56 protein-coding genes and 1 pseudogene (1 of these 57 only partly in view) are annotated in these 56,568 nt (G+C 53.7%); 19 read left to right on the plus strand and 38 right to left on the minus strand.

What is annotated here, in order from left to right; genetic code table 11:
- Positions 1-261: 261 nt before the first annotated feature.
- From BS640_RS04220 to BS640_RS04235, 4 genes are all read left to right on the plus strand, one after another.
- Positions 262-774 carry a PadR family transcriptional regulator gene (locus BS640_RS04220; protein ID WP_084912016.1) on the plus strand — a complete coding sequence of 171 codons (513 nt, stop codon included), beginning with the start codon at positions 262-264 and terminating at the stop codon, positions 772-774.
- A 184-nt stretch (positions 775-958) separates the two neighbouring features.
- Positions 959-2,098, plus strand: a complete 1,140-nt coding sequence (locus BS640_RS04225; RefSeq protein WP_084912019.1) for an efflux RND transporter periplasmic adaptor subunit — start codon at positions 959-961, stop codon at positions 2,096-2,098.
- Positions 2,098-5,217, plus strand: a complete 3,120-nt coding sequence (locus BS640_RS04230) for an efflux RND transporter permease subunit (protein WP_084912022.1) — start codon at positions 2,098-2,100, stop codon at positions 5,215-5,217. The genes BS640_RS04225 and BS640_RS04230 overlap by 1 nt, the downstream gene beginning before the upstream one ends.
- A 3-nt stretch (positions 5,218-5,220) precedes the next feature.
- Positions 5,221-6,609: an efflux transporter outer membrane subunit gene (locus BS640_RS04235; protein ID WP_017490813.1), complete on the plus strand. Its 1,389-nt coding sequence runs from the start codon at positions 5,221-5,223 to the stop codon at positions 6,607-6,609.
- Between the two features lie 234 nt (positions 6,610-6,843).
- Here the strand turns inward: BS640_RS04235 and BS640_RS04240 are convergent, their stop codons facing one another.
- On the minus strand, positions 6,844-8,238 hold the full coding sequence (locus BS640_RS04240; protein WP_084912025.1) for an NAD-dependent succinate-semialdehyde dehydrogenase: 1,395 nt from the start codon (positions 8,236-8,238) through the stop codon (positions 6,844-6,846).
- A 143-nt stretch (positions 8,239-8,381) separates the two neighbouring features.
- Between BS640_RS04240 and ptrR the strand changes: the two genes are divergently transcribed.
- The 5 genes from ptrR to BS640_RS04265 all read left to right on the plus strand — a co-directional run bounded on the left by ptrR (position 8,382) and on the right by BS640_RS04265 (position 12,774).
- On the plus strand, positions 8,382-9,242 hold the full coding sequence (gene ptrR / locus BS640_RS04245; RefSeq protein WP_017490811.1) for a putrescine utilization regulator PtrR: 861 nt from the start codon (positions 8,382-8,384) through the stop codon (positions 9,240-9,242).
- A 130-nt stretch (positions 9,243-9,372) separates the two neighbouring features.
- Complete coding sequence (locus BS640_RS04250) at positions 9,373-10,305, plus strand: metal ABC transporter solute-binding protein, Zn/Mn family (RefSeq protein WP_084912028.1); 933 nt, start codon at positions 9,373-9,375, stop codon at positions 10,303-10,305.
- Between the two features lies 1 nt (position 10,306).
- Complete coding sequence (locus BS640_RS04255; protein WP_017490809.1) at positions 10,307-11,134, plus strand: metal ABC transporter ATP-binding protein; 828 nt, start codon at positions 10,307-10,309, stop codon at positions 11,132-11,134.
- A gap of 7 nt (positions 11,135-11,141) precedes the next feature.
- The gene (locus BS640_RS04260) at positions 11,142-12,005 is read left to right on the plus strand and encodes a metal ABC transporter permease (RefSeq protein WP_084912031.1); all 864 of its coding nucleotides are present in this window, start codon (positions 11,142-11,144) and stop codon (positions 12,003-12,005) included.
- 1 nt (position 12,006) lies between these two features.
- Positions 12,007-12,774, plus strand: coding sequence for a metal ABC transporter permease (locus tag BS640_RS04265; RefSeq protein WP_017490807.1), 768 nt, complete (start codon positions 12,007-12,009; stop codon positions 12,772-12,774).
- Between the two features lie 329 nt (positions 12,775-13,103).
- Here BS640_RS04265 and BS640_RS04270 read toward each other — a convergent pair whose 3' ends face one another.
- Positions 13,104-13,841, minus strand: coding sequence for a siderophore-interacting protein (locus BS640_RS04270; protein WP_084912034.1), 738 nt, complete (start codon positions 13,839-13,841; stop codon positions 13,104-13,106).
- Positions 13,842-13,908: 67 nt separating this feature from the next.
- Here BS640_RS04270 and BS640_RS04275 point away from each other — a divergent pair, with 67 nt between their 5' ends.
- Positions 13,909-14,346: a MarR family winged helix-turn-helix transcriptional regulator gene (locus BS640_RS04275; RefSeq protein ID WP_017490804.1), complete on the plus strand. Its 438-nt coding sequence runs from the start codon at positions 13,909-13,911 to the stop codon at positions 14,344-14,346.
- Between the two features lie 636 nt (positions 14,347-14,982).
- Here the strand turns inward: BS640_RS04275 and BS640_RS04280 are convergent.
- The 4 genes from BS640_RS04280 to BS640_RS04295 form a co-directional block, all read right to left on the minus strand.
- Positions 14,983-15,642, minus strand: coding sequence for a methionine ABC transporter permease (locus tag BS640_RS04280; RefSeq protein WP_017490803.1), 660 nt, complete (start codon positions 15,640-15,642; stop codon positions 14,983-14,985).
- Positions 15,642-16,658 carry a methionine ABC transporter ATP-binding protein gene (locus BS640_RS04285; protein WP_084912036.1) on the minus strand — a complete coding sequence of 339 codons (1,017 nt, stop codon included), beginning with the start codon at positions 16,656-16,658 and terminating at the stop codon, positions 15,642-15,644. The genes BS640_RS04280 and BS640_RS04285 overlap by 1 nt, the downstream gene beginning before the upstream one ends.
- 64 nt (positions 16,659-16,722) lie before the next feature.
- Positions 16,723-17,496 carry a MetQ/NlpA family ABC transporter substrate-binding protein gene (locus BS640_RS04290; RefSeq protein WP_139802768.1) on the minus strand — a complete coding sequence of 258 codons (774 nt, stop codon included), beginning with the start codon at positions 17,494-17,496 and terminating at the stop codon, positions 16,723-16,725.
- A 185-nt stretch (positions 17,497-17,681) separates the two neighbouring features.
- A complete protein-coding gene (locus tag BS640_RS04295; protein WP_017490800.1) occupies positions 17,682-18,701 on the minus strand; it encodes an isopenicillin N synthase family dioxygenase in 1,020 nt (339 codons plus the stop codon).
- Positions 18,702-18,987: 286 nt separating this feature from the next.
- Here BS640_RS04295 and BS640_RS04300 point away from each other — a divergent pair, with 286 nt between their 5' ends.
- Positions 18,988-19,935, plus strand: coding sequence for an alpha/beta hydrolase (locus tag BS640_RS04300; RefSeq protein WP_084912042.1), 948 nt, complete (start codon positions 18,988-18,990; stop codon positions 19,933-19,935).
- Between the two features lie 84 nt (positions 19,936-20,019).
- On the opposite strand, the gene BS640_RS04305 is transcribed toward BS640_RS04300, so the two are convergent.
- Positions 20,020-20,928, minus strand: coding sequence for a LysR substrate-binding domain-containing protein (locus BS640_RS04305; RefSeq protein ID WP_169713485.1), 909 nt, complete (start codon positions 20,926-20,928; stop codon positions 20,020-20,022).
- A gap of 160 nt (positions 20,929-21,088) precedes the next feature.
- Here BS640_RS04305 and BS640_RS04310 point away from each other — a divergent pair, with 160 nt between their 5' ends.
- Complete coding sequence (locus BS640_RS04310; RefSeq protein ID WP_084912047.1) at positions 21,089-22,174, plus strand: Gfo/Idh/MocA family protein; 1,086 nt, start codon at positions 21,089-21,091, stop codon at positions 22,172-22,174.
- A 98-nt stretch (positions 22,175-22,272) separates the two neighbouring features.
- Here BS640_RS04310 and BS640_RS04315 read toward each other — a convergent pair whose 3' ends face one another.
- From BS640_RS04315 to BS640_RS04325, 3 genes are all read right to left on the minus strand, one after another.
- Entirely contained in the window at positions 22,273-23,472 is a 1,200-nt protein-coding gene (locus BS640_RS04315; protein ID WP_169713483.1) for an MFS transporter, read from the minus strand.
- A gap of 220 nt (positions 23,473-23,692) precedes the next feature.
- Entirely contained in the window at positions 23,693-24,394 is a 702-nt protein-coding gene (locus BS640_RS04320; RefSeq protein WP_017490795.1) for an alpha/beta fold hydrolase, read from the minus strand.
- 51 nt (positions 24,395-24,445) lie between these two features.
- Complete coding sequence (locus tag BS640_RS04325) at positions 24,446-25,294, minus strand: AraC family transcriptional regulator (RefSeq protein ID WP_017490794.1); 849 nt, start codon at positions 25,292-25,294, stop codon at positions 24,446-24,448.
- Between the two features lie 116 nt (positions 25,295-25,410).
- On the opposite strand from BS640_RS04325, the gene BS640_RS04330 reads away from it, so the two are divergent.
- Positions 25,411-25,947 (plus strand): helix-turn-helix domain-containing protein, encoded by a 537-nt coding sequence (locus BS640_RS04330; RefSeq protein WP_084912054.1) that lies wholly within the window; start codon positions 25,411-25,413, stop codon positions 25,945-25,947.
- A 777-nt stretch (positions 25,948-26,724) separates the two neighbouring features.
- On the opposite strand, the gene BS640_RS04340 is transcribed toward BS640_RS04330, so the two are convergent.
- The 11 genes from BS640_RS04340 to nac all read right to left on the minus strand — a co-directional run bounded on the left by BS640_RS04340 (position 26,725) and on the right by nac (position 35,920).
- Entirely contained in the window at positions 26,725-27,564 is an 840-nt protein-coding gene (locus tag BS640_RS04340; RefSeq protein ID WP_017490791.1) for an ABC transporter substrate-binding protein, read from the minus strand.
- Between the two features lie 98 nt (positions 27,565-27,662).
- Positions 27,663-28,400 (minus strand): amino acid ABC transporter ATP-binding protein, encoded by a 738-nt coding sequence (locus BS640_RS04345; protein WP_017490790.1) that lies wholly within the window; start codon positions 28,398-28,400, stop codon positions 27,663-27,665.
- 9 nt (positions 28,401-28,409) lie between these two features.
- Positions 28,410-29,162: an amino acid ABC transporter permease gene (locus tag BS640_RS04350; RefSeq protein WP_017490789.1), complete on the minus strand. Its 753-nt coding sequence runs from the start codon at positions 29,160-29,162 to the stop codon at positions 28,410-28,412.
- A gap of 6 nt (positions 29,163-29,168) precedes the next feature.
- Positions 29,169-29,879 carry an amino acid ABC transporter permease gene (locus BS640_RS04355; RefSeq protein ID WP_017490788.1) on the minus strand — a complete coding sequence of 237 codons (711 nt, stop codon included), beginning with the start codon at positions 29,877-29,879 and terminating at the stop codon, positions 29,169-29,171.
- 36 nt (positions 29,880-29,915) lie between these two features.
- A complete protein-coding gene (locus BS640_RS04360) occupies positions 29,916-30,665 on the minus strand; it encodes an SDR family oxidoreductase (protein WP_017490787.1) in 750 nt (249 codons plus the stop codon).
- Between the two features lie 174 nt (positions 30,666-30,839).
- Positions 30,840-31,622, minus strand: a complete 783-nt coding sequence (locus BS640_RS04365) for a LamB/YcsF family protein (RefSeq protein WP_084912056.1) — start codon at positions 31,620-31,622, stop codon at positions 30,840-30,842.
- Positions 31,604-32,044, minus strand: a complete 441-nt coding sequence (locus BS640_RS04370; RefSeq protein WP_017493307.1) for a hypothetical protein — start codon at positions 32,042-32,044, stop codon at positions 31,604-31,606. Before BS640_RS04370 ends, BS640_RS04365 begins: the two co-directional genes overlap by 19 nt.
- A gap of 12 nt (positions 32,045-32,056) precedes the next feature.
- Positions 32,057-33,019: a 5-oxoprolinase subunit C family protein gene (locus tag BS640_RS04375; protein WP_084912057.1), complete on the minus strand. Its 963-nt coding sequence runs from the start codon at positions 33,017-33,019 to the stop codon at positions 32,057-32,059.
- Entirely contained in the window at positions 33,016-33,687 is a 672-nt protein-coding gene (gene pxpB / locus BS640_RS04380) for a 5-oxoprolinase subunit PxpB (protein ID WP_017493309.1), read from the minus strand. The genes BS640_RS04375 and pxpB overlap by 4 nt, the downstream gene beginning before the upstream one ends.
- Before the next feature lie 23 nt (positions 33,688-33,710).
- Positions 33,711-34,877, minus strand: coding sequence for a pyridoxal phosphate-dependent aminotransferase (locus tag BS640_RS04385; protein ID WP_017493310.1), 1,167 nt, complete (start codon positions 34,875-34,877; stop codon positions 33,711-33,713).
- Between the two features lie 119 nt (positions 34,878-34,996).
- Positions 34,997-35,920 (minus strand): nitrogen assimilation transcriptional regulator NAC, encoded by a 924-nt coding sequence (gene nac, locus BS640_RS04390; RefSeq protein ID WP_017493311.1) that lies wholly within the window; start codon positions 35,918-35,920, stop codon positions 34,997-34,999.
- Positions 35,921-36,154: 234 nt separating this feature from the next.
- Here nac and BS640_RS04395 point away from each other — a divergent pair, with 234 nt between their 5' ends.
- Complete coding sequence (locus BS640_RS04395; protein WP_017493312.1) at positions 36,155-37,015, plus strand: pirin family protein; 861 nt, start codon at positions 36,155-36,157, stop codon at positions 37,013-37,015.
- Between the two features lie 67 nt (positions 37,016-37,082).
- On the opposite strand, the gene BS640_RS04400 is transcribed toward BS640_RS04395, so the two are convergent.
- From BS640_RS04400 to BS640_RS04430, 7 genes are all read right to left on the minus strand, one after another.
- Positions 37,083-37,775, minus strand: a complete 693-nt coding sequence (locus BS640_RS04400) for an amino acid ABC transporter permease (protein ID WP_017493313.1) — start codon at positions 37,773-37,775, stop codon at positions 37,083-37,085.
- 20 nt (positions 37,776-37,795) lie between these two features.
- Positions 37,796-38,488 (minus strand): ABC transporter permease subunit, encoded by a 693-nt coding sequence (locus BS640_RS04405; RefSeq protein ID WP_017493314.1) that lies wholly within the window; start codon positions 38,486-38,488, stop codon positions 37,796-37,798.
- 85 nt (positions 38,489-38,573) lie between these two features.
- Complete coding sequence (locus BS640_RS04410) at positions 38,574-39,365, minus strand: transporter substrate-binding domain-containing protein (RefSeq protein WP_376783509.1); 792 nt, start codon at positions 39,363-39,365, stop codon at positions 38,574-38,576.
- A gap of 50 nt (positions 39,366-39,415) precedes the next feature.
- The gene (locus tag BS640_RS04415; protein ID WP_017493316.1) at positions 39,416-40,156 is read right to left on the minus strand and encodes an amino acid ABC transporter ATP-binding protein; all 741 of its coding nucleotides are present in this window, start codon (positions 40,154-40,156) and stop codon (positions 39,416-39,418) included.
- 41 nt (positions 40,157-40,197) lie between these two features.
- Positions 40,198-40,764: a peroxidase-related enzyme gene (locus tag BS640_RS04420; RefSeq protein ID WP_017493317.1), complete on the minus strand. Its 567-nt coding sequence runs from the start codon at positions 40,762-40,764 to the stop codon at positions 40,198-40,200.
- A complete protein-coding gene (locus BS640_RS04425; RefSeq protein WP_017493318.1) occupies positions 40,761-41,243 on the minus strand; it encodes a carboxymuconolactone decarboxylase family protein in 483 nt (160 codons plus the stop codon). The genes BS640_RS04420 and BS640_RS04425 overlap by 4 nt, the downstream gene beginning before the upstream one ends.
- Entirely contained in the window at positions 41,240-42,703 is a 1,464-nt protein-coding gene (locus BS640_RS04430) for an NAD(P)-binding domain-containing protein (protein ID WP_084912059.1), read from the minus strand. The genes BS640_RS04425 and BS640_RS04430 overlap by 4 nt, the downstream gene beginning before the upstream one ends.
- A 175-nt stretch (positions 42,704-42,878) precedes the next feature.
- Here BS640_RS04430 and BS640_RS04435 point away from each other — a divergent pair, with 175 nt between their 5' ends.
- A complete protein-coding gene (locus BS640_RS04435) occupies positions 42,879-43,841 on the plus strand; it encodes a LysR family transcriptional regulator (protein ID WP_026110727.1) in 963 nt (320 codons plus the stop codon).
- A gap of 20 nt (positions 43,842-43,861) precedes the next feature.
- Here the strand turns inward: BS640_RS04435 and BS640_RS04440 are convergent, their stop codons facing one another.
- The 3 genes from BS640_RS04440 to BS640_RS04450 form a co-directional block, all read right to left on the minus strand.
- Positions 43,862-44,902 (minus strand): S66 family peptidase, encoded by a 1,041-nt coding sequence (locus tag BS640_RS04440; protein ID WP_084912060.1) that lies wholly within the window; start codon positions 44,900-44,902, stop codon positions 43,862-43,864.
- An 80-nt stretch (positions 44,903-44,982) separates the two neighbouring features.
- The gene (locus tag BS640_RS04445; RefSeq protein WP_017493322.1) at positions 44,983-45,366 is read right to left on the minus strand and encodes a VOC family protein; all 384 of its coding nucleotides are present in this window, start codon (positions 45,364-45,366) and stop codon (positions 44,983-44,985) included.
- Between the two features lie 60 nt (positions 45,367-45,426).
- Positions 45,427-45,900 (minus strand): OsmC family protein, encoded by a 474-nt coding sequence (locus BS640_RS04450; RefSeq protein ID WP_017493323.1) that lies wholly within the window; start codon positions 45,898-45,900, stop codon positions 45,427-45,429.
- A gap of 124 nt (positions 45,901-46,024) precedes the next feature.
- Between BS640_RS04450 and BS640_RS04455 the strand changes: the two genes are divergently transcribed.
- Positions 46,025-46,672, plus strand: coding sequence for a GntR family transcriptional regulator (locus BS640_RS04455; RefSeq protein WP_084912061.1), 648 nt, complete (start codon positions 46,025-46,027; stop codon positions 46,670-46,672).
- 7 nt (positions 46,673-46,679) lie between these two features.
- Here the strand turns inward: BS640_RS04455 and BS640_RS22350 are convergent.
- Both BS640_RS22350 and BS640_RS04460 read right to left on the minus strand, forming a co-directional pair.
- Positions 46,680-46,836: pseudogene (locus tag BS640_RS22350) on the minus strand (DUF892 family protein); the annotation flags it as partial.
- Positions 46,829-48,040 carry a multidrug effflux MFS transporter gene (locus BS640_RS04460; protein ID WP_084912062.1) on the minus strand — a complete coding sequence of 404 codons (1,212 nt, stop codon included), beginning with the start codon at positions 48,038-48,040 and terminating at the stop codon, positions 46,829-46,831. The pseudogene BS640_RS22350 and the gene BS640_RS04460, both read right to left, overlap by 8 nt.
- 358 nt (positions 48,041-48,398) lie before the next feature.
- Between BS640_RS04460 and BS640_RS04465 the strand changes: the two genes are divergently transcribed.
- Entirely contained in the window at positions 48,399-48,728 is a 330-nt protein-coding gene (locus BS640_RS04465) for a DMT family transporter (RefSeq protein WP_017493326.1), read from the plus strand.
- A gap of 24 nt (positions 48,729-48,752) precedes the next feature.
- Here the strand turns inward: BS640_RS04465 and BS640_RS04470 are convergent, their stop codons facing one another.
- Positions 48,753-49,646: a LysR family transcriptional regulator gene (locus BS640_RS04470; RefSeq protein WP_084912063.1), complete on the minus strand. Its 894-nt coding sequence runs from the start codon at positions 49,644-49,646 to the stop codon at positions 48,753-48,755.
- Between the two features lie 161 nt (positions 49,647-49,807).
- On the opposite strand from BS640_RS04470, the gene BS640_RS04475 reads away from it, so the two are divergent.
- Positions 49,808-51,307, plus strand: coding sequence for a UbiD family decarboxylase (locus tag BS640_RS04475; protein ID WP_017493328.1), 1,500 nt, complete (start codon positions 49,808-49,810; stop codon positions 51,305-51,307).
- A gap of 109 nt (positions 51,308-51,416) precedes the next feature.
- On the opposite strand, the gene BS640_RS04480 is transcribed toward BS640_RS04475, so the two are convergent.
- Positions 51,417-52,112, minus strand: coding sequence for a GntR family transcriptional regulator (locus tag BS640_RS04480; protein WP_017493136.1), 696 nt, complete (start codon positions 52,110-52,112; stop codon positions 51,417-51,419).
- 177 nt (positions 52,113-52,289) lie between these two features.
- Between BS640_RS04480 and BS640_RS04485 the strand changes: the two genes are divergently transcribed.
- Positions 52,290-52,898, plus strand: coding sequence for a hypothetical protein (locus BS640_RS04485; RefSeq protein ID WP_084912064.1), 609 nt, complete (start codon positions 52,290-52,292; stop codon positions 52,896-52,898).
- A 186-nt stretch (positions 52,899-53,084) separates the two neighbouring features.
- Here BS640_RS04485 and BS640_RS04490 read toward each other — a convergent pair whose 3' ends face one another.
- From BS640_RS04490 to BS640_RS04500, 3 genes are all read right to left on the minus strand, one after another.
- Positions 53,085-53,750: an SDR family oxidoreductase gene (locus tag BS640_RS04490; RefSeq protein ID WP_017493134.1), complete on the minus strand. Its 666-nt coding sequence runs from the start codon at positions 53,748-53,750 to the stop codon at positions 53,085-53,087.
- A gap of 101 nt (positions 53,751-53,851) precedes the next feature.
- Positions 53,852-55,603, minus strand: a complete 1,752-nt coding sequence (locus BS640_RS04495; RefSeq protein WP_084912104.1) for an ABC transporter permease — start codon at positions 55,601-55,603, stop codon at positions 53,852-53,854.
- A 22-nt stretch (positions 55,604-55,625) separates the two neighbouring features.
- A protein-coding gene (locus BS640_RS04500; protein WP_026110704.1) for an ABC transporter substrate-binding protein crosses the window boundary here: on the minus strand, positions 55,626-56,568 show its 3' portion. Its footprint extends 53 nt past the window's final position; only the last 943 of its 996 coding nucleotides appear in the window; its start codon lies off the right edge, out of view — the gene reads right to left on this strand; it ends in the stop codon at positions 55,626-55,628.

The following is a 56,568-nucleotide window of genomic DNA, read 5'->3' on the forward strand; positions in this document are numbered from 1 at the left end:
AGTCTGAATTTCACCTTGAAAGATGAAATAAATAAACAAAGATAAAACATAGCGTTAAGCATATTTACCCCCATTCTGGCCCAAGGTCAAAAACAGGCCTCACAGTAATTCCACAATTGATATTTATCATTCATTATCAATCAATTAAGCACGCAAAGATCAACCAAGATATATCTTGACCGCTGAGAGTCCGAGATATATCTTCAGATTAATCTCCCTTTCGTTCCTGAGAGTTATTTTTCAAATGAGACAGTGTTACCGATGAGAAAAACCAGCGCTATTCATGCCCCAAACAAAAAAATGCCGGAACGTCGGGGTAAAACGTTTAAAAATGAAGAACTGCTGTTACTGATTCTTTATTTTGTAAGACTTAATACAACGCATGGTTATGAAATCATAAAGTCGATAGCGCACTATTCGATGGGAGCTTACAGTCCAAGTCCCGGTGTGATTTACCCGAACCTGACCCTGCTAGAAGAGCTTGGCTACGCGGTGGCGCAAGCCGTTGATGGTTCCAAAAAAAAGTACACAATCACCCGCAGCGGTGAGCACTATCTTGAGCAGCATAAACAGACAGTGGTCGATGCATTGGAAAGACTTAAAGCATTGGAATTATCGAAACATCCTGTAAAGAATCCAGAGATTTATTACGCAATCGAAAACCTTAAAACAAGTGTGAAAATTAAAATGCGTAATGAAAACATCACCCAGGACGAGGTCGAGAAAATATCAAGAACGATTCAGGAGGCCACTAAAAAGATTAATGAAGCTTAATCGTCATTAGGGGTATTTATAACCCCTTTATTGTTGTTTGGAGTTTATATTCAGAATTCGCACCCATTCTGAAAACCCGCTCGTGCGGGATAACTCGTGCACGGCATCCTTTATGGATTAATACGCTGTCGCAGAAATACCTGTGAGCCGAAAACAATATCACTCTATTCATTGGACTCCTTCTATGCAATTACGCATTTTATGTATTTTGACGATAATCGGATTAAGCGGTTGTCATGATAACACCACCAAGGAGAAGCCGGCTCCAACGCAGGTCGGCGTGGTCACGTTAAAGTCTCAACCTTTCACTTATTCCAGCGATCTCACCGGCCGCACCACCGCCACGCTGACGTCAACCGTGTTGCCGCAGGTTGGCGGTATTATTCAGCGTCGTCTGTTTAAAGAGGGCGACGAGGTAAAGGCCGGGCAGGCGCTTTATCAAATTGATCCGTCGACTTATAAAGCGGCTTACGATCAGGCCGCTGCTGCCCTGCAAAGCGCCAAGGCACTGGTTATCGCCGACTGCCAAAAGGCCCGCCGCTACGCCATTCTGGTTAAAGAGCAAGGTGTTTCGCAGCAGGACGCCGACGACGCCACCGCCACCTGTGGCGAAGACAAGGCCAGCGTGGCCGAAAAAATCGCTGCGCTTGAAGCAGACAAGATAAACCTTGACTGGACCCGCGTGACGGCCCCTATCTCAGGGCGTATTGGCATCTCGACCGTGACGCCAGGTGCGTTGGTCACCGCCAATCAGACTACCGCACTGACCACCATTACCGCACTCGACAGCATGTACGTTGACCTCACCCGCTCCAGCGTAGACCTGCTTGAGCTGCGCAAACGCGCGCTCGCCAAAAATAGTGACACCCTTGACGTCACTCTGACGCTGGAAGACGGTTCGGTTTATCCACAGAAAGGCAAACTTGAGTTGACAGAAGTTTCCGTTGACGAGGCTACCGGCTCCGTGACTCTCCGCGCCGTGTTCCCTAACCCCCAGCACGTTCTTCTGCCGGGGATGTTTGTTCACGCAAGCGTCGATGAAGGCGTGATTGAAAATGCGATTCTGGCACCCCAACAAGCCATCATTCGTGACCCGAAAGGCAATGCCACCGCAATGGTGGTGGATGCCAATAACAAAGTTGTGGTGCGCAAAGTGATAACCAGCACCACGTCGGGCGATGATTATTTAATTTCCAGTGGGTTGCAGGCGGGCGATCGCGTAATAGTCGAAGGGACATCCAAGGTTAACGCGGGTCAAGTCGTTAAACCGGTTGAAACCCAGCTCGGTGCCACAACGCCGGCGGCGACACAAGGAGCGTCGTGATGTTTTCCAGCTTCTTTGTACGCCGCCCGGTTTTTGCCTGGGTTATCGCCCTGCTGATTATGATGGCGGGTATTATTGCCATTAAATCGATGGCGGTGGCGCAGTATCCTGAAGTGGCGCCGCCCTCGGTCAGGATCAAGGCGACCTATACCGGTGCCTCTGCCCAGACTATTGAAAACAGCGTGACTCAGGTTATAGAACAGCAGCTTACCGGTCTGGATAACCTGCTCTACTTTACCTCGACCAGCAGTTCGGCCGGTACGGTGCAGATTACCGTCAGCTTTAAACTGGGGACTAACCCCGACACCGCGCAGGTTCAGGTGCAGGATAAACTGCAGCAGGCAGAATCCCGCCTGCCGACCGAAGTGCAGGAGGCCGGTTTAACGGTGACCAAGTCGCAGTCGGACTTCCTGATGATTGCGACCTTGTATGACAAGACCGACAAGTCCTCAAGTCGTGACATTGCCGACTGGCTGGTCAGTAACATGCAGGATCCTCTGGCTCGCGTCTCAGGCGTAGGCAGTCTGAACGTCTTCGGTAACCAGTATGCCATCCGTATCTGGCTCAATCCGACCAAACTTGCGGCCTACGACCTGATGCCTTCCGACGTCGAAACGGCAATCTCTTCGCAGAATATTCAGCTGTCAGCGGGTAGCATCGGCTCATCCCCGACCTCTTCATCACAGCAGATTACGGCAACCGTGCAGGCCGAATCCCGTCTGCAAACGCCTGAACAGTTCCGTAATATCATCGTCAAAAGTGAGGCCGACGGTTCAGTCGTACGCATTGGTGACGTTGCGCGCGTTGAAATGGGTAGCCAGGACTATCTTACGACCTCGAGTCTGAATGGCCATCCGGCGGCCGGCCTTGCGGTTCAGCTTGCAGCAGGATCGAACGCACTGGATACCGCCAACGCGGTGAAAGCCACCATTGAGAAATACCGCAGCAGCATGCCTGCGGGTTATGAAGTGGCCTACCCGAAAGACACCACAGAGTTTATCAAGCTTTCGATTCAGGACGTGGTTGAAACCCTGCTTATCGCTATCGTGCTGGTTATCGCGGTGATGTATCTTTTCCTGCAAAACGTTCGGGCGACGCTCATCCCTGCACTGGCGGTGCCGGTGGTACTGCTGGGGACCTTCGGGGTGCTGTCTGCACTGGGTTACACCATTAATACCCTGACGCTGTTTGCGATGGTGCTCGCAATCGGGCTTCTGGTGGATGATGCCATCGTGGTGGTCGAAAACGTCGAGCGAATAATGACCGAGGAGGGACTCAAACCCCGCGCCGCAACTGAGAAATCAATGGGTGAGATTTCCGGCGCGCTGGTGGCGATTGCGGTTGTACTCTCCGCGGTATTCCTGCCGATGGCCTTCTTTGGCGGTTCGACCGGGGTGATTTATCGTCAGTTCTCGGTGACCTTGATCTCTGCGATGGCACTCTCGGTCATCGTTGCACTGACCTTGACCCCGGCTCTTTGTGGAACCCTGCTGCGCCACAGTAAGCCGCACACCAAAGGCTTCTTTGGCGGCTTCAACCGTATTTATTCCAACACTGAACATCGCTATAAACACGGTGTGTTAAAGGGGATGCGCCGACCTGCGGTGATGATGATTGGCTATGCGCTGCTGGCCGTGGTCATGGGTTTACTGATGATGCACCTGCCAACCAGCTTCCTGCCGAATGAGGATCAGGGACAGGTCATGGTGCAGTACACCTTACCCGCAGGCGCCTCGGTGAATCGCACCAATGAGGTGACTAAAGAGGTTACCGATTATTTCCTGAAACAGGAGAAAGCGAACACCGACGTCGTGTTCTCCATTACCGGTTTCAACTTCAACGGTAACGGTGATAACGTCGGGATGGCCTTTATCGCCCTTAAAGACTGGGATAAACGCTCGGGTTCGGCCAATACGGCGCAGGCTATCGTTGAGCGCGCCAACAAGAATCTGGCGAAAATCACCGATGCCAAAGTGATTGCCATGACCCCACCTGCGGTATCCGGCATGGGCCAGAGTAACGGCTTCACCTTTGAGCTGATGTCTGTGGGCGGCACTTCCCACGATCAACTGCTGAAATTACGTAACCAACTGATCGATGAGGCCAATAAAAGCCCAGAGCTACAGTCTGTTCGTGCGGCCGATCTGCCAGAAATGCCGCAGCTCAAGGTTGATATCGATAATAATAAGGCGGTTGCCTTGGGTCTGTCTTTGAGTGACGTGACCACGACGCTGAGTGACGCCTGGGGGGGACAATACGTCGATGACTTTATCGATCGCGGTCGCGTCAAAGAGGTTTATATCCAGGGCGATAGCCAGTTCCGCTCACAGCCAAGTGACCTGAACAAGTGGTTTGTGCGCGGCACCAACAGCAGCGGTGACACCACCATGACGCCGTTCTCTGCCTTTGCTACCACGCACTGGATGTACGGACCTCAGTCGCTGGCACGCTATAACGGGGTGACGTCCTTCGAAATCGATGGTGAAAACACCGACGGTTACAGCTCTGGTGCAGCAATGGACAAGATGGCTGAACTGGCGTCCAAGCTACCGCCGGGCTCCACCTTTGCCTGGAGTGGGTTGTCCCTGCAAGAGCAGTTAGCCAGCGGTCAAACCGGCACGCTGTATGCTATCTCAATCATGGTGGTCTTCCTGTGTCTGGCGGCACTGTATGAAAGCTGGTCGGTCCCCTTCTCGGTCATTCTGGTTATCCCACTCGGCGTGCTCGGTGCGTCCATCGCCGCCTCGCTGCGTGGATTAAATAATGACATTTACTTCCAGGTGGCGCTGTTGACCACCATCGGGTTGTCGTCGAAAAACGCCATCCTGATCGTCGAGTTTGCCGAAGCGGCCGTGAAGGAGGGAATGACCCTTTCTGCGGCGGCAATCTCAGCGGCGAAAACGCGACTTCGCCCGATCCTGATGACCTCTATCGCCTTTATCGCCGGTGTTCTGCCGCTGGCGCTGTCGACGGGCGCAGGGGCCAACAGCCGCATCGCTATCGGGACCGGCATTATCGGCGGGACATTGACAGCGACGCTGCTGGCGATTTTCTTTGTGCCACTTTTCTTTGTGCTGGTGAAACACTTCTTCACTCGCCGTAACGTGAACGAGGAGTAATCGATGTTTCATCATAAGAATTTCTTCCGCCTGAGCGTTGTCAGCCTGTCGATGCTGCTGGCGGGCTGTATCTCGCTTGACCCGGACTATCAGAGACCCGCAGCACCGGTGCCAAAAACCTGGCCAAGCCAGGGCGCGAATGCCGATGCCAAGGCGGTGTTGACCGACTGGCAGCACGTGCTCGCTGACCCACGCCTGAATCAGGTTGTGCAACGTGCCGTGGTTAGCAACCGTGATCTTCAGGAGTCGATTGCCGATATCGAGGCGGCCCGCGCACTGTACGGCGAAGAGCGAGCGTCGCTGTTCCCGACGGTAGACGCCGAGCTAACGCAGACGCGTGCCCGCTCCTCATCGGGTGCGATCAGCAGTTCTGCTGAGGCGGATGGCGCAGTCAGCAGCTTTGAGCTTGACCTGTTTGGCCGTAACCGCAGTCTGGCCCGCGCCGCCAAAGAGACCTGGCTTGCCAGCGAAGCGACGGCGCAAAATACCCGCATCACCTTGGTGTCCGAGACCACCACCGCCTGGATAACGCTGGCGGCGGATAATAGCAATCTGGCGCTGGCGCAGCAGACCATGGCAAGCGCCGCCGATACCCTGCGTATCACGCAGTTGCAGCTGAATGAAGGCACGGCGGCAGCGGGCGATGTCAGCTCGGCGATGAGCACCTATCAACAGGCGCGGGCAACCGTTGCCAGCGATAAAACGCAGGTCGCGCAGGACATCAACGCCCTTAACCTGCTGGTCGGCGATACCGTGCCTGCCAACCTGCTGCCGGGTACGATTGAGAGCCTCTCGCCGCAGGCGATTGCCATTGTTCCGGCGGGCGTGTCGTCTGACGTGCTGCTGCGTCGCCCTGACGTGATTGAGGCCGAGCACAATCTGAAGAGTGAGAATGCGGACATCGGCGCGGCGCGGGCCAACTTCTTCCCGACCATTTCGCTCACCGGCAGCGCGGGCGTCGGCAGCAGTTCGCTGTCGAACCTGTTTAGCCACGGTGCCAACGTCTGGTCATTTGCGCCAAGCATTACGCTGCCGCTGTTTACCGGCGGCAGCAATCTGGCGCAATTGCACTACGCTGAGGCCGAGAAAAAGGGCCTGATTGCCGCTTATGAGAAAGCGATTCAAACCGCCTTTGAAGACGTGGCAAACGCCCTTGCACGCCGCAGCACGTTGAATGAGCAGATGGACGCGCAGGTGCAGGCGGTCGCAGCGGCGCAGCGCAGCTACGATCTCGCCCGCCGTAGCTATGAGGTGGGTACCGGTGACTATCTGACAGTGCTGACCGACCAGCGCACGCTGTGGTCATCCCAGCTGAACCTGGTCGCCCTACAGCAAACCGACTTCGAGAACCGCATTACACTGTGGGAATCATTAGGGGGTGGGCTTAAATGACAATTTCTTTAAATTGCATTTTTTAGATCTAGATCTTTAGGTCTTTTAGGTCAAGGGCACGCGCTTCGCACGCTGGGCGCTGGCCCAGACCCGCCAAGGGGCCTTCCCAGGCCAAGGCCCCTTGAAGCTTTCAAATCGGAAAAGCGCCTCGGAGTTAATTGTCCTTAAAAGCAGGTTAAGGGCCGCTGCCAAAAAAAACTCCCCGGTGCCTACTGCCCTTAAAAAAATTTGCTATTAAAGACCTTCAACCCATAAGGTTTGTGGGTTGGTGAACTCCCGGATCCCGAAGTGCGACAGCTCGCGCCCGAAACCGCTCTTCTTCACCCCACCGATGGGAACACGGGGGTCTGAGAAGCTCGGAGAGTTAATGAACATCCCACCGGTGTAGATTTGTTTCGCCAACGCTTTTGCCGCGTCGAGGTCTCGGCTCCACAGGCTTCCACCCAGGCCGAACTCGGAATCATTGGCTATCCGCACCGCGTCGGCGGCATCTTTCGCCGTGATAAGAGACGCAACCGGACCAAACAGTTCCTGAACAAAGCTGGTCATGCCCGGTTTCACGTTGCCCAACACCGTCGGCGCATAGTAATTACCCGCACCTTCGATAGGCTCACCACCCAGCAATAACGTCGCGCCCTCGGCAAGCGTCGCCTGAACCTGACCGTGCAGCTCATCACGCAGATCAAAGCGCGCCATGGGGCCAAGGTAGGTTGACTCGTCGCGCGGATCGCCGATTTTCAACGCCTTAACGGCCGCGAGGAACTTCTCGGTGAACTCTTCAATAATCGATTCTTCAACGATAATACGCTTGGCCGAGATGCAGATTTGACCGTTATTCATAAAGCGTCCGGCGATAGCCCCCTTGACCGCTGCATCGATGTCGGCATCGGCCAGCACGATAAAGGCGTCGGAACCGCCTAATTCCATCACACATTTTTTTAGCGCAGCACCGGCCATTGAGGCAATAGCCGCTCCGGCACGCACGCTACCGGTGAGAGTAATCGCCGCAATACGCGGATCTTTAATGCTTTCGGCGACGGCCGCGTTGTCAGCGTTATAGACGTCAAACAGGCCTTTTGGTGCACCGGCTTTAGTGACAATGTCACGCAGAAGATAGGCACAACCCATGACGTTTGGTGCGGGCTTCAACAAATAACTGTTGCCCGCCAAAATAATCGGCACGGCACCACGCAGCACCTGCCATACCGGGAAATTCCACGGCATCACAGACAGTACCGGACCCAGCGGCAGGTAGTTGACCCACGCCTTGTCATTTTCAACCAGCGTCGGTTCTGGTGCGAGCATCGCCGGACCATTCTGAGCATACCATTCACAAAGGTTAGCGCTCTTCTCGACCTCGGCAAGCGCCTGCGTGACAGGCTTACCCATCTCTAGCGTCATCATTTCAGCCAACGGACCCGCACTGGCACGAAGCTCACGTGCGATGTTCTGCAACAGCGCAATACGCGCTGGCATGTCAGTATTCTTCCAGTCGTTGAAGGCATCTTGAGTGCCCTGCAGTGCAGAATCTACTTCCTCTGCGGTCGCGAAAGGATAATGTTTGAAAACGTCACCGTTAGTTGGATTACGGGAGAATGCGCCAGCGGGCGCTGTCGTTGTATTAGTCATCTGTGGTCACCTTTATAGTCAGGATTAACGCTATCTGCCGTCAATCCTAGACTTGTTAAAGGTTTTTGAAAAATGAATAATAATGAAAGTAATCGTCTCGTTTAGAGAAAGAACTTAGTTCGAAATCAGACTGGAGAGAAGCCATGGACCTGACACAGCTTGAAGTTTTTGCCGCCGTCGCCGAGGAAGGCAGCGTGACCGCTGCCGCAGAACGGCTACACCGCGTTCCTTCAAATATTTCGACCCGAATCAAACAGCTAGAAGAAGAGTTAGGCACACCGCTTTTTCATCGCGAGAAGCTTCGGCTGCACATTTCTGACCCCGGTAAAACCTTTCTGAGTTATACAAAACGCATTCTGGCTCTGGCGGAAGAGGCAAAGCAGAGTGTGTCGGGCCAGCGGCCAAACGGCATATTTACCCTGGGTTCGATTGAGAGCTGTGCCGCCGTGCGCATTCCTCCGGTGCTCGCCCGTTATCATCAGGCTTATCCTGACGTGGAGCTGGATCTGTCGACCGGCCCGTCGGGCGACATGATCGACGGAATTTTGTCCGGTCAGTACAGTGCGGCCTTCGTTGACGGCCCGCCAAAACATCCTGAACTGGAAGGAGTACCGGTTTTTGATGAAGAAATGGTGCTGATTGCCGCATTGAACCACCCGGCCGTCAACCGAGCGAAAGATATCTCCGGCTCAACCATCTACGCGTTTCGCGCCAATTGTTCTTATCGTCGGCTGTTTGAGAACTGGTTTGCCAACGATCAGGCAGTGCCGGGAAAGATTCACGAAATGGAGTCTTATCACGGCATCGTCGCCTGCGTGACTGCCGGCGCCGGACTGGCGTTAATTCCTGCCAGCATGCTCGACAGCATGCCAGGCAAAAGCGGTGTAAAAATCTATCCGCTCGGCAACGAGATGGGAAAAATCAAGATTTGGCTGATGTGGCGTAAAGGCAGCGCGTCGGCCAACCAGAAAGCGATGGTGACGCTGCTTGAGGCAATGAACTGACTGCTCGCCCTGAAAGACACATTCTCAAACAACTGGTTACGTCTGGTATCTTGTAGTCAATCCGACGCCCATATAGGTTATGTTATAACATATCAATTTGATGTGATTATTATCAACTTAAGGGGACAGGATGAAAGGTAAGTTACTGGTATTAGCCGGGGTCGTGGCGCAAGCGACGGTATTGGGTGCTCTCAGCGCTGGTCAAGCTGCGGCGGCCATCACGCCCGTTCTACACGCTATTGGCGTTGAAAATCAGTATGCCGACGTGATTTCGCAAATCGGAGGCAAGTTTGTTGAGGTTGAGGCCATTGAAACGGACCCCAACACTGACCCTCATACCTTCGAAGCCAGTCCGAAAATAGCCGCCGAGATAGCGCATGCCGACCTGGTGGTCATGAACGGCCTGGGTTATGACGCATGGACCGACAAGTTTCTTGCCGCAGCGCCCAACGCCTCACGCAAGGTCATCAACGTGCAACAGCTGATGAATCTGCCGGACAAGACCTCAAACCCGCACCTGTGGTACAAGCCTGAGGTCATGCCCGCAGTAGCGAAACAGATTGCCGCCGACCTCAGCGCGGCTATGCCGGATCAAAAAGCCTATTTCAATGCAAATGCCGGTAAGTTTATCGCCTCTTTAGCGCCCTGGCATGCCGCACTGGACAAGCTGAAAAGCGCGTATTCCAACAGTGAAGTGGCGGTCACAGAACCTGTTGGCGACTATCTGCTTCAGGCCGCAGGGCTGAAGATTGCGACACCGTTCAATCTTGAGGCCGCTATCATGAACGGCACCGATCCTGCGCCTCAAGACGTCACCGCGCAAAATGCGCTTTTTGCTGACGGCAGGCTCAAAGTCTTCGTATACAACCAGCAGGTAACGGACCCACTGACAGAGACCTTCCTCAGCCAGGCAAAAACGCACCATATCCCCGTGGTCGGCGTGTATGAAACCATGCCAACCCCGGGCTACCATTATCAAAGCTGGATGCTGGCTGAGACCAACGCGCTGATTAAGGCGTTAACAGACCAGACCTCCACCGAAAGCCTGCTGGCCAGGCACTAAGATGAACGTGGATGACGGCGGCGTGCTGAGCGCAAACCATCTCAGCGTTTCCTATGCGGGAAAAACGGTGCTCGACGGAGTGAGCTTTGGCCTTAAGCCTGGGGAGTTTTGTGGACTGATTGGCTCCAACGGCAGCGGCAAAACCACGCTACTGCGCGCCCTGCTCGGTTTTCAGTCGCTCGACGCAGGTGAAGTGCGAATAGACGGAAAAATGGGCAAGGCAGGTCTACACTCGGTGGGCTATGTGCCACAGAAAATCATGCTCGATGCCGAAATACCGCTGCGCGCGCGGGATCTCGTCACGCTGGGGCTGACCGGTAAGCAGCTGGGTTTTGCCCTCAACTCGCGCGCCGTGAGGCAGCAGGTTGACGCCATGCTTCGAGAGGTTGGCGCAGAAAGTTTTGCCGATGAGCGTATCGGCAATCTCTCGGGTGGCCAGCAGCAGCGCGTGTTAATCGCTCACGCCCTCATCCGCCGACCTCGCCTGCTGCTGCTTGACGAGCCTTTGGCGAATCTCGATATTCGCAGCGTATCAGAAATCGTGGCGCTTCTGCGCCACCTCTGTATTGTCCATCAGGTCAGTATTCTGCTCTCCGCACACGACATGAACCCGCTGCTGTCGTCGATGGACAGCATCGTTTATCTGGCTAACGGGCGCGCCGCCAGCGGCAAAACAGATGAGGTCGTGCAAAGTGACGTGCTGAGTCGGCTTTATGGTTACCCCATCGAGGTATTACGCGTCATGAATCGGGTTTTGGTGATTGCTGCCAATGCATCGAGTGACGTCTGTGCCCTGACTTCGCCCCCTGAAAACCTGATGAAAGCATGATTTTTTTATGAATTCCCTGATAAATTTCATAGTAGAGCCCGGATTCTTTAGCAGCAACCCGGTTCAAACCGCGTTGATCGTGGGCAGCGGAACCGCCATCGTTTCTGGTGTGGTCGGCGTATTCACGGTAATACGCGGCCAGTCTTTCGCGGGTCACGCGCTGGCAGACGTCAGCAGCGCAGGAGGTGCGCTCTCCTTCCTGCTCGGTATTAATCCTCTGATAGGCCTCTTGGGTATGGCGCTGCTGGCGTCATTGACCATGGAAATTATCGATATTCGCCGCGCCCGCGAACGTGACCTGATGACCGGCATTGTGTTGGGCGCAGGGCTGGGGCTGGCGGCACTGCTGCTGTACTTCGATGTCACGACACGCAGCACCACGGGCGCGGCCGTGACCGTAATGTTCGGGTCGATGTTTGCCATTTCCCCAACGATTATTCCCCTTGCGCTGTGGCTCGGCGCTGGTGCAGTGGCGGTTATCATCGTTATCTATCGTCCTTTATTGCTCAGTTCGCTGGATAAAGAGCTGGCGCAGGTGATGGGCATCAGGACCCGATGGGTGTCGACTTTCTATCTAATGCTGCTGTCGCTGGCGGTTACCCTGTCGGCGATGACCGTCGGCGCGGTCCTCTCTACCGCACTGCTGATTGGCCCGGCAGCAACGGCGCTGCGTATTACCAGGAGGCCGCTTATGGCGATGCTTATGGCCACAATATTAGGGCTAGTGGCGACATGGGGCGGGATTGTACTGGCCTACGACAGCTTTTACTGGACCCCCGGCCACGGCTGGCCAGTCAGCTTCTTTATTGTGGCACTCATCTTTATCGCCTATCTGGCTTCAACCCATCTTATTCGCCTGAAAGGTCATTAACATGTTCTCCAGCTTTATGATCAATCCCTGGATAGTGGTGACGCTGGTCGCGATAGTCGCCGGTCTGGTCGGGTTCTTTGTCGTTCTGCGCGGCGCATCTTTCGCGGCCCACGCGCTGCCGCTGGGCACATTCCCCGGTGCCGCGCTGGCTGGCCTGTTAGGTATTAACAGTTTTATCGGCCTGATAACCTTCGCCGGTCTGGGTGTCATGGGCATTAATCAGTTGGCAAAAAATGGCCGTCATGAGGTGGCGACGGCACTCACGCTGGTGATGCTGCTAAGCCTCGGTACGGTATTTTTAAGCCTGAGCAGTCAATATTCGCAGCAGGTTTATGCACTACTTTTTGGCGAGGTGCTAGGAGTCAGCCGCGCAGAACTCGTTCCTGTTGCGCTGATAAGCCTGTTGGTGATTGGCATAACGATGCGGGTATTTTATCCGCTGCTGTTAAACTCAGTCTCGGCGGAGTTAGCAGAGGTTCAGGGTATTTCGGTGAAGAAGATGGAGTTATGGTTTCTGTGCCTACTGGCGTTAGCCACAGCGATGGCCCTGCCGGTCGTGGGTGCGCTGTTGGTGTTCAGCCTGATGGTTGCCCCTGCCGCCGTAGCACACCGGATCACCTCAAGACCGATTCCTGCCGTCCTGCTGTCGATAGCGGTATCGCTTATCACCGTGTGGCTGGCGATTGCCCTTTCCTATGAAACCAACTGGCCGGTAGGTTTCTTCGTCGGCTCAATAGGGGGTGGGCTTTTTATTGCAACATTTCTTTGAAGAGAATGTTTATGGGCGGCTGCCCTGCCCAGCTTTTAAGGTCGAGGTCAATTAACTCCGAGGCGCTTTTCCGGTTTGAAAGCTTCAAGGGGCATTTAACTTTCCGCGCCGTAACCGGGCAAGAGAACCGCGAAGCGGCGCGGGACCACGGCACATTCGATATCACTAAAACAGACTCACCGGCTGGCACGACTCATGAACCGATAACAAGGCGGGGGGAATCCAACGGGGCTTCGCCTGTAAGCCCCTTTGGCTGGTCTGGGCCAGCGCTTAGCGTGCAAAGCACGTGCCCTTGACCTAAAAAATGCAATTTAAAAACAAATTGCCATTTAAGACAGCTCCTCGTGGAAGGCAGCCGTTCTCATCTTCCAGTAGGCCGAGGTACGAATAGCGTTAACATCATGCCCTTTCTGCTCCACGAAGATGTTACGCAGGGACTTGATGATTGACGCCTCAGCCGCACACCACACAAAGCCTTCGCCAGCGGCGAGCTGATGGTTTTTGGCCCACTCAACCAGTTGCTCGGAGCTTTCAACCCAAATAATCTCTGGATTGGCCTGCTGGCTAAATTCACGGCGGTCACGCACATCGTTTGCCAGCGCAACCACGGTCACACGGGTACCCGCCGGTAGCTCTTCCAGACGGCGCGAGATGGCCGGGAAAGCGGTTTCATCACCAAACATCAGCTGCCAGTCGTAGTCCATCGGAATCACGCGTGAACCGCGAGGGCCCGCAATCATCGCCTGGTCACCGGGTTTCACATTTTCAGCCCACTCATTGGCTGGCCCTTCCCCATGCATCGCGAACTCAATGACTAACTCTTTTTTTTCATTATCGTAAAAACGCGGCGTGTAATCACGCATCGCAGGCTCGGCTGCTTCGGGATTAACAATAAATTTTACGTGGTCATCAAACGATGCACTGATAAAATCAGACAGCGAATCACCGCTAAAGGTGATGCGCTTAAAGCTTGGGCTGATTTGCTCTACGCTAACCACGTCAAGGGTGCGTCGTTTGATTTCATGGCGAATAAGCTGCACTCGGCTGGTTGATGTATTTTCGGTCATGGTAAGATTGTTCCACTTAGTTGATAATATCAACAATCTAAATGAGAATAGGAGACATTGTCAACTCATGGGTGAATCGCATAACGAAGACGTACTGTGGGTCATGCATATGATCATGCACCGCTACCGCGCTAAACAGTTTGAAATGCTGCGCGATGGCAACCACGACGTTACCCATATGGAAGCGAAAGTTCTGAGCTACGTAGGCAGAAATCCAGGCGCTGCGCCGGGGGATTTATCGCGTTTTATGGAGCGTGACAAAGCACAGCTGGCGCGACTGATTAAAGGTCTGCGCGACAAAGGTCTACTCACCAGCGACAGTGACCCACTCGACCGCCGCATTATGCGTTTGACGTTGACAGAAAGCGGTCTGGAAATCAGAAAAACGATGCAACAGCAGGGGCAACGGCTAAATAAGCTCGGTATTCGCGGCTTTAGCGAGGAGGAGCATCAACAGTTGCTCAGTCTGGTTGGCCGTGTTTACGACAATTTTGAGCAAGAGTAGTCAGTTAAGAGAAACCGAAAAATAAAAAAACCTATGACTTAAAAGTCATAGGCTCCACAACTGGGATAGAAAATCACATTCGACAAGACCGGGGAGATCTCAACATTTACTGCTTCACTTCAGGAGAAAATCATCATTACCGTTGTTAACTTAGCACAGCTCATTCCAATAGCTTCGGCGCAGTAGCCGCTGATATTGACTATTTCTGGCGATACCAGGAAGGGTCAATATTTCCGAGTTCAATGCCATATAAAGATCCTGTCACAAGGAGTGATTCAACCAATCGAGAACTGTCTGCCGTAGTCTGAGTCAGGAAAGTCGCAGAACATCGACGCTTAATTCTTTGCCATAGGGAATTGGCGTTTAAATTTTTGGCCATCATTCACTCCTTATTGCTGTATTCTTTGGGGAGTATTCCCCTCGACTGAATTCAGTAAACCAATATTCGCCGAAGAAATGAAATAATCCTTTTGGCATTACTTATCTGGAAAGCTGCATTTGTCGTTGCTGAGGGCCACCCGCGGCCCTCAGCAACAATCTATTCAAGAGATGACAGGCACAGCCGGTGGCATTAATAAAATAGAAGCAGACTAAATTATGTTCAAAGCTTACTTAATATTAAATGCCCCTCTCTTATTACTCACGACGCAGGCGGCGAGAGAGGATATTGCCCAACGATTGCAGACCCTGTACAACAATGATTAAGACAATGGCCGTCGAGACGGTTGCAAAGGTGTCAAAGCGCTGATAACCATAGGTAATGGCCAGATCCCCTATTCCGCCGCCGCCCACGGTTCCGGCCATGGCGGTTGCGCCAATCAGGCCGATGGTCGCCGTCGTTAAGGCAAGAACCAGAGACGCCAGTGCCTCAGGCAACAGGAAATGCCAGATTGCCTGTAACGGCGTGGCGCCCATCGATTTGGCAGCCTCGATAATTCCCGGATTAATTTCCAATAACGAACTTTCAACCAGTCGCGCAATATAAGGCGCGATATAGATAATAAGTGGCACAATCGCCCCGGGAGTGCCAATCGTGGTATGTACGACAAAACGTGTAAACGGAATGATTGAAATCATCAGAATAATAAACGGCAGCGAGCGCACAATATTAATAACGGGATTAATAATCCTATAGAAAAAAGGATGGTTAACCAGTCCGCCTGGGCGAGTGATGACCAGTAAAATACCGAGTGGCACCCCGAGCAAGGAGCCAATGAGCAAAGAAACGCTGACCATCAGCAGAGTGTCATGCATCGCGCCAAGAAACTGGTCCAGAGTAATAGCCGTATCGAACATTATTGCACCTCCTCTACCCGCACGCCGCACTGCTGTAAATAGGCAATCCCTGCGCGCAATACTTCAGCCTCACCGCTTAACTGAATAATCATAAAGCCCAGAACCGTATCCTGAATTTCTGACATACTGGCAAACAGGATATTAAATTCGAGGTCGAAGGCCTTGCTCATCTGATAAATAACCGGCTGGCCAGCCGTCTCGGCAACAAATTCCAGCCGGAAACGCCGCACCCGGTTATTCGCAGGTGAATGCGGCTCAATGCTTTCCGGCAAACTGTCGCGAACCAGCGTACGCACAAAATTCAGCGTGGTCGGGTGCTGGGGATGCCCAAATACGTCAATGACGTTCCCCTGTTCGACAATCCGCCCCTGTTCCATCACCGCGACTTTGTTGCAGATTTTTTGGATAACCGACATCTCGTGAGTGATAAGCACTAGCGTGACGTTAAATTCATGGCTAATACGCTTGAGTAACATCAGAATCTGTCCGGTGGTCTGTGGGTCCAGGGCCGAGGTTGCTTCGTCACAGAGCAGTATTGAGGGGTTAGTCGCCAGTGCGCGTGCGATACCCACGCGCTGTTTTTGTCCGCCGGAAAGTTCGCCCGGATAGCTGCCTGCACGGTCTCCCAGTCCCACCAACTGAAGAAGCTCTTTCACCCTTTCGGCAATAAAGGCCTTGCTCTTTCCGGCTAAAATCAGAGGTATCGCGACATTCTTCCAAACAGTTTTAGACTCCAGCAGATTGAAGCCTTGAAAAATCATGCCGATATCTTTCTTCATTTCCCTGAGTTGCTTCGAGTTAAAATCGCCGATCGCCTGCCCGTTGATGACCACCTCGCCCGCGCTGGGGGTTTCCAGCGCGTTAATAAGCCGTACCAGCGTGCTTTTTCCCGCACCGCTATAACCGATAATGCCGAAAATATCCCCCCTCTCGACGCGTAAATTAATATTGTTCAGTGCGCGTGTCGTAATACCTTTACGCTGAAATACCTTATCAACGTCATGCAGCTCAATCATTTCCTCTCCCCAATACAAAGCAAGCAAAAAACTCGTCAGCCAGGCAGACGAGTAAAAAAGATTATTATTTTAAGTAGTCAGGCAACAGGTAACCCTGATACTGAGGGTTGGAGAGAATATATTCTTTGAACTCGGCAGAGTGATAGCCTGCGACAATATCCTGAGCAAACTGGGCATCTTTATTTTTACCCGCCACCGTGACCACGTTAATAAAGCCTTTTACCGGATTTTCGAGCTTGAGCGCGCTATTAAGCTTCATCCCACTCGAGACGGCGAAATTGCCCTGAATAGCGCCATAGTCTACGTCCGGTAAGGCCCGAACCTGCTGCGCGTTATCCATCTCTTTGAATACCAGTTTGTAAGGATTTTCGGTGATGTCTTTTTGCGAGAAGGTGGCAGGGTCAGATTTTGCCGAAATCTTTATCCAGCCGAGATCCTGGAGCAGCAGCGCGGCACGATATTCATTAGAGGCCTGATTAGGTACTGAAATAGTCTCACCGGGCTGAGGTTTTTCACCGGCCTTATGCTTGTTGGAATACAGCCCCATCGGCGGAGTGGGCACCTGGACAATACCAACATTATCAATACCAAGTCGATCATTAACGGATTGGAGATAGATAGGATGCTGCATAATATTGCCGTCAATGGCGCCAGTGGCTACGGCATTATTGACCTGAATACCATCGCTAAAGTCTTTATAAACCAGTTTATAACCTTTGGCCTCGAGAAAGGGTCCTACACCTTTGGCAAACTGTTCCTCATAAGGTCCGGGATTAAATCCAAGAGTAATCGTTTTATTTGCACTGTCAGCCGCATGCCCTGAAGAACTTACCGCCATTAATAGCAAAGATGCCAAAAATGAAATTTTACCTGTCGACATAAAAATAGCCCTTTTTGATTGATTATCTTCAAGGGCTATCCAATCATATTGAATCTCGCGAGCTAAACAATTAAAAGAGAATTGCTAAGCCAATTTTTATCTATTCATTCATCGTTAAACTGGCTTGCTCTTGGTTTAAAATTTTAAGAAACCAACAGTTCGGAATAATAGCGTTCTGCTACGTCAGGATGCGAGCGTAAACGCCCTTTCAGGTAGTTCCAGCCAACGTCTCGCAACAGGGGATTCTGCGGGTCGCTTTCCGGGCCATTAGCTTGGGCTGCAAGCTCTGACGGCAACTGAAATACGGGCACCACGGCGTCGAGCTTCGCACCGAGGAAGAACGCCAGGGACAGCCTTTCCTTGCCGGCGGGCGGTGCAACCACACGGTGCACCGTGGCACGAAGATAACCGTTGGTTGCCAGCTCAAGCAGTTCGCCGATGTTAACGACAAAGGAACCTTCAATCGGCAGTGCATCAACCCAACGCCCCTCTTCAACCTCAACCTGGAGTCCCTTTTGCTGATCCTGCAACAGGAAACTCAGGAAGCCAGAATCTTTGTGCGCGCCAACGCCCTGATTACTCTCATTTTCTCCACGGCCTGGATAGCGAATGAGCTTGATGTGCTCATTAGGTTTATCGCCGTACAGCGGGTCAAAAGAGTCCACGGGCAGCGAAAGAGACTCGGCAAAGGCGCGCAGAATTTTTAGCGACATCGCGGTCATGGCTTTTTGCCAGTTCAGCAGCAGCGGTTTTAACTCAGGCAAGGCTTCTGGCCACTGATTTGGCCCCTGAAGCCGAGACCACGCCGGTGAATGCTCTGTCTGCGGAATCGGCTGACGCTCTGCGCCAAGGTCAAACTGCTCGCGCCAGTCGGGTTGCCCTCGCGTGCGCTCTGAGGCTGCACGATTGTAGCCGCGAAAGTGTCGGGAATTGACCATTGCCACACGGTCTTTTTCGGCCTGTGGCAGCGCGAAAAAGTCTCGTGAAGTCCCCTGAACCTGCGACAACAGCGTCGGATCAACGCCGTGATTAATTAAATAAAAGAAGCCGACATCACGGGCAGCAACGCGCAGCTCTTTGAGGAATTCGGCACGGGTAGCGTCTGAACCGTCGAGTTTTGACAGGTCAATAATCGGAATTGAAGAAATCTTTGAATGAGACATAACTGACCCCCTGGTGAATATAACTCAAGATTATCACTGCCAAACCGGCGGCCTAAAGGATTTAAAATGCATTACTTATGCAACATTTTTTGAGTTAGAGTGAGCTGACTTTTCCCCTTCCTTTTCACTATGCTGCCGTATGTTTCCGCTGGCGGAAAAACCACTGAACAACTTTAAGATAAACTCATGATTTCATCACTTTTCGTTGATAACTCTATCAGGGTAAATCAGGAGTTCATCAGTAACTTCATGGATATCTCGACATTTATTGATTGCAGGTGATTGAATGAACCGTCGTAATTTTATTCTCGGAGCCAGCGCGGCTTTGCTTGCAGGATGTGTTAATGCCAAGGAACGGCCGCATAACACGCTAACCATTACCGATACAGAGACTCTGCTGCTTTGGCCGCAAACGCCACCGGGCGGCGGAGGTCCTTCCGGGCCGATGAAACGCGACAAGCGCGGGGCCATCAGCAATATCAGCCAGCCATATCTGACGGTTTATAGGCCGAAAAACCCTAACGGCGCTGCAATGCTTGTTGCCGCTGGCGGAGGTTATAAACGTATCGAAATGGAAACGGAGGCACACCCGGCGGCTCAGTGGCTCAGCGAAAGAGGTATTACCGCCTTTGTTTTAACCTATCGTCTGCCTCATGAAGGCTGGAACGTGGGGCCACTGGCCCCCTTGCAGGATGCACAGCGTGCGTTGCGCCTGATTCGTGCCAACGCGGAAAAAAAGGGTCTTAAAAAGAATCAGATTGGCGTGCTTGGCTTTTCGGCTGGCGGGCACCTGCTTGGGCTCGCCTCGGTTCGCGCCGATTTTCAGTCTTATCCGCCCCAGGACGCGACTGATAATCACAGCGCCAGGCCCGACATCAGCGCACTTATTTATCCGATAATCACCCTCGAAGCGCCGTATGACCATACCTCAACGGCGCATATTCTGATTGGCAGAGACGCCGATGAGCAGGAGGCAGCGAAGTGGTCGGTGCAGACCTACGTTAACCCACAGACCCCGCCGATGTTCCTGGTTCAGGCCAAGGATGACCCCGTCTCTAACCCAATGAACACCGTTATCATGCAGCAGGCCTGCGAAAAGGCGCACGTTCCCTGTGAACTGCACCCACTCGCCAGCGGTGGCCACGGTTTCGGGATGGGGAAACCGGGCTCACCGACCCAATTGTGGCCACACGAATTCCGTGACTGGCTAAAGCAGCGTGGCGAGTTAAGCTAGGGGTCCGCTTGGAAAACGGAATCTATCCTACGCTAAGGCTCTTTATTGCCCTGTAGGGGCCGAAGGTGTGAAACTCTCTGCGACTTACTTTTGGTTCTTAACCAAGTAGTCGCTAAATACTTCTTCCATGTAATCCACAAAAACACGGACCTTCGGTGTCATCTGCCGCGTGCTGGGCCAGAGCATATGAAAAGTGGTTGTATGCGTCATATCATTATTCAGGATTGGCTCCACCTCACCTGTGGCGAGCGCGTCTTTTACCGAGTAATCAGGCAAACAGGCAATACCACGACCTTTTTTCACCCTATACAGCAGGACTTCAAGGCTGCTGCAAGTCAGTGTTAAAGGAACAGCCTGAATACCGCCTCGGGTTACAGCGTATTGAAGCGGCCACTGAGCAATTTTCCCTGAATTGGGATAGCGATAGTGCAGGCAGGAATGACCGAATAAGTCTTCTGGGCTGGTAGGCGTTCCTTGATGCTTGAAGTAATCTGGTGAGCCAACGATACACAATTGAAATGATCCGAGTCGACGGGATATTAGTCTTGAATCACTCAACTCACCGCCACGAATGACAACGTCCATTCCATCCTCGATGACATCAGACAATCTGTCGGAAAAATCAAGGTCCAGTTCTATCTGGGGGTAACGTTCCATGAATTGTGAAATCATGGGTAACATCAGCCCTCCCGCCAGCGGCAGACCGACGCGGAGCCTTCCGCGTGGCTGTTCTGTCATCGCTGACAGTTCATCCTCTGCGGCCTGGATTTCACCAAAAATACGATGACATCGTTCCAGAAAGACCTCACCTTCTGACGTCAGGCTAACCGAACGTGTACTTCGCTGGAAAAGTCGTACACCCAGACGTTCTTCCAGCCTGGAAATGCTCTTGCTGACTGCTGACGATGAAATGCCTTTTACTCGCCCTGTCGCGATGAAACTCCTTGTCTGCGCTACATGTACAAACACTTCAAGACCATTCATTTTTTCCATCATTTCAAGCACCGAATCATTAGTGACATAAATGTCACTAATGTTATGCCATTCATCCCGATTAATCCCGGAGGAATATCATCATATTATTGCCTCTATCCCAGGGGGCTGATTCTTATAGCCTGCCTGATATTCAAATAATCTGATAAAAGAAGGCAGTATGAACAACAGTAAAATCCGCGTAGGTATTATTGGTACCGGTGGCTGGGCCAGATATGGTCACATTCCTGCACTCCAGTCGTTGAGTGATTTTGAGATTGTGGCACTCGCTGGTCGTAACAAAGAGAAAGTGGAAAAATATGCTGCACAGTTCAATATCAGCCAGGCTTACGGTAGCCCCGAGGCGTTACTGGCTAACCCCGACATAGACCTGATTGTTGTTCTGGCTCCGACACCTGAACATGGACGACTGGCAAAGGCAGTGATTGAAGCAGGAAAGGATGTCTACAGTGAGTGGCCCCTTTCCACCACCACGACTGAGTCAGAAGAAATTCTGGCGATGGCAAGTGACAAAGGTGTCAAACATATTGTTGGGTTACAGCGCCGTTTCTCACCCAGTTCCCGATACTGGCATGATCTGATTAAACAGGGTTATGTGGGTAAAATCCGCGCAGTGCGAATGTCCGTGGGCGTTGACGCCTTTGGCGAAGTCATGCCGGAGTTTGCAAAATGGGCAGTAGACGTAGGGAACTTTACTGAACTGTTATCCATCTATGGTGGTCATTTCCACGATATGCTTTTCAAGGGTGTGGGCTTCCCTCAACAGCTTTCGGCTGTCATTAAAAACCAGTTCCCGATCACAACGATTGCCGAAACAGGTGAGAAGATCCCCTATACCGGCCCTAACGAGGTCATGATCATAGGCTCTCTGGCAAATGATGCATTATTTTCTGTTCAGCTTGAAGGCGGACAGACACTACGTACAGGACTTCAGATTGACATCACCGGTACAGAAGGTGTTTTACGCATCACGAATGCACGTGGATTCCAGAATGAAGATGACAACTTAATCCAGGGAATGCGCAATGGTGTCGAACAGTTTGTCGACCTCCCTGTCCCAGCTGAATATACCTATTTACCTGTATCTCATCTTGATGCCAGTTCACAGGACGTTGCTTATCTGTATTCAGCCTATGCCAGGGATAAATTATCTGAAACTAGCGAAGTGACAACATTTGAAGATGCAGTGCGTCAACATCGGTTAATTGACCTGATCACAGAGTCTTCTGAGCGTTTCTTCAGGTAACAGAGAAAAGCATGCCGCTTGCCTGATTCATTTCAATGAATCAGGCTAAATAAATCCGGGGGCGTTCGCTGGCAGCAACCGAGCCAATGATATGCTCCTTAATAATTCGTTGTGCTCTTAGGATGGGAAAGAAAGATGCTCAGGCCCGCTATCAAGGCCAATACGCCGCCAAGAATAAAAGCGGCGTAGGTTCCCTGAGTATCCGCCAAAAAGCCGCCGAAGAATGCCCCGCAGGCCAGAGCCAGCTGAAATACGCATACCAGCAGCGCAGAACCACCTTCGAATAATTCAGGGGCGGCCTGATAGATCCAGATATTCAGACAAATAGGCAGTGCACCAAACGCCAGTCCCCAAATAACGATAAGTACTGACGCTAATACCTGATTGCTGCTCAGCTGAGAGGCGATTAATACACAAACCCCAATGAACAGAATATTGGTTAAAAAGGCATAGCGGACGCCAAATTTGCGCACGGTGAATTCCGTGAGAAACGTGCCGATAAATCCGGCGATACCGTATCCCATCAGTAATAGAGAGATGGACGACGAGGAAAAATGCATTTGGAAACGCAGCCACGGCTCAAGGTAGGTATAGGCTGAATACTGCGCCGAGGCCATGAAAATTCCAATAATCAATCCTCGCCGAACGCCCTTCATTTTTGCGGCAGACAGCATAGCGCTCAGGCCTATCGAATTCCCCGCAGGCAATAAAGGCAAGGCTATCCACTGGTAAATAAATATCGCCACGGCCAATAGGGTATTCAGCGTAAAGGCCATCCGCCAGCCGTAAAGCTCACCCATATAGGCACTCGCGGGAACCCCAGCGACGGTCCCTAACGCCACTCCGGCACTAATCAGCGAAATCGCTCGCGCACTTTGCGCCTCTGAAACTAATCTTTTACCCGCAGGGATAGAAAAAGACCAGAAGCCACCGGCAGCAAATCCAAGAATAATTCGCCCCAATAAAAGCGTAGATAAATCGGTAGCGAACATCGCAATGGCGTTCGACAGTATCACTGAAACGGAAAGGATCAGCAGTAAAGTGCGACGATTTAATCGCCGTGAAAATAGCATCAACAGCGGTGCGGCAAAGGCGGCGATGAGTCCAGGCAGCATTACGGTCCATCCCGCCTGCCCTTCGCTAACGTTGAGCGCTTTGGCGATCGGCGACAATAGCCCAATCGGTAAGAATTCAGAATTGATTAACACAAAAGTTCCGCACGCTAATGACAAGACGGCGGACCAGCGTTGCAGGGAGGACATTTGTCGCTCAGAACTCAGCGTTGTGCATTGAGACATTTTTATTCCCTCAGTTTTGCTCGATATAGAACAAAATCTGAGACAATGCGTCAACTATTTTTATAATAATCATTAAGTTAATAACATATTGGTCTTAAGTTATCACAATTTGTGCATTACCAAACTGACCTGCACAGCGCCTGCGACGTCAGAGCTGGAGGTCAGGTTCATTAAAACTCCTTTAAGTATGTTGTAACTAATATAACTGCTACCTATCGGTTCATGGCATTAAATTCAGCCAATGAATAATTTCGTCGCAAAGCGCTGCGGGTTGCTCAAGGGGGATCATATGACCACAGTTTTCGATCACGCGAAGCTCTGCCCCGGGGATATGGGTTTGCAGCTCGGTTGACTCTTCCAGACTGCGCATACGGTCATTTCGCGCCGCGATAACCAGCGTTGGGCAGTGGATTTGCGAAAGCCTGTCGGTATCACTGCTGCGGTCCAGGCGCGACTGACGAACAAAGACCTCATAGCCAAGGCGCTGCCCCATCCCCTTCAGGCGCTGCAAAAGCTCAGGGTCCTTGCTGCGGTCAACGTGGAGCGAATAGCCCAGCGAGAGATGACTTAATCCGTTGTAGGAATGTGCCGTGACCGCGTCGGCAGCGCTGGCCTTTGTGCGCTGCTGCAACGCCGAGTCCGCTCGACTTGAGGTAGCAACCAGAATCAACGCCGTGACACGTTCAGGAATGCGTTGCTGTATCTTGCGCGCAATGTAACCGCCCATCGAAAAGCCCAACAGAACAAAATTTTGCGGACAGGTTTCGATGATGCGTTCGGCCATCTCATCCATCGTTTGGCCGCTGTCTAGCTGGGCAAAAGTCAGCGCCGCCCCCTGCGCTTTTAAAGGTTCAACGACGTCATCCCACAGGCGGTCATCGGTCATATAACCTGGGATCAAAACGATATTCCCTAAAGACATCGGCGATTTCTTCCTTGTGCAGTCATTACAATTAACAATATTTTGGAAACATCACGCCATATTTTCAGACAGCGAGAAACCACGAATAGGTAAATCGGGGCTGTTGGCGCAGTCGGAAAGATAGCGCGCTGGCGGTTTCCCCTGCGCCTTGCGGAACATGGTCACAAAACTGCTGGCACTTTCGTAGCCTAAGTCGAGTGCGACGGTTTGCACGCTCGCCCCGCCTGAGAGTTTCTGTAGTGCGAGGATAACATGCAGCTGTTTACGCCAACGGTGAACGCTGACGCCAACCTGGTTAACAAAAGTGCGGCTCAAACTACGCTCGCTCATGCCGATACGCCCAGCCCATTCGGCCAACGTCGATTTGTCGGCGGGGTCTTGCAACATGCCGTCGGTCAGTTGTCGCAGACGATTGTCTCGCGGCAGCGGCAGATAAAGGTCTTCCACTTCGGCCACCGTTAGCTGATCAAGCAACACGTTGATTATCTTACCTTCGGGTCCCTGCTCATCGTAAAGCAGCGGGAAGTGCGCGGCGTGCAGCAGGAGTTCTCGCAGTAGCGGCGTCACCGACAAGGTACAGCAGGAGGTCGGTAACGAAAGATTGGCGTCGGGTTCAACAAACAGGCTATAGCACTGATTCACGCCCGTTCCGCGTGCAGAGTGCATTAATCCGCTCGGGATCCATACCGCACACTGCGGAGGCACGACCCAAACACCCTGCTCCAGCTCACAGCTGATGATACCTTCGAGCGTATAAATCAGCTGTGCCTTACGGTGGCAATGCATGGCTTTTTCCCATGAACCGTTGGTGCGCGAAGCACCTACCGCAATCACCGGCCTCTCAATATCGTCGATAGCAACACGATTACAATCGCCGGGATGGCATTGAATAATTGGCATCGTTTATTAAAACTCCGTTAAGATTTGGCCGATTTGATAAATAATATGGCTGAATTGCGCATTGTAGTCCAGCGTTCGGAGTGGCTAAATGGCTACCTTAACGGGGGAATCAAAATATGTATCACGAAAGTATTGTCAGTGAACTGTTGGATTGGATTGAACATAACTTGGATCAGTCCTTAACATTAGACACCATTGCCGCGAAATCGGGCTACTCAAAATGGCACCTGCAACGCCTGTTTAAAAGTTTTACCGGCCAGACACTCGGGACTTATACACGACAACGTCGTCTGACGATGGCCGCGACCGAACTGCGTCTGACGCAAAACTCTGTATTACGCATTGCCGATAAGTATCAGTTTGATTCTCAGCAGACGTTTACCCGCACGTTTAAAAAGCAGTTTAAAACAACACCTGCGGTTTATCGTCGTCTGGATCATTGGCCGAGCTATGGTATGTGTCCGAAGATTGAGCTGGAAGCCGCGCATGAGCAACCCAGTATACAGCCTGTTGCCGTGAGCGAGCCGGAGAAGGAAAAACCGGAGTTAGAATGGATGGGGCTAAAGAGCAGTACGCCGAGTTACCACTGTCAAAAAACCGTCTGGACCCACTGGAAACCGTGCAGTGACGGCGTAAGTTCAAAATCTTGCTAATTTAAGATGGGGAGAAAATTGCTTTCTCCCCATCTTAAATATTTATTGTTTAATCTTAGAGAACAGACTCCCTACCATTGAGATACGATCGCGTTCTATGGCGGTGTCCTGCATGCATTTAGCAAAAGAATTCGTTCCCGACTGGAAGCCATACTGCGAGCAACGCTCTCTGTCCTGCTGTAACTGCACATTATGCACTCCACAACCTGATAACAAAGTCACTGCCGCTAAAACGGCTGTCATAACGATGTAAGTCGCCTTCATTTTCTCTTTCCGTCTTCGATGATTTTTTTAGGAAAAACAAGCGCAGAAAATCAGAGGGTTAACTGGAGATTATTCCGCTAAATCCGCGCTTGTTTTAATGATATAAAGATATAGAGGGGATGGGGCCGATACTATCTGACAAGTACGGAACTGGGGGCGTCTGCCCTCGACCTGCTTTTAAGGTCAAGATCTGGGTTTAGGTCTTTTAGGTCAAAGGCAGGTGCTTCGCACGTGGCGTAGGCCGCGCCGCTTCGCGATTCCCTGCCTCGGTGACGAGACAAACGCGTCTCGTCACGCTTCACCCGTCACAGTCCCGATTCCGCCAACAGTCCTCTTAAACAAAAACCGGCAACCTTGAGGTCAAATCCACGCTCGGTTTAACGACGGGAGAAAGACGTATTTGGCTTTCGAGCAAAGTGAAGGGACCGCATTGACGTTAACCTTAAAAGCTGGGCAGGCCAGCAGCCAGCCTCCCACCCTTGACCCAAAAAAAACATTTGCAATCAAAAGCCCCTACTCTAAGGGTTGGAACTTCAACGCGCTCAACGGCTGCACCTTGTCTTCGCGTACCATCTTGTAAGAGGTGTTAGGACCCATCCATTTATCCCAAATCTTGTCGATCACCCCCTGGTCGTCCATCGCTTTGAGGCTTTCATTGACCTTGGCCAGCAGCGCTGGCTCGCCCTGCTTCATCCCCACGCCGATGGGCTCAAGCGCCATCGGGAACGAGGTCATCGCCAAGTCGACGCCGCCCTTTTTCGCCTGATCGATCATCTTCACCGCCGTCATGGTGTTAGTCACAAAACCGACCGACTTGTTCTGCTGTAGCGCAAGATAAGCCGACGCAGTATCCTGGAAGGTGATCGCCTTGGCGCCCGCCAGATAAATTGACTGCTCGGAGGTGGTTCCCTTGGTCGCACTGATGCGTTTATCTTTAAAGAAGCTTTTCGGCTGTCCGGCATTCGGCGCCTTGACCACCAGCATCTCTTTAGCAACATAGTAAGGGTCGCTGAACTGAATCTGCGAGGCGCGGGTCTTGGTATAGGCCAGGTTAGCAATCAGCACATCAACGCGACCGGTAGTTAACACCGGAATACGCGCCTCGACCGAGGTCGGCATCAGATTCAACTTCAGGCCCATCTGTTTGGCGAGTGCGCCACAAAGGTCGACATCCATCCCCACCAACTGACGCGTCTGCGGGTCCGGGGATGAAAACGGCGGTACGTCGGAATACACGCCGCAGTTAAGCTGACCGCGCGCCTGAATATCGCTCAGCATATCAGCCTGTGCCGTCAAGGTGCTTAGCGCCAGCGGGCTTATCAATAGAGCCAAAGAAAGACTTTTGAGTTTCATAAGTAACCTACCCCGATAATGTTCAATATTAAGTGACAGCGTCACGAATTTTAAATAAAAATACCGCCTAAAAATGGATTGAAATGCTCTGATAAGGATCAGTGCTGGCGTAAATCGCTCAAGAATCGCTGTGCACGCGCGTGTCCCGGCTGAGTAAAGAATCGCTCCGGCGGCGCTTTTTCAAGGATCTTGCCCTCGTCCATAAACCAAATAGTATCAGCCACTTCACGTGCGAAATTCATCTCATGCGTCACACACATCATCGTCATTCCTTCCTGCGCCAGCCCCCGCATCACGCTCAGCACTTCGCCGACCATTTCAGGGTCGAGCGCGCTGGTCGGTTCGTCAAACAGCATCACCGGGGGTTTCATCGCCAGCGCACGTGCGATAGCAACTCGCTGCTGCTGGCCACCGGAGAGCTGTAAAGGATAGGCATCGGCCTTATGCGCCAGCCCGACGCGTTCGAGCAGCGCCATCGCCTCTTTGCGTGCCTGATAGCGACGCACGCCGAGCACCTTGATGGGTGAAATCATCACGTTTTCCAGCACCGAAATATGCGGGAACAGGTTGAAATTCTGGAACACGAAACCGATGCGGGTACGCAGATGGTTCAACCGCGTGCTGCTGCCGTTGATATCCAGACCTTCAAACAGAATCTGTCCGTCCTGAATCGGCTCCAGCCGGTTAACCGTTCGAATCAGGGTGGATTTCCCTGAACCGGAAGGGCCGCAGACCACCACCACTTCGCCACTGCGGATTTCCGCACTCAAATCAGTCAGAGCCTGGTATTCGCCATACCATTTATTGACCTGGTTAAACATAATAAGCGGGGTCATCTCTGCTCCTTATTGCGTAATTTCAGGGGTTAACGCTGCCGAGGGAGCAACCGCCTGCGCCATTTGATGACGAGTACGTTGCCGGGCGATGCGTTTTTCGAGTCGGTTTGCCAACCAGGTCAGACTAAAACAGACCGCGTAATAGCTAAGCGCCACAATCGCGAACACCTGAAAAGGCTGGGTCAACAGCTGGTTGCTGACCTGATTGGCGGCAAAAGTCAGCTCCTGCACGTTAATCACGTAACCCAGTGTGCTGTCTTTAATGATGGAAACTAGCTGACTGATCAGGCTCGGCAGCATGTTATAAAGCGCCTGCGGCAAGATTATCAGCCGGAAGGTCTTGAGATAACTCATGCCCAGCGCACGCGAGGCCTCGTACTGCCCCGACGGCAGGGCCTGAATCCCCCCGCGCACAATCTCGGCAATATAGGCGCTCTCATAAATCACCAGCGTACAGGCCATGGTCGCAAAACCGTTGATGTCGTGACCCAGCAACATCGGCACGCAGAAGTAGGTCCAAAACACCACCATCATCAGCGGAACGCCGCGAAACACGTACACCCACACTGCCGCCACGCTGCGCACAGCCTTGAACGGCGAAATGCGCGCCATCGCCAGCACAATCCCCAGCGGGAAGGCAAACAGCATGGCAACCACCGACAGCAGCAGCGTATTCGCTAACCCGCCAAGGGAGCCGTGCGGATACTGGCCCACCAGAAACAGCATCCAGTACTGATGAATAATGCTGAAGAAATCAGACATCGCCTCTTACCTCGCCATAGCGCGCTGAAAACGTTTGGCAACCCATGCGCCGCCGCCCATTAACAGCAGAGAGAAAAACAGGTACACCACCGAGGCCACCATATAAATTTCAAACGTCCTGAAGGTCATGTTTTCGATTTCGCGAGTGACATAGGTCAGTTCAGCGACGCCGATAACCATCGCCAGGCTGGTATTCTTAAACAGCAGCACCGTATGGTTGATGAGCGACGGCAGTGCGTTGCGCATTCCCTGGGGTAAAATGATCAGCCGCATCGATTTGATGTAGCTCATCCCCAACGCCCGCGAGGCCTCAGTCTGTCCGGCCGGGATAGCGCGCAGTCCGCTGCGGATATCCTCCGAGAAGTAGGCCGCCTGACACAGTCCCAGCGCCATCATCGAGAAGATAAACTCGGCGTTCTGATTGTTTATCCAGTCCTGTAGTGCCTCAGGCAGCAGCGTGGGAATGGCGAAATACCACATCATCAGCTGTATCAGCGTAGGGACGTTGCGGTGATAGGAGACATAAACGCTAACCAACGCCACCGCGATACGCTTCTCCGACAGGCGGATAATCACCAGCAGCAGCGCCAGTACCATGGCCAGCAGCCAAGATCCCATCGCCAGCTTGAGCGTCAGCTCGATGCCGGTCACCAACATGTCGCCATACTGGCCCTGCATTACCGCAGCCAGATCAAAACCGTTTTTCACTGCTGCCATTGCGTCCCCCTGTCAGCCAATAATCTAACGCCACGCTTAACCCGCGTCGCCGGGACGCAGCGTGGATAGCCCACCCGGCACCTGTAGCGTGGGGGTAATTTCGATATTGCCGATATTGACCGCGATAGGCATTGCCACGGCGAACGCCACGGTATCAGCGATGTCTTTGGCGGTCGGCAGCTCGAAGCCGTCGATAAACTGCTTTTTCGCCCCTTCTTTGTCGCCGGACACGTTGCCGAAGATGTCGGTGGCCACGCGTCCCGGACAGATTTCGGTTACGCGAACGCGTTTGCCACAGCAGTCCACGCGCAGCTGGCGCGAGAGTGCGTGCACGCCCGCCTTGGTCGCGTGATAAATCGAGTTGCCGCCGAAGTTATAAATTGCCGCAATCGAGGTGATATTGATGATATGCCCACGGTCACGCGCCATCATCCCCGGCACGGTAAGGCGGCAGAGGTGCAGCACGGCGCGCAGGTTGACGTCGACCTGTGCATCGACATACGCCTCTTTAGCGGTGGCAATCGAACCTGGGTGAGAGATGCCCGCATTGTTTACCAGCACGTCAACCTCAATCTCGCTGCACAGGCGGGTCAACGCTGCCACGTCGCTGACGTCAATAACGTGCGGGATACAACCGGTACGTTCGGCCAGGGCCAGCAGCTCACTTTCACGGCGTGCCACGGCGTGTACGGTCAGCCCTTCTTCGCACAGGCGCTCAACAATGGCCTCGCCCATCCCTGCCGATGCGCCGGTCACCAACGCGGTTTTATAATCTGAAAATGGCATTATCATTCCTCTTGAAATTGTGCCGCAGAGGCCCGTAATACGGGTCGTTGCAGGCTTAAATCGACTGTATCGGGTAATGTCTTTAATGGATAAGACATAAAGGGTGTGTGGTAATAAGGCCATCTTATGAAGCCCAAAGCTACACTTCATCCTATTGTTATTTATCGGAAAAAATCATTCATCCCGCAGCAACTGGCGCGACATCGCTCGAATTTCACAGCCCGGCGTCTGCTCTATCTCGGCCCTTATCCGTTTTGCCAACGCGACTGCGCCCTCGGTATCGCCGTGCAACAGGATGGACGACACGTTGAGAGGGATTTTTTCGCCTTCAATGCTGGTCAATGTCCCCTCGGTCAGCCACTGCCGAATACGCGCACTTATCTGCTCGGCGCCGTGGATAACCGCCCCCGGTAAGGCGCGATTCACCAACATGCCGTTAGCGTGATAGGCTCGGTCGGCCAGCAGCGTGCAGGCGACCTTCATCTTCAATTCACGCGCGCAGTGCTCTACGGCATTCCCCGCCGTCGTGCTAATAATCAAGTTCGGGTCAAACGACTGGACCGCACGCAGTAGCGGCATCGCCAGCCCCTCGTCCTCGGCCGCCATGTTGCCCAACGCACCGTGAAAGCTCATGTGGGTCAGCGGATAATCTGCCACCCGTGCGAACCCCGCCAGAGCACCGAGCTGATAAATCACGTACTGCGCCAGCGTTGCGGTGTCAATTTGCATCCGGCGACGGCCAAAACCGAGCAGGTCAGGGAAACCGACGTGTGCCCCCAGATCGATGCCATGTTGTTTAGCGCGCGCGACGCTGGCGGCCATGATGCTCGCGTCACCGGCGTGAAAGCCGCAGGCGATATTGGCGGAGCTGATAATGGACATCAGCGAGGCATCGTCGGCGATACGGTAGTCGCCAAAGCCTTCGCCGAGGTCGGCGTTTAAATCAATGTATCGCATGCTTTCACCTCTTCAATCGGCCGATTTTCTGGCGCTGGACGCAGCATGAATAGCCCTCTTCCGCGCCCGACCGTCTCTCCGCTGGCCACCGCGAGGCGGGTTATTTCCCCCGCCAGTGGACTGCGAACCGGCAGATACAGGTCACCAAACTGCAAGAATCCCAGACAGTCGCCGGCTTCGACCCAGGCCCCCTTGGCGATCGGGGCTTTGTCCTGCATCGGATGCGTCGCCCAAAACTGCCCTTTTTTGGCGGCTTTGATAGCGACCGGTGCGGCCTCTTTAGGGAGCGGCAGGCAACGATATAACTCCTCGTCGGTGCATCGCAGGCGCAGCGAAAAATCCTTACCGCTGATTTCAATATTCCCAAGGCCAGACGCCTGCATTTTTTGCGCTATCTGGCGTATCTCGTTAATCGCTATCATCGTTCACCCTGATTAAGCCCGGTTAAGCTGTTTAATTTGTTTCCGCACCTGCTGGATGTAGTCCTGCTGTGTCTGCCACGCATCGCGCGCCTGCGCAAAATTACACTCCACAAAGCGGATACGGCGACCCGGCGGAATTTGCCCCAGCAGCCAAAGGTCAGCCTCAATCACGGTGGCGAACTTCGGATAGCCACCGCTGGGCTGTGCATCACTCATCTGAATGATTGGCTGGCCGTTGTGCGGCACCTGAATCACGCCGGGCACAATGCCGTGCGAACGCATTTCCATTGTTTCGAGCGCCACCAAAGGTTCGCCCTCCAGACGGTAACCGTAACGGTTGCTCTGCGGCGTGATGCGCCAGTCCTGCTGCCAGAAACGTGCGCGAGACTCGGCGGTATAAGCAAAATGCTCACCGGCGGCCAACACGCGTACCGGTTGAACCTCGGCGTTTAGGTCGGCAAAACGCAGCCACGGCGAGGCAATGCCGAGGTCGGTTTTCACCCTGCGCTGCGGCTCAGCCGCCGCCAGACGATCGCCCTTATGCAGTCCACGACCGTGAAAGCCGCCAAATTCACCGCGCAACTGTGTGCTGCGCGAACCCAGCACTTCGGGCACGTCAATCCCGCCCGGCAGATGCAGATACGCACGTGCGCAATAGCGCGACGCCTTGACGGTCAGAGTTTGTCCGGCCTTGGCCTGCGCCACCCACCAGGGCGGCAGCAGGCGATCGTCGAGCAGAACATCGCCGTCGTTGCCGCTCACCGCAAAGGCACAATCTTCAAGAAAGCGCACCCGAAAAGGAAACAGCGGGATCTCAATCGCCGCCGCTCCCGGCGCATTGCCTAACAGCAGATTGCCGAGCTGGAGCGCCAGAGAGTCCATCGCCCCCGCACGCCCTACGCCGTAGTTGAGACAACCTTCGCGCCCCAGATCCTGAACGCTGGTCAGTGCGGTCGTTTTTTCAATTTCAATCATGACAGCACCTTCTGTATGCGAAATTGCACGCTGTCGCCGGGGCGAAGCGTCACCGGCGGAGTGGCGGTCGCATCAAAAAAGACAAATTCGGTGTGGCCAATCGTGTTCCAGCCGCTCGGCCCGGCAGAAGCAGAAACACCGGTCTGTACGCCGCCAATCGACACCGCACCGCCCGGAATACTCAACACCGGCGTTTGGCGGCGCGGTGTGGCAATCGACGGGTCCATCCCACCCAAATAGCAGTAGCCGGGATGGCTGCCGAGCGCATAAACCGGGTACAGCGGCTCGGCGTGACGCCGCACTATCTCGGCAATACTCAGCCCGGTGTGCTGGGCAACGTCGCACAGATGCGGGCCGTACTCACCGCCGTAATACACCGGTAGCTCAACCACGCGCCCCTGCAAAGTCTGGGTCTCACCGCGCTGCCACTCGGCGAGCAGCGCGTCGTAAAACGGCTCAAGCGCCTGCGGCGGCTGGTGAAAGGTGAGCATCAGGTTGTTCATTCCCGGCACCGCCTCTGCGACCAGCGACCACTGCTGCACCTGATTCGACAGCGCCCAGATACGCTGCTGGTTTTCGAGCCCCAGCGCACCGGGCGCCTCGAACAGCATCGCGCGAGTGCCCAATGCGCTCACGACCGGTTCTTTTGAGGTTTCTATAGACATCATGGGTTTTCCGCTCCGTGCCGTTATCAGGACAGTGAAGCCAGTCCTCGCTTCAGTCGTTCGAGGCCTTCGGCGATCAGCTCTTTGCTGGCGGCGTAAGACAGGCGGATATGCGACTCACCGGCTGCACCAAACTCGCTGCCCGGACGCACCGCAATACCGAAACCGCGTAGGATACCGACCATCTCCACAGACGAGACAGGCGCTGAATAGGATGGGAAACAGTAGAAAGCCCCTTCGGGATTGCTGAGAGTCAGGCCGGGAATGGCATTCAGACCGGCAATCATCAGTTCACGACGTTCGGCGTAGACTTTATGCATCTCGCGCACGTCCTGAGCGCACTCTTCGATAGCGGTCAGCGCCGCGTACTGTACGGCGGTATTGACTGAGCTGTTCACCGAGTTGTGTACGCGCGCAGCGGCGGCGATCATCCTGGCCGGTCCCGCCAGATAGCCGATGCGCCAGCCGGTCATGGCATAGCTTTTGGAGAAGGTTTGGCAATACAGCGTGCGGCCACGGAAGCTTTCAACCTCCAGCGCAGAGGTGAATGGCTGGTCGGTAAACACCAAATCGCTGTAGGCTTCATCGGCAACCACCAGCGTATCGCTGGCTTTCACAATCTCGCCCAGCGCCTCAATCTCTTCGCGGGTGTGAACGATGCCGGTCGGGTTGCTCGGGTTGCAGAACACGAACAGCCGCGCGCCCTGCATTGCCTGCTCCAGCGCCGCGAGGTCCCAATGCAGGTTCTCCTTGCAAGGTACAGGCACGCAGACGCCGCCGGCCATGTTGACCAGGTCGGCATAAAGGGAATAGGTAGGGTCGGGAATGACCACCCGGTCACCGGGATTAACTATCGACAGGATAGCCGCAGACAGGCCACCGGTGCCGCCGTGGGTGACCAGAATTTCACCGGGGCCGACTTCAGCGCCCGACTGGGCAGAGACTAATTTTGCCAGCGCCAACAGCAGCGGTTTTTCCCCTAGCTGCGGCGAATAGTGGGTCAACCCGTTGGCCAATGCGTCGGCGGCAGCCTTGATGATGCGCGGCGGGGTAGCAAAGTCCGGCTCCCCCACGGCCAAAGAAACCATTTCTGGCGTCGTGGCGGGCTGCTGAACGCGCAACGAGGTTCTTTCGATACGAAGTACCGCTTCTGCGGCCGTAAAATCTACAATTTCATCCTGCTGTGAACGCATTGGGTCAACCCTCAAGTCTACTCATCTGATAGTAACGGCCACTGTATCCTGTCGTTTTCTCAGCCTGAAAGAGGGTTTCCCTGTGAGGTAATAAGCGTCTCTTATTAATGAATCGGCACTCAGTGAACCAGCATCAGTGGCCGGTTATCCTGCGTTCGCTTCACCATCAACGACAGCAAAATGTCTTTTACCGCCTGCGCCGGAGGCGACAGGGAAAGGTGGTCCGACATACAGAACGACAGCGGTGCCTGAATGCCCGGCGACGCGATGCGCGACAGCCAGACTCCCGGCTGGGCGGCCATCGCCCGCGCGGCAGACTCAGGCAGAATGGTGACACCCAGCCCATTGAGCACCGCAGCGTTGAGAGTCGACGGCGATTCGATTTCGGCGATGATATTCGCCTTCAGCTTCTCGCGTTGCAGCGTTTCGTCAACCAGTCTGCGCACCACGTTATAAGGACGCGGCATAAAGAGGTCACGTTTAACGACATCGACAAGTTCGATGGTCGGCTCCGGCGTCGGGACTCGCGCCGAACCGACCAAAAACAGGTCCTCTTTCATAAGCGGGATGAATGACAGTCCGTGTACCGGCCTATCGCCGTAGATAACCGCCATGTCCATGCGCCCGTTCATAATTTGCTCGCTCATCGGCGAACCAAAATTCTCGTTGAGATACAGCACGATGCCAGGATGCTGAGCCTTGACGGCCTGAATCAGTGGCATCGCCAGCAGCGACGCGGCGGTAGAGGGCGCGAGACCGACGGAAACCTGGCCGCCGAGCGAGCAACCGGCGTTGTCTACCGCGCTTTGCGCCTGCTCACACTGGCGCAGAATGGTTTGCGCATGGCTATAAAGAATTTTACCTGCTTCGGTCGGCGTGACGCCGCGCTTAGTGCGGATGAGCAACTGCTGATCAAGCTCTCCCTCCAGCGCCGCCAGCTGCTGGCTCAGTGCCGGTTGAGCAATGTGCAGCACCTCGGCGGCCTGCGTCAGGCTGCCGATATCCACGATTTTTACGTAATACTTTAAACGTCTGAGATTCATGACCGACCTCGATTTTTCTGAGTACTGATTTCAATAAAGCAAGATTCAGGCCATAAGCTTTGTAAACTTGAACATCTACAGGTCATAAGCAATACCAATGGATTAACCGGGGGTGAATTAACCTTAAGAACCCGCCATAATCGTTTAATCAAAGCGTTATAAAACGATTTCGCACCGCGATGGTGCATATTCGCTATATTTAGGATTAACCCCCCGCAGGTATTGGAGCAACATATGACCCGCCGCATAAAACGTCAGTACAAGGCATTTCGCGATGACATCCGTGATTTACAAACCCGCAGACCGGTTCCTGGCCCCGAACTTGAGCACCTTGACCCCTTCCTGTTTCTGAACCATCACGGTCCTCAGGTCTATGCCCCGGATAATCTGGGTCTCCCCTTTGGCCCGCACCCGCACCGGGGCTTCGAAACCGTGACCTTTATTCTGCGCGGCGAGCTGGCGCACAAGGATACCGGCGGCCATGAGAGCATCATTGGTCCGGGCGGCGTGCAGTGGATGACCGCAGGGTCGGGTCTGATTCACTCCGAGCTTTCACCAGAATCTTTCAAGCGTCAGGGCGGCGAACTGGAGATTCTGCAACTGTGGGTCAATCTGCCTTCACGGCTGAAAATGACCGCGCCAAGCTACGTTGGGTTGCAGGCGGCCGACATTCCGCAGATCCCGCTAAGCCATGGAGAAGGCTCGGTGAGTCTTATTTCGGGGGAAGTGGCGGGCGTAACGGGGCCGATTAAAACGCTGACCGGCGTCACTATGATGACGGTGCAACTCGCGGCGGGCAGCAAGGTCACCCTGAAGGCTCCGGCCGCGCGCGAGGTGTTTTTATATACCGTGAAAGGTCGACTGCAAATCGGTGACCAGCAGGCTCAAAGCTGGCATTTGATTGAGCTGGATGATTCCGACGACAGCGTAACGATTGAAGCGATTGAAGACGCGGTATTACTGTTTGGTCACGCCGACAAAATCCGCGAACCAATTGTTTCGCACGGGCCGTTCGTGATGAACACCGCGCAGGAAATCAACGAGGCCATTCTGGACTATCAGGCCGGCAGGTTTAACGTCAAACTCGACGGCTAGAAAATTACGCGTCTGCCTCTCGTTAACGGAAGGCAGACGCGCAGTGATGACTTTTCCGCCCTTTCCCTCAGGTTCTGATCCGCAGCATCGCCTCAAGCTTATCGGCAATTTTTGTCACTACATAAGCAATCACCATATAGAACACCACGGCAATCAGGAACGCTTCGAGGTAATAGAAGTTCAGCGCCGCCGTCAGTTGAGCCTGAGCAAAAATGTCCACCACTTCTATCGCAAACGCCAGCGACAACGCCTTCATGATAACCATAAAAGAGTTCGCCAAATCCGGGATAGCGGCAATGATCACCTGCGGAAACAGCACCCGGCGAAACAGTTGGCCGCTGCTGTAACCCAGCGAGTTGGCGGCGTCAGACTGACCCGAATCAAAGGAGTTCAACGCCCCCTTCACCACCTCGGCCTGAAACGCCGCCACGCAGGCGGTGAGCGCCACAATAATAATCGCCCAGTTTGGCAAGGTGTTGGGATTGAATTTTATTCCGAACAGCGACGCGGTAAAGGCCAGCGCCGTCGGCAGCCCGTAGTAGGCGAGAAAAATCATCACCACCATCGGGATGCCTTTGAAGGCAACCTTGTACGCCACCACCAGCTCGCGCAATACCGGAATACGACGGTATTCAACCAGTGCAAAAAGACCGCCCACCAGCGTCGAAAAAATAAAAATGGTGAACGCCATCGCGAGCGTAGCGGGTACAGCGTCCAGAATGCTCCAGAAGTCCGGGATCAGAACGTCGATATCAAACATAGTTAATCACCTTTTCTCTGTCAGATGCTCGCGCTGAGCTTGATCTTGGTCGGTGCCGTTTTCGAGGTGTACTTTGAGAAACGCAGCTCAAAGAAACGCACGATAAGCCAGGCAATCAGGCACAGCAGCGAGTAGATAACGCCCAACACCAGATAAGTGCCAAACTGATACTGGTTATAGGAGCGTTCCATGATCAGGTGCGCGGTTGCCATCACGTCGGCAGCACCGATATACATTACCAATGCCACGTTATGAATCAGATAGATGACGGCGTTGCCGTAGCCGGGTAACCCGATGTGCAGCGCCTGCGGACCGGCGATGCGCACGATTTTCTGCCGCAGGGTATAGCCCATACTGTCAGCCGCGTCATGCTGACCCCGCTCAACCGCCAGGTACGCCGGTCGCATCACCTCAGACAAATAACCGCCGTGATACAGGCTAAGCCCAACCATTGAGGCCAGGGTCGGAGAAATATCAACCTTGATACCGAACAGGCCGAGCAGCATTGGCAGTCCGTAAAATGCCACGAAAAGCTGTAGAACCACCGGCACGCTGCGGGCGTATGAAACGTAGAGGTCAGCCAATGGGCTCAGACCCCACACCCGACGTACCCGCAGGGTCGTGGCCAGCAACGCCAGCAAAAAGCCGGCGGCCAGCGCGACAAACATAATCGCTAACGTCAGCGGCAGAGCCGAGAGTAGCTCGGGAATCATGGTGGAAAGATCCACGTTTAAACACTCCTAAATCCAGTTTCAGCCTTGACCACTGACGTCAGAACCCTCGTTGCGGGCGTGCGCCTTACTTGATGTATTTAACAACGTCTTCGCCGAACCATTTCTGCGACAGCTTGCTCATCGTGCCGTCATCTCTCAGTTCTTTGAGCGCCTTATTCACGTCATCCGCCAGCACTTTGTTCTCGTCAGAGCGGTGTATAAGGATGTAGGTGTTATTGATGGCAACCGGTTCGCTGGTTTTAATATCGAGTTTCAGGTTATCGATAACGGTCTGCTCACCCAGATTTGACGGCAACACCAGAGCGTCATATTTGCCGCCCTGCACCTCTTTCAGGCGATCCGGATACGGAACACCGGCGCTGGAGGCGCTGATATTCAGCTTATAACCCGGATTTTCCTGCTGCCATTGGTTAACAAACTTGAAAACGCCACCGCCTGCGGTCACTGGCACAATATTCTTGCCGACCAGGTCTTTCATGTCGTTGATATTGCTGTCTTTACGGCTGTAAATTTTCATCAGGCTCGCCCCTTCCGGATTGGATGGGATCAGAAACTGCTTGTTGCGCGCCGGTGCCATATAAAAGCCGCTGGTCGCCATGTCATATTTACCGGTCGCGAGTCCGGTCTCCTGAGCAATTTCTGCGGCGCCTTCCATAACAAACTTGTACTGCGGCAGTTTGGCATTAATGGCTCGCAGCAGGTCGGGCTCATAGCCCTGCGGTTCGACGCCGATAGCGCCCCAGGAAAGCGGTTTCGATTCGGCCGCCGTGGCGACTTTAATCGTTCTGACCGCCGTATCGGCGTGGCTGACGGTGGACACAGCAAGCGCTAATCCGCCCAGCACGGAGAGGCTCATACGACGGTAAAGGCTTGATTTGATTGCAGGCATCTATTGTTATCCTTTTATTATGAGAATGAGTGTTCAGAACGGAGAAACTGTGCGAGCCGTGGATTCGATGGATTATCGAAAATTTCGCTCGGGCTGCCTTCTGCGGCCACGACGCCTTTATCCATAAAGACGATACGATTCGAGACGCTTTTGGCGAACTGCATCTCGTGAGTCACGAGCAGTGAAGTTATCCCGGACGAGGTCACGTCCTTAATCACCTTGAGCACCTCGCCCACCAGCTCTGGGTCGAGCGACGACGTGGGTTCGTCAAACAGGATAACGTCCGGTCGTACCGCCAGCGCGCGGGCGATGCCGGTGCGCTGGAGCTGTCCGCCGGAAAGCTGTGACGGATAGTGGTCAATTTTGGCCGACAGCCCGACGCGTTCCAGCTCTTCCAGGGCAATTTTGCGCGCTTCGTCCGCCGATTTGCGCTGCACCACGACCAAGGGATCCATCACATTCTGAATCACCGTCATATTCTTGAAGACGTTAAACTGCTGGAACACCATGGCGGTACGCAAGCGAATCGCCTGCACTGCGCGCTTGTCTACCGACTGATAACTCATGCGAATATCGTCAAAGGCGATGCTGCCGGAGGAAGGCTTAGCCAGATAATTGATGCAGCGCAATAGCGTAGTTTTGCCGGTTCCGCTCGGGCCGATAATTGACACAACGTCACCGCGTTTTACCGAAAGGTTTACGCCGTTAAGAATCTGCGAGCTGCCATAGGAAAGCTTTATATTTTCAAGTTCAAGCATTGAGGATTAGTTCCTTTCGAGTGCGTTGACGTCGTAGCGCATCATTTGCCGCTGTCGGCATGCCCCAGAACGTGCATCAGGCGGTTTGCCCAGCCAAAGATTGAGATAGCGTGGATCAGGTCAATAATCTCGTGCTCGTCCAACCCTACGGCGCGCAGTGCCGCAACGTCTTCCGGCGTCGCCTCTGACGGCACCGCCGAAAGTCGACGGGCAAAGCGATAAATAGCCGCATCGCGCTCACCGAGGAGCGCAGGCTGGTCAAAATAGAGCGCGCTCACCACGTCATCGCTCTTGGCCAAATTGGCGTGGCGACGCGCGTGAACCACCGCGCAGAACTTGCAGCCGTTGACTATCGATGCGCCCAACGCGCCCAGCTCTCTGTCCTGATGCGCAAGGCCGCCTTCAACGTACATAATGGCGTTAAACAGCACGGTGCGCGCAACATAGCTCTCGGGATCGTGTGCCAGCGTGCGCACGTATTCAGAGATCTTTTTGTTCGACGGCGTCACCTGCATCGCCGCTAACTGTGCCGGCGAGGCCTCTGCCACCTCCAAAGGAGGAAGATAGGGATGCCAGGTCAGGGGTTTCAGGCTAACGGAAGGGATCATGCGGACCTCATCAGACGTAGACCGGTAGCAACCTTGGACTGGAAATTAACGAAGGCGATCAGCTCAGAAAGCGCGACAATCTGCGGCGTGCTCAGTCCGACCGCGGTCAGGCGCGTGATATCACTCTCCACTGCCTCGCTCGGGGTCAGCGTAATCTTGTCGGCATGGCGGGCGAGTGTTGCCAGCGGCTCGGCGTGCGGCGTTTCCCCTGCCGCTAACGCCAGCAGTTCAGGCGCTGGCGTCAGGGCATCAAGCTGTGCGCGATATTGTTCGACCAACGCGCTATCGGCGTTCAGCGCCGCGATGCGCAGCGCCAGGGCAAGGCGTAAATCAGCATCCAGCCCCTGATTATTGTCCGGTTGAAGCACCGACAGGCGGCATAGCTCCGCGCCCTCGACAAACTCTGGGCGAAACCTTCTAGCGCTGAAAAGTGTGTCGTCCGGTGAAAGACCGGCGGCCTGGTCTACTGCATCGATCACAGTGCGTTATCCTTGTTGAGTAAAGGGGTTGAATCCACCCATTCATCGCCCTGCAATTCTGGCGTGCTGTAGGCAACCAGATTGGCGAAATGGCTGTCGACGTCTTCGGCAAACAGCGAGGCAGTGATGCCACGCACCAGACGATCGGCTCCGGCGCTGACCGCCGGGATATCGCCTGAAACCTTGCCGTGCGTCAGCATCGCGGCATCGTTGAAACAGTGTATGTGCGCCAGTATCGGACAGGTGCCGGGCTCTCGCTCACGAAACTCAAACGCCGGTCCAAGGTCTGGCGACGCGAGCATTCCCTCACGCGCTGCGCCCATTTCCGGGGTATAGCGGCCGTCGGACCAGCTGCGAATAAAGGGAGCGATTGCCGCAAACTCCGGACGACCGTCAAAGTCATTGGTGAAGCCGGTTGCTGCAATCAGGAAGTCGTAGCGCAGCAGGCCCTGCGTAGTTTCAATCAGCAGTTCTCCGCCCTGTTCTTTCACCGCAACAATGCCGCAATCGAGCAGGAAACGCGCGTTGGCGTGCCGAGAAACGCGCAGCGTCGAGGCGCGCGGCGGCGGGGTCTGCGTGGAGGCGGTATAGTCGACAAACTTCCATTTCCAGGCATCCGGCAGCTGATACATGCCGTGCACCACGCCCTGACTGCCAATGCCGGTCATCTTGTTAATGCGCGGCATCTCTTTTCTGCGGATAAGCAGGTCAACCGAAGCCGCGCCGGTTTCGAGCGCCGTGGCAGCGTTGTCCATCGACGACGCGCCCGCACCGATAACCGCCACGCGTTTCCCCGCCAGCGAGGAGAAATCAACCTCGTCGGCGGAGTGCGCCCAATACTGACGGTCAACTTCTTTCAGGAAATCGGGAACGGCGAAACCGCCCAGTCCAGAGCGACCGGTGGCGAGCACCAGACGCCGCGTATAGACGCGTCCTGTTTCAGCACCTTCAAGATCGAGCGCAATCAGAGAGCCTGCGGCACGGATACCGGTCATGCGTACGTTGTTGCGCACCGGTAAATCCAGCACCTGGCGATACCAGACCAGATACTCCATCCACTGATTTTTGGGAATTTTGTCGAGCGATTCCCAGGCCTCCGCGCCCCACTGGGCGGTAAACCACGCGCGGAACGTGAGTTGTGGCAGTCCGAGTGCCGGGCCGTGCAGGCTTTTCGGCGATCGCAGCGTTTCCATACGCGCAAATGTCACCCATGGGCCTTCAAGCCCTGCGGGGGCGGCGTCATAGGCAACGACGTTATTAATCCCGCCCAGCACCAGCCTGGCCGTGGCGGCTAGTCCGCACATTCCCGCACCGATCACCACCACGTCGCGAACGGCAGCGCCCTCGTAGGTCCGCTCGGGCACCCAGGATTTGGCCGGCAGCTCCAGCAAAGACAGGTCTTCCGCCAGACGCTTTTCCAGCGCCTCTAATCCGGATCTGTTATCAACCTGTGCGGACATATTCAAAACCCCTGGTTGTTGGCGAAGAGAGAAGAAATACTTATAATCAATTATGCTAAAAACGCATTATGATTCAGTTTGTATGCGTATTCTTAATACTAATTAATAATTAGCTTATTCCAAAAAAGCAATTAAAATTGGCGCTAATAAAAATAAGGATTGAAGGATGCCGAAAATGACCTCACTCAACGATCTGGATTTACGCCAGCTGGAGGCCTTCTCTGCGGTTATCTCATCCGGCAGCGTGACGGCAGCCGCCAAGGTGTTGCAGCGTTCGCAACCCGCCGTCACCCGACTGATTCAAGATTTGGAAACCGCCATCGGTTATCCACTTTTTTTACGCAACGGGCCGCGCATTCATCCCACGGAGCAGGCGTTACGACTGCACGAATACGTCGAGACAGCGCTCATGTCGCTGCAACAAATTCGTCTGCGGGCCAATGAAATCTGGAAAGAAGAAAAAACGCCGCTGCTGATAGCCGCTACGCCCTCGATGTCCTCGGGACTGCTACCAGCGGCGCTCGCGCGGGTAAATCTCGACGATTCGGTGCAAATTCTCAGCGACTCCGCCGAGCAAACGGCGCACGCCATTATTACCGGCAAGGCCGAATTAGGGATAAGTAGCCTGCCGCTAGAGCATCAGGGGGTTCAGGTTCAATGGATTGGTCAATCGCGCTGCGTGTTAGCGCTCAAAGAAGACGATCCGCTGGCGCAAAAGAGCCTGGTATCACTGGGTGATTTGACGTCGCGTAAGCTGATTACACCTTATAACCCGTATCGCCTTCGTCGGCGCTATGAACAGGTTTTGCGTAAGGCCAAGGTTAAGCCAGCGGGGGTGATTGAGACCAACTCGTCGGTCAATATTCTGGCCTGTATTCGTGCTGGATTAGGAGTAGCGATAATGGAGCCGGTTACGGCCTACGGTTTGCCGCTTGCCGGAGTGGTGATTAGAGAGCTGGACGTGGAAATCCCCTACTATTTCGGCGTCACGACGCCTCAGTCAAAACCGCCGCGCCCAAGCGTACTCGCGTTGGTTGAGGCATTGAAGCAGGCGGCGGCAAGCATGTTGCCAGAGTTTACCTGCCTCGACGCCGATGCCCACTCCCGCGTTATGCAGTCGCTGCATCAGGAAAAATAACGCGGAGCCACGGCATGCGCTTATTCTAAAAGCTGTGCAACCATGCCGCCTTTGTCAAAGTATCTGACCTTGGCCATGGCCCCGTTGACCAGCGAAAGCTGCGGCGGAACGTGGCCGATATCAACATCGTAGAGCACCGGAATCGATAAATCGCCGAGCGCCGATTCCAGCGCATCATGATAGTTCTGCAAAGTAGGGTCGGTCACCGCCGGTGCCGCGCTTCTGCCAAACAACACGCCTGCAACGCCGTCAAACCAGCCGTGCATTTTCAGACTCAACAGCGTGCGGGTTAATTCGCACGGTGCCATCTCTGCATTTTCAAAATAGAGGATGACGCCGTCCTGCTTATGCTGCTCGCAAAATTTTGGCACATCACCAAATCGAGTGCCCGCCAGTCGAGAAATGGTTTCGATGCAGCCACCGATTAAACGCCCCTTAAACTCCATCGGCAACGTGCTGCCATCGAGGCGCTTCCACTCGGTTTTATGGGTCAGGTTAAATCCGGCGTCTGGCTGTTCACGCCAGTCACTCCCCTCGGTTTGATAAGCCGGAGAGGAAAACTGCTCAACGACCTCACCGCGCTCCCCCTCCAAAATCAACCAGATGGCTTCCGTGGTGACATCCCGCTCTTTGGAGCCTAGCTCCATTAGATTTGGGCCGTGCAGGGTCGCCCACCCACAAATAAGGGTCAGTGGGAAATGCAGCGTGCTAAGGTCAGAAAATCCAGAAAACCATTTAGGTTTAACCTGCGCCAGCCCCTCAAAATCGATTAATTCGAGCAGCTCCATCGCCAGCTCACCGCCCCACGGCGGCATCACGGCGTTTATTTCCGCATTTAGAAGAAAATCACTCAATTCCGTGGCACGCAACGTCCGTACCGCGCTTTTATTTTTATTGACCGCCCGCAAACATTGACCTTCAAGTACCCGATACTTTCTGCTTTTTAGCACATCAATAGCCAGATCGAGACGGGTATGCAGTGACGCCGGTACCCCCATTGAAGGTGCTGTGATAGCAATGACATCATCAGGGCAAAGTTTCTTTGGAAAGCGAATGGTCATCTAATGAATCCTTATCAGTGACGGAGTTTCTGACACTCTATTCTATTTTGACTCTATGCCGAAATCCTTCAATAACGCGATCAATACACTTCCTGCCCAATCATCATTCGATGGCCATCGGGCGTCGCGACGGTGAATTCACGCATGCCGTGCGGCCTGTCCGTCGGGGGCTGGAGAATAATGGCCCCGTTGGCGGTAAATTCATCATAAAGCGCGTCAACGTCGTCGACGTTCAGGTAGCCAAAATAACTGTGATCGCCGGTTGCAGAGGGCCTGATAGCCTCCGGGCAATGGCCCAGCATGATGCGCACACCGCCGCGCTGAACCTGCTGCCATCCGCCGCCTTCAGGCCATGCCAGAGAAAATCCCAACGCATCCCGAAAGTAGGCCACGCTGGTCTTCAAGTCTGGAACAGCCAGCACGAATGAAAAAGATTGGAGACTGGCGGTGGACGTCGTCGTCATAGTGTTAGCCTCAGAGGAGTAAAATTTATTTAACCTAAAGACGCGTCCCTTAATGCAGACTCATTCATTTTTATGCGTGATTTGTGGCTCACAGCGTACCGGGAAGTTGAGCGAATTGGCGATATAGCATAATTCGTGAGCTGTATGGTGCAGGGACAGCGCCAGCTCAATATTGTTACCGGCGGCCACTGTAATTTGCGGTTTGAGAACAATGGATTCAAAACGGCCGGTTTTATCTTCGACCATGGTGCCTTCTGCCTGGTCAAGATAGGTTTGTACCACAATTCCCGCTTCGGCACACAGGTGTAAATACCAAAGTTTATGGCAGGCTGAGACCGATGCCACCAGCAAGTCTTCTGGATTCCATTTTTTGGCATCGCCTAAAAATGCCGGGTCTGAGGAACCTGCAATCTCGGGTTTTGAGGACGCCTGAATAACATAATCGCGGTCGTAGGCCTTATACGATGCCGTGCCCTTTCCCTTGTTACCCGTCCATTTAACCGAAACCTGATAGTGATGTTCACGACGTGCCATGTTTCCTGCTCCTTTACGAAAATTAACGGAATTTTGGAGTGCCTTAGAGACGCGTCAATCGAGTCTGATTGTCGGCCACTTCAAAATGGTATACCATTATTCCAAAATTTAGGAGCATTTATTAATGCAGACAAAACTCGACTCAACGGCAGACCTGGTAGCCGCCTCTCTTCGAAAGATGATCAACAGCGGTGAACTGGCAGAAGGCGCAAGACTGGTCGAACGCGACCTTGCCTCACAATTTGATGTGAGCCGAATCCCCCTGCGCGAGGCGATTCAACAACTGGTCCGCGAGGGCATTGTCGAGACTCAGCGCAATCGTGGTGCGGTGGTCAAAACCCTCACTGCCGAGGACGTAAACGAGATTTATAGCCTGAGAGTCTTGGTCGAGGGCGACGCGATTTATCAGAGTGTCGCCAATATGGACGCCGAAGTGCTGGCGAGAGCGGAATTGACTCACAGGCTGCTTGAGAAAGCCACCACGCCACAAAAACAGGGCGAGCTGAACCGCGAGTTTCACCAAATTCTTTATCGCGGATGCCGCAATGCCAGACAACTGCGGCTCATAGCAGAATTATGCGCGCAGATAGAAAGGTACGAACGCCTGCAACTTCGGCTTTTAGAAGATACCCCTGCGTTTCAACACGAACATAATGCCATTTTGCAGGCCTGCAAAAACGGCGACCCGGCTCTGGCGCGTGAAGCCACGGTGAGACATATCGAGTCCGCAAAACTGATTGTTCTCGGCATCCTCGCCGACAGGCAGGATTGAGCCAACCTATCTGACCTTGAGTTTCTTCGAGGTGCGATTTGAAGGCCTCAATTAAATTGACGCCGGTGGCCGCACGCGCCATTTTGGCAGCGCCTTGGTTAATTGCTTTTCAGCAAAAAAATATCTGACAAGGAATGAATAAATAATCCCTTGAGGTTAATCATCGCCCACGTCAGTTTTGGTGGTTAACGCAATAACCGCGCTGATGACGGTAAACAGGGCTATTATCCAGGCCATCGTCCAGGGCGTGCCATCGTGCATCAGCGCGAGCAATAATGATGAGACGATCCCACTGCCGTACTGCAAGGCACCCATTAATGCCGACGCAGATCCTGCAATATTAGGCACCGCGTCGAGCGCGGCCGCGGCTGACGTCGCCGCTATCACGCCGTTCATAGAGAAAAACACCAGAACAGCGGCCGCAATAAGAAAAATGCCGCCTACCTGGAGTTTTACCCCAAAAGCCAGCACCAGCGCAGCGATGGCGGCCCCAGAAACTGCGCACTTAAGCAGCCACTCAAGTGAGTGACGTTGTACCAGCCGACGGTTAATCATACTCATTGCCATCAGTCCGACAATATTGAGCGCAAAAAGCCAGCCGTAATACTGCGGCTTTACGCCGAAAAATGAGATATAGACAAAAGGTGAATCGGTGATAAAGGCGTAGGCGGCGGCATAATAGGCGCTGAGACATAAGGTAAAACGCATGTATCGGCTATTTGTCAGTAAGGCGTAGTAATTATGAACGGCCCCACAAAAGGAGGCCTTGACCCGTTTCTCTTCGGGCAAGGTTTCCGGTAAGCCGTTTAACGCCATGAACATGAGTGCGCCAATGACGACCAGCAGCCAAAAAATTGCACGCCACGAGCTCATTTCAATCATTTGCCCACCCAATAGCGGTCCAACGATAGGCGCGATAGCCATGATTACCATCAATGTAGAGAGCATCTGCGCCGCCCGAGTTCGGCTAAACAGGTCGCGGATCATGGCCCTCCCCAGCATAGGGCCGGTACAGGCACCTAACGCCTGAAAAACGCGCCAAAACACAATCTGTGAAATGTCTTTAGAAAGTGCACAGCCCGCAGAGCCGATAATAAACAGCGCTATTCCGACAAAGAGCGGTTTACGACGACCAAAATGATCGCTGATGGGTCCCCAGATAAGCTGGGCAATACAGAAACCGATTAAAAAACCAGTGATGGTTAATTCAACATCGGCCTGTAAGTCTTTGGCCATCAGAGGCATAGCAGGCAGGTAAATATCGGTGGATAACGAGGTGAAAGCCATTAATGCGCTGAGGATAAAAACAAATGCCAGTCCAGAGGTTTTCACAGTATGACGGTGTATTTTCATCGGAGAGGGGGTCATTACGCGTCTTCTCGCTATTGATAAGGAGATGCATTTTATCGACATTTAATCGATGAATAATCAGGTTTAAATCCATAGGGTTTATGAGCTGCCCTCATAAGCAGTAGCGATTTCCTAATGGACGGCGGCGTGACGGCGGAATAGGGGTTTGGTAACGACGCAGCGCGCTAAGGCCACTTGGCGCTGAAAACGTAAACGGGCGCTGCCTGCCTTGATGAGGCGGTAATATCCCGGCTTTTGGCCACAGTCTTGATGCAGATGCCGTCATTTCACCTTAAGGAATGCTATCCTGTTCTTTTATGATGAAATTTTACTGGAGAACTCCCTGCACAAAACACCGCTGCCAGGGGTCGACGCTATGACCTATATTTATCTTTTTATCGCCATTATCTCTGAAGTGATCGCCACCAGCTCGTTAAAAGCCTCTGAAGGATTCACTCGCTTATACCCCTCCGTCGCGGTGGTAGTCGGCTATATTATTTCGTTCATCCTGCTGTCGCTGGTGCTGAAGTCGATGCCGGTGGGTATTGCCTATGCTATTTGGGCCGGAATGGGCATTGTGCTGGTCGCCTGCGCCGGCTTTATCTTCTTTGGCCAAAAACTGGATGCTTATGCCATTGGAGGCATGGTAATGATTGTCGCAGGCGTGCTCATGATTAATCTGCTGTCCAAAACGGCAGGACACTAAGCGCCAGCCCGCCTCTGGGAACGCTTATTCGGCGCCCAATCCGGCCTCGACGTGCTTAACAAACAGCTTTACGCTCTGGTTCTTAATTTTTTTGTGCCAGCATAGTGAAAGCTGCGTCACTGCCTGAGCGTCATCGATTTCCCGATAAACGACGTCTTGTATCAACAGGGAACGCTGTGAGTCGGGAACCACCGCAATACCCATCCCCATTGCCACCAGTGCAATAGCCACGTTGACTTCCTTGGTCAGGTGCGTATTGTGCGGCAAAAGTCCCTTGCGCTGGAAGATATTATACACCGCGCCACCCAGCCCCACGCCCATCGGGTCGTCTTGCAAAATAAGCGGCTCGTTGGCCAAATCCTCCACGCTGATACGCTTTTTGCTCGCCAACGGATGATGCGCAGGCAACACGACGTAAAGTTTGTTTTTGACCAGGTCCAGCAGCGCCAGATCCCGAAAAACCGGCAGCGGTTTTCGCACTAAAGCCAGGTCTAGTTGACCCTGCTGGAGAAGCAGCAGCTGGCGATTAACGTCACTTTCAACGGGAATAATATCGATATCGGCACAGCGGCGGCGAAACTCGCGGATAATGTTCATCACCGTTGGGTCGAGCACGGACGTCCCCACATATCCCAGCCTTAACACCCCTTTGTAACCGGCCGCCAAACGTTTGGCGGTCTTCTCCAGCAGTACAAGCTGATTTACCGCATGCTGGACATCGCCAAGAAGCACCTTTCCTTCCATCGTCAGGCTGACGCTGCGCTGGTTTCTCTCGAACAGTCGGATGCCTAAATCTTTTTCCAATGCCTTGATATGGTTGCTTAAAGCAGGCTGTGTCAGGTTCACTTCCGCTGCGGCTCTGGCAAAGTGCAGCGTCTCCGCGAGCACCGTAAACGACTTGAGTTTTCGAAGGTCCATGCCCCCTCCTAGGTGATAAGGTTTCGTTATTAATAATGCCAGATTATTGATTAGATTTTTATTATCGCGAAAGCATAATTGAAGAATAGATTTTATCCGAGAGTGTTTTAACCCATTCGAATAAATAGATATCCCTATTTCACGGAACTGGAGTCAAACCTATGTCAGAGAAAAAGACTACCCCACCAGGCGTAGAAGTTTACGACCTGCGTTCGGCCATCGAATTGTTGAAAACCTACGACGACGAGTACATCGAAACCAACGAGCCCGTTGACCCCGCCGCAGAGCTTTCCGGGGTTTATCGTTATGTGGGTGCCGGGGGTACCGTTATGCGTCCGACCCGCACCGGTCCGGCGATGGTTTTTAATAAGGTTAAAGGTTACGACGACGTTCGCGTTCTGATTGGTCTGCTGGCCTCTCGCCAGCGTGTGGCACGCCTGCTCGGTGCACCAAAGGAAGACCTGGGCCATCTGCTGCGCAACTCGGTTAAACATGCGATTCCACCGGTCGTTATCTCCAATGACAACGTTCCTTGTCAGGAAGTGGTGCACCTGGCCACGGATCCAGGCTTTGATCTGCGCACCCTGCTCCCGGCGCCCACCAACACCCCTGAAGATGCGGGTCCGTACTTCACCATGGGGATGTGCTATGCGGCAGACCCGGAAACCGGTGAGCACGACGTAACCATTCACCGCCTGTGCGTGCAGGGCAAAGATGAAATTTCGATGTACTTCGTGCCGGGCCGTCACCTCGACCAGTTCAGAATCAAGGCCGAAGAAGCCGGTAAGGCGCTGCCGATCACCATCAGTATTGGCGTCGATCCGGCTATCGAGATTGGTGCCTGCTTCGAGCCACCGACAACGCCGCTGGGTTATGATGAACTGGCGATTGCCGGGGGTCTGCGTGGTCGCGCCGTTGAACTGGTGAAAGGCGTGGCGGTCGACGCATTAGGTATCGCCAACGCAGAGATAGTTATCGAGGGTGAACTGGTACCGAACTATCGCGTTCAGGAAGACCAGCACACGCATACCGGCAAAGCGATGCCTGAATTCCCCGGCTATACCGGCGAAGCCAAAGCGGCGGTACCGGTTATTAAGGTGAAAGCGATTACCCATCGCAAACACCCTATCCTGCAAACCTGCATCGGACCGAGCGATGAGCACACCAATCTGGCAGGTATTCCTACCGAAGCCAGTATTCTGGACATGGTTGAGCGTGCGATGCCAGGACTGGTTAAAAACGTACACTGCCCGTCACCGGGCACCGGTAAATACGTTGCCGTGCTACAGGTAGGAAAACGTGGCCCGCAGGACGAAGGCCGCCATCGTCAGGCTGCGCTGCTGGCATTCTCCGCCTTCTCCGAGCTGAAACACGTGTTCCTGGTGGATGACGATGTAGACATCTTCGACCTGTCCGACGTGATGTGGGCAATGACGACTCGTTATCAGGGTGATGTGGACACCATCTTTATCCCCGGTGTGCGCTGCCATCCGCTCGATCCCTCACAGGATCCGGCCTTCAGCCCAAGCATTGCCGATCACGGTATTACCTGTAAGACGATTTATGACTGCACCGTGCCCTATGCGCTCAAACACAACTTCCAGCGTTCGCAGTTCCTCGAGGTTGACGTTACGCGCTTTATTCCCGACTTTAAGATGTAATCATTGGCTGAAACAATCACCCCCTCCCGATGAGGGGGGTTAGGACTGATAATAAAAACCCCCTCACGGGAGGGGGATTTGCTTCAGCGGCGGTAAAAACAACCCGTTGTCAGAGGTCGGCCAGCGCCTGACGCAGGTTCACCTCATTGCCCGACTGTTCTTCCAGCTCCAGTTGCGCTTCAAGGTCGTGCAGATGTTCAATCATTACCGTAACCGCCCGCGCGTTTTCCCCCGCTTCTAGCGCATCGACAATCGCCTGATGCTCATCGGACTGGCAGGAAGGCACGTCGTTACGCTGATACAGTGCAACGATTAATGAACTACGAACCATCAGATTAGCTAATACTTCGCTCAACACTTCATTACCACAGATTTCACCGAGCACCAGATGAAATTCGCTGAGTTCGCGCACAATAGCGCGACGGTCGGTTGAGTTGGTGGCCTCACGTTCTTTACACAGATGAGTCGTCACGCGGTGACGGTGACGGCGCATCATTTCCGGGGTAATCACCTCGACAATAGCGCGTTCGATAGCGCGACGAGCGATGAAAATCTCACGCGCCTCTTTTGCCGTAGGCTGTGCCACCATCGCGCCACGGTTCGGCTCAATGGTCACAATGCGCTGCATGGCAAGACGCTGCAAAGCCACCTGAACGTGATTGCGGTTGGCGTTTAACGCTTCAACAATTTGCGCCTCGATAAGACGAGCACCCGGGCGCAAACGATGCTGAGCAATCGCTTTTGAAAGGACATCTACGATGCGCTTTACTTCCTGTTGTTTAGCCGTAGTTGTGTTATTGCTCATTGCTTCCTCAATGTATCAAACATACTGCAGTAGACGATTCTATGTGCAGCCCTGTCTTTTGTGCAAGCGATTGGGCAGTTCTCCAGCAACTCAGTTAGTTAAGTCGCACTGATTGATCAGTATTAATTACTTTAGGTCCGTACTATGCCCGCAAAATTTACTTACGGACTCAACTCCATGAAAAATCCAATAATTAAGCAGGCAATCGTATTTGTCACCTTGGCAATTTGTGCTGCCTTCTCCGCAGGCGTACTGTTCTTTGACGTTGTTATTCTAAAGGATCAGGTCAAAGAAATTTCCGCCACCGAAATCATTCAAGAGTTGTTCCTGTTCGCGACAGCGGCGCTGTTTTTTATCCATTCACGTCGACAAAAAACGCTGCGCGGCGGCTTTATTCTGGCGGCAGGATTCTTCGGGTGCATGCTTATTCGCGAGCTCGACGCCCTCTTTGATCTCATTCATTTTGGGGCCTGGGTCTATTTCGCCAGCCTGCTCGCCCTGTATTCCCTTTGCTGGGCTGCGTTCACGCCTAAAACCACGCTGCAAGGCCTGAATGCGCTGGTCGCCGATGATGCGTTTCCCGTACTGCTGTTCGGCCTGGTGGTGATTCTGGTGTTCTCACGCCTGATGGGCCTGCACTACATCTGGCAGGCCGCGATCGCAGGCGATAACGTGCGGCTGGTCAAGAATCTGGTGGAAGAAGGCACTGAGTTATTTGGCTATTCGCTCTGTCTGTTGGCGGCGATTCGGCTGTGCGGCGGTAAAAAATCCTTCCATGATGCTTAAATGATTAACTCATTATTGTGAAGGAGTTGTTTCACTTAATGGATTAAAAAAATATTAGGGATTTTTAAATTTTAAGCAACATTGTGAGTATGGATCACCCATCAGAATTTACCAATCCTCCCCCCCTGAGGAGGGGTAAAGCTGATAAACAAAAACCGGCTCATGCCGGTTTTTGTTTATCAGAAGTCAGCGCTCAGAAAACGACTCGCCAACCGCGTCGCGGATAGGCGTTTCACCGCTGCAAAGCTCCCACTGTTTACCCACGGCTGACGAACTTCCCAGCGCGGCGACAACAACCAGCGCCACGTCTTCGCGCGGAACCTCGCCCCTGCCGACATCCTCTGACAGCGTCACCAGGCCGGTTGCCGGTTTATTGGTCAAGGGACCCGGACGAATTATGGTCCAGTCCAGCCCGCTTTCACGCAGAGAGGTATCAGCGTCTCGCTTGGCCTCGATATAGGCTTTCCAGACCGGTTCGGTACCCGGCTTGATGGGGTCATCGACACCGATGGCGGAGATCTGCACGTAACGCTTGATGCCAGCCTTACGCGCCGCTTCGGCCAATAACACCGATCCGGCATAATCAACGGTGCGTTTACGCTCGGCCGAAGAGCCTGGGCCAGCACCTGCCGCAAACACCACGGCATCGACGCCTTTGATGGCGCTCGCCAATGCGTCGGCGCTGGCAGATTCGATATCGACAAGCACACTGTCTGCACCGAGTTTACGCAGAGAGGCGATTTGCTGCTCTTTACGCACAACACCCAGCGCTTCATGCCCCTGAGCGCGTAAGTGCTTGATAATAAACTGTCCAATTTGGCCGTGTGCGCCAACAATTGCGACTTTAGTCATCGCTCCTCCTTTGACCTTTTTAATGAATAAGGGTAATCCTTGCAGACTCACCGCTACCCTTAACTGTAGCACAAGGACTTTTTACCCTTTTAAACAGGCTTTCAGGCGCGCCAGGGTAAGACGCCCTCCGGCAGTCGGCGGGCAAACAACGTAGCGATGAGCATAAACAACAACACCACCAGAATCATTAAACAGCCTACCGCAGCCGCTAACGTCGAGGAGCCGCCTTCATCGAGAAAAATCACCATCGGTCCCAGCGTCTGCGAACTTGAGGTAACCAGTAGAATGGAAACCTGAATCTCGTTCAGCGCGGTGAGAAACACCAGAATTGCCCCTGCCATCGCCGAGGGCGCGGCCAACGGCATCAGGATGTCCCACATACGGCGCATAAATCCCGCACCGGAAATTTGCGCGGCTTCGTCTAGCGATCGATCTATCTGGGCAAAACCCGCAAGCGTTGGCCGTAGTACCAGCGCCAAAAAGTTTGAGAGGTAGGCCGCGAGGATAATCCATACGGTACCGTAAATACTGACGTTAATCAGTGGCAAAGGTTTGAGAAAGAACAAAATAGCCGCAATACCGGTGACAATACCCGGCAGCGCATAGGCCAGTTCGGTCGACATTTGCAGCAGGCTCACCAGTCGGCTTCGCTGCCAACTGAGGAAATAGGCTAAAAACAGTGAGGCGAGGGTCAGCAGCACCACGGCCATTAGCGTCAACCCAAGACTGGTGAAAAACGCCTGATGGATTGCCGGATATTGCCACAGGGCGTTGGTATAGTTGTCAAAGGTCAACGTTTGCCGGTTAAGGGTTTGCCCAAAGCCATTAGTGAGCGAGGTGCCAACCAACGCGGAAAGCGGCAGCAACAAAGTCATGCCAATCCACAGCCACGCCAGCCATTCGGCCGGGAGACGCCATGCGCCGAGCGGCTGTTTGAGCTGACGCAGTGAACCAGACACTCGCACATCACGACGCCCACCCAGATAGCGGCTGAGTGCCAGACCGCCGAAGGTTATCAGCGCGATGAGTAAAGACAGTACCGCCATATCCGGTAACGCAGAAGGCCCGTAGCCGTTGAGCCGCTGATACACCAGCGTTATGAGCGTAGGCACGCGTGCAGGAATGCCGAGCATCGCCTGAATACCGAAGTTACCGGCGGCAGCGACAAACGACAGCGCGGCACCGGCAAAAATCGCCGGGCGTGCCAGAGGAAGAATGACCGTAAACAGCACTCTCAACGGTGAAGCGCCGGTTATCCTCGCGGCCTCGACTAAATCGGCCGGCAAACGGCGCAGACCCGCACGCACGGTCAGAAAAACCAAAGGCGCGTTGTGAAGGCCAAGCAGCATAATGATGCCGGTGAGGGAATACAAAGGCTGACCGTTGCCCAGCGTCAATCGCCAACCGAGCGACCGGCAAACAGCCTCAACCCCGGTTAAGAGCGGGCTTGAAGGTGACAGCGCCTGAACCCACGCCAGCGCAATCACCTGCGGGGGAATCATCAACGGCAGAATAAAAGTGAAGACCCAAAGCTGTTTACCGCGCATATCAGACAGCCCAACCAGCAGCGCCGCGAGCGTACCGGCGAGCATGGCCAACAAGGTTGCGGCAACGGCAATCTCCAGCGTATTCAACGTTGCCTGCCATACCTTTTGCGTACCAATGAGCTGCAATACGTGCGCGAGGTCAGGCGAGCCGTCTGGCGCAATCGCGGCCCAAATCAGCCGCGTTAACGGCGCCACGGAGAGTACGCCGATGCCCAAGGCCAAAAACCACAATACCGCCCTTTCGCTTCGCCAGCCGAAGATTCGCCGTAAGGCCACTGTGCGGCGTAATTCCCGCATAACGTTCATCGCGCTTATAACGCCCATCGCCTTAACCGCCGAAGATTTCGGTGAATTTAGCGCGCACCTGTTTATCGTCATCGACCGCTTTATCGGCGTCCAGCGTTAACAGTTTAATCTTGTCGATAGGCGTAAAACCGGCCGGTGCAGGCACGCTTTCGTCAATCGGGCGATTGCCTTGCTTGACCACCAGCTCTTGTCCCTGTTTCGAAAGCAGGAAATTCACGAAAGCTTTGGCCGCCGGAACGTTGTGGCTGGACGACAGAATCGCCACCGGCTCGGTCACAAACGACACCCCCTCTTTCGGATAGACAAGATCGATAGGTGACCCCTTTTGTTTTGCGAGAATGATATCGGCGTCGGTAATAACGCCGTATTTATCCAATCCGCTGGCAACGGCCTTAAGCGCCGGACCGTTACCCCCTTCGGGACTGACGCCGTTAGCCGCCAACTTCTGATAGAAGGTCCAGCCTATGTCGGGCGTATTGATGGCGGTATGCAGGTTGTAAAGTGCCGCGCCTGAATACAGCGGGCTGGGCACGGCGACCTGTCCTTTATTGACCGCGTCGGTGAGCGCCATCCACGAGTCGACCGGCTTGGCATTTTTAGTGTTATAGCCAATCACGGTGGCAATGATCTTGGTTCCGAACCAGGTTTTATCTTTGTCGTAGAAGCTGGCCTTGATATTGCCTACCGGCGCCTGCGGATAAGGCATCAGCTTGCCTTCTTTTTTTAATGTACCGAGATTTATCGAATCGGCAACGAGCAGCACGTCGGCCTTCACGTCACCGGCCATCATCTCGGTATGCAGCACGTTCATCAGCTGAGTAGTGCCGTTACGGGTCCATTCCACCTGAAGAGACGGATAAGCCGCCTTAAAAGCGTCAATGGTCTGCTGGGCAATCTCGGGGGCCTGAGAGGTGTAAATGACCAGCTTACCGCTGGGCTTATCCTCGGCCTGAGCGCCGGATATT

The sequence above is a fragment of the Rouxiella badensis genome (assembly GCF_002093665.1).
Taxonomy (GTDB): domain Bacteria; phylum Pseudomonadota; class Gammaproteobacteria; order Enterobacterales; family Enterobacteriaceae; genus Rouxiella; species Rouxiella badensis.

What these genes read in the sequence shown, in the direction of transcription:
- pxpB (WP_017493309.1), bottom strand. Translation starts at nt 33,687, where the DNA reads ATGATGTCTATAGAAACCTCAAAAGAACCGGTCGTGAGCGCATTGGGC.
- BS640_RS04415 (WP_017493316.1), bottom strand. Translation starts at nt 40,156, where the DNA reads ATGCTTGAACTTGAAAATATAAAGCTTTCCTATGGCAGCTCGCAGATT.
- BS640_RS04485 (WP_084912064.1), top strand. Translation starts at nt 52,290, where the DNA reads ATGAAAAATCCAATAATTAAGCAGGCAATCGTATTTGTCACCTTGGCA.
- BS640_RS04465 (WP_017493326.1), top strand. Translation starts at nt 48,399, where the DNA reads ATGACCTATATTTATCTTTTTATCGCCATTATCTCTGAAGTGATCGCC.
- BS640_RS04280 (WP_017490803.1), bottom strand. Translation starts at nt 15,642, where the DNA reads ATGTTCGATACGGCTATTACTCTGGACCAGTTTCTTGGCGCGATGCAT.
- BS640_RS04370 (WP_017493307.1), bottom strand. Translation starts at nt 32,044, where the DNA reads ATGATAGCGATTAACGAGATACGCCAGATAGCGCAAAAAATGCAGGCG.
- BS640_RS04350 (WP_017490789.1), bottom strand. Translation starts at nt 29,162, where the DNA reads ATGTCTGATTTCTTCAGCATTATTCATCAGTACTGGATGCTGTTTCTG.
- BS640_RS04290 (WP_139802768.1), bottom strand. Translation starts at nt 17,496, where the DNA reads ATGGCGGTAAGTTCTTCAGGGCATGCGGCTGACAGTGCAAATAAAACG.
- BS640_RS04295 (WP_017490800.1), bottom strand. Translation starts at nt 18,701, where the DNA reads ATGTCTCATTCAAAGATTTCTTCAATTCCGATTATTGACCTGTCAAAA.
- BS640_RS04330 (WP_084912054.1), top strand. Translation starts at nt 25,411, where the DNA reads ATGTATCACGAAAGTATTGTCAGTGAACTGTTGGATTGGATTGAACAT.
- BS640_RS04265 (WP_017490807.1), top strand. Translation starts at nt 12,007, where the DNA reads ATGTTCTCCAGCTTTATGATCAATCCCTGGATAGTGGTGACGCTGGTC.
- BS640_RS04395 (WP_017493312.1), top strand. Translation starts at nt 36,155, where the DNA reads ATGACCCGCCGCATAAAACGTCAGTACAAGGCATTTCGCGATGACATC.
- BS640_RS04445 (WP_017493322.1), bottom strand. Translation starts at nt 45,366, where the DNA reads ATGACGACGACGTCCACCGCCAGTCTCCAATCTTTTTCATTCGTGCTG.
- BS640_RS04230 (WP_084912022.1), top strand. Translation starts at nt 2,098, where the DNA reads ATGTTTTCCAGCTTCTTTGTACGCCGCCCGGTTTTTGCCTGGGTTATC.
- BS640_RS04325 (WP_017490794.1), bottom strand. Translation starts at nt 25,294, where the DNA reads ATGCCAATTATTCAATGCCATCCCGGCGATTGTAATCGTGTTGCTATC.
- BS640_RS04355 (WP_017490788.1), bottom strand. Translation starts at nt 29,879, where the DNA reads ATGGCAGCAGTGAAAAACGGTTTTGATCTGGCTGCGGTAATGCAGGGC.
- BS640_RS04385 (WP_017493310.1), bottom strand. Translation starts at nt 34,877, where the DNA reads ATGCGTTCACAGCAGGATGAAATTGTAGATTTTACGGCCGCAGAAGCG.
- BS640_RS04225 (WP_084912019.1), top strand. Translation starts at nt 959, where the DNA reads ATGCAATTACGCATTTTATGTATTTTGACGATAATCGGATTAAGCGGT.
- BS640_RS04235 (WP_017490813.1), top strand. Translation starts at nt 5,221, where the DNA reads ATGTTTCATCATAAGAATTTCTTCCGCCTGAGCGTTGTCAGCCTGTCG.
- BS640_RS04450 (WP_017493323.1), bottom strand. Translation starts at nt 45,900, where the DNA reads ATGGCACGTCGTGAACATCACTATCAGGTTTCGGTTAAATGGACGGGT.
- BS640_RS04470 (WP_084912063.1), bottom strand. Translation starts at nt 49,646, where the DNA reads ATGGACCTTCGAAAACTCAAGTCGTTTACGGTGCTCGCGGAGACGCTG.
- ptrR (WP_017490811.1), top strand. Translation starts at nt 8,382, where the DNA reads ATGGACCTGACACAGCTTGAAGTTTTTGCCGCCGTCGCCGAGGAAGGC.
- BS640_RS04365 (WP_084912056.1), bottom strand. Translation starts at nt 31,622, where the DNA reads ATGCGATACATTGATTTAAACGCCGACCTCGGCGAAGGCTTTGGCGAC.
- BS640_RS04405 (WP_017493314.1), bottom strand. Translation starts at nt 38,488, where the DNA reads ATGATTCCCGAGCTACTCTCGGCTCTGCCGCTGACGTTAGCGATTATG.
- BS640_RS04305 (WP_169713485.1), bottom strand. Translation starts at nt 20,928, where the DNA reads ATGGAAAAAATGAATGGTCTTGAAGTGTTTGTACATGTAGCGCAGACA.
- BS640_RS04315 (WP_169713483.1), bottom strand. Translation starts at nt 23,472, where the DNA reads ATGTCTCAATGCACAACGCTGAGTTCTGAGCGACAAATGTCCTCCCTG.
- BS640_RS04285 (WP_084912036.1), bottom strand. Translation starts at nt 16,658, where the DNA reads ATGATTGAGCTGCATGACGTTGATAAGGTATTTCAGCGTAAAGGTATT.
- BS640_RS04345 (WP_017490790.1), bottom strand. Translation starts at nt 28,400, where the DNA reads ATGACCCCGCTTATTATGTTTAACCAGGTCAATAAATGGTATGGCGAA.
- BS640_RS04430 (WP_084912059.1), bottom strand. Translation starts at nt 42,703, where the DNA reads ATGTCCGCACAGGTTGATAACAGATCCGGATTAGAGGCGCTGGAAAAG.
- BS640_RS04495 (WP_084912104.1), bottom strand. Translation starts at nt 55,603, where the DNA reads ATGAACGTTATGCGGGAATTACGCCGCACAGTGGCCTTACGGCGAATC.
- BS640_RS04270 (WP_084912034.1), bottom strand. Translation starts at nt 13,841, where the DNA reads ATGACCGAAAATACATCAACCAGCCGAGTGCAGCTTATTCGCCATGAA.
- BS640_RS04220 (WP_084912016.1), top strand. Translation starts at nt 262, where the DNA reads ATGAGAAAAACCAGCGCTATTCATGCCCCAAACAAAAAAATGCCGGAA.
- BS640_RS04480 (WP_017493136.1), bottom strand. Translation starts at nt 52,112, where the DNA reads ATGAGCAATAACACAACTACGGCTAAACAACAGGAAGTAAAGCGCATC.
- BS640_RS04420 (WP_017493317.1), bottom strand. Translation starts at nt 40,764, where the DNA reads ATGATCCCTTCCGTTAGCCTGAAACCCCTGACCTGGCATCCCTATCTT.
- BS640_RS04320 (WP_017490795.1), bottom strand. Translation starts at nt 24,394, where the DNA reads ATGTCTTTAGGGAATATCGTTTTGATCCCAGGTTATATGACCGATGAC.
- BS640_RS04250 (WP_084912028.1), top strand. Translation starts at nt 9,373, where the DNA reads ATGAAAGGTAAGTTACTGGTATTAGCCGGGGTCGTGGCGCAAGCGACG.
- BS640_RS04410 (WP_376783509.1), bottom strand. Translation starts at nt 39,365, where the DNA reads ATGAGCCTCTCCGTGCTGGGCGGATTAGCGCTTGCTGTGTCCACCGTC.
- BS640_RS04475 (WP_017493328.1), top strand. Translation starts at nt 49,808, where the DNA reads ATGTCAGAGAAAAAGACTACCCCACCAGGCGTAGAAGTTTACGACCTG.
- BS640_RS04340 (WP_017490791.1), bottom strand. Translation starts at nt 27,564, where the DNA reads ATGAAACTCAAAAGTCTTTCTTTGGCTCTATTGATAAGCCCGCTGGCG.
- BS640_RS04310 (WP_084912047.1), top strand. Translation starts at nt 21,089, where the DNA reads ATGAACAACAGTAAAATCCGCGTAGGTATTATTGGTACCGGTGGCTGG.
- BS640_RS04490 (WP_017493134.1), bottom strand. Translation starts at nt 53,750, where the DNA reads ATGACTAAAGTCGCAATTGTTGGCGCACACGGCCAAATTGGACAGTTT.
- BS640_RS04260 (WP_084912031.1), top strand. Translation starts at nt 11,142, where the DNA reads ATGAATTCCCTGATAAATTTCATAGTAGAGCCCGGATTCTTTAGCAGC.
- BS640_RS04375 (WP_084912057.1), bottom strand. Translation starts at nt 33,019, where the DNA reads ATGATTGAAATTGAAAAAACGACCGCACTGACCAGCGTTCAGGATCTG.
- BS640_RS04255 (WP_017490809.1), top strand. Translation starts at nt 10,307, where the DNA reads ATGAACGTGGATGACGGCGGCGTGCTGAGCGCAAACCATCTCAGCGTT.
- BS640_RS04460 (WP_084912062.1), bottom strand. Translation starts at nt 48,040, where the DNA reads ATGACCCCCTCTCCGATGAAAATACACCGTCATACTGTGAAAACCTCT.
- BS640_RS04360 (WP_017490787.1), bottom strand. Translation starts at nt 30,665, where the DNA reads ATGCCATTTTCAGATTATAAAACCGCGTTGGTGACCGGCGCATCGGCA.
- BS640_RS04435 (WP_026110727.1), top strand. Translation starts at nt 42,879, where the DNA reads ATGACCTCACTCAACGATCTGGATTTACGCCAGCTGGAGGCCTTCTCT.
- BS640_RS04300 (WP_084912042.1), top strand. Translation starts at nt 18,988, where the DNA reads ATGAACCGTCGTAATTTTATTCTCGGAGCCAGCGCGGCTTTGCTTGCA.
- BS640_RS04440 (WP_084912060.1), bottom strand. Translation starts at nt 44,902, where the DNA reads ATGACCATTCGCTTTCCAAAGAAACTTTGCCCTGATGATGTCATTGCT.
- BS640_RS04400 (WP_017493313.1), bottom strand. Translation starts at nt 37,775, where the DNA reads ATGTTTGATATCGACGTTCTGATCCCGGACTTCTGGAGCATTCTGGAC.
- BS640_RS04275 (WP_017490804.1), top strand. Translation starts at nt 13,909, where the DNA reads ATGGGTGAATCGCATAACGAAGACGTACTGTGGGTCATGCATATGATC.
- nac (WP_017493311.1), bottom strand. Translation starts at nt 35,920, where the DNA reads ATGAATCTCAGACGTTTAAAGTATTACGTAAAAATCGTGGATATCGGC.
- BS640_RS04240 (WP_084912025.1), bottom strand. Translation starts at nt 8,238, where the DNA reads ATGACTAATACAACGACAGCGCCCGCTGGCGCATTCTCCCGTAATCCA.
- BS640_RS04455 (WP_084912061.1), top strand. Translation starts at nt 46,025, where the DNA reads ATGCAGACAAAACTCGACTCAACGGCAGACCTGGTAGCCGCCTCTCTT.